Genomic DNA, 46,881 nt, shown 5'->3' with positions numbered 1-46,881 from the left:
TCACCAGCACCTGAAGCTGGCGTGTCTACCAATTTCACCACCTGGGCAGCATCAACAACGTTGCCGTCGTCGATGGCGCGCACTATACGGAGGGGATTTTAAGCTGTAAAGCCCTGCCACGAAAAAAGCCTGGAAAATTTCGCCAATGGTCGTGCAAGGTGCCTGCCGGGGGCTGCAAAGGGCTTTAAAAGGCTTGTTGGCGTCTGAAATTTCCCGTTTCAATACGCGTATGCCAAACTAACCCGCATATAGACAAGGTGAAAACTCTCTAATGGCCGATTGGCAGTCCCTCGATCCCGAGGCCGCTCGTGAAGCGGAAAAATATGAAAACCCTATTCCTAGCCGCGAACTGATCCTGGCGCATCTCGCCGATCGGGGTTCGCCTGCTAGCCGTGAGCAGTTGGTTGAAGAATTCGGTCTGACCACCGAAGACCAGCTCGAAGCCCTGCGCCGCCGTTTGCGTGCCATGGAGCGTGATGCTCAACTGATCTACACCCGCCGTGGCACTTACGCGCCTGTGGATAAGCTCGACCTGATCCTGGGCCGCATTGCCGGCCACCGTGATGGTTTCGGCTTCCTGATCCCCGACGACGGCAGCGATGACCTGTTCATGAGCCCGGCGCAAATGCGCCTGGTGTTCGATGGCGACCGTGCCCTGGCGCGCGTTTCCGGCCTGGACCGTCGCGGTCGCCGTGAAGGCGTGATCGTCGAAGTGGTGTCCCGTGCCCACGAGTCCATCGTCGGCCGTTACTTCGAAGAAGGCGGCATCGGCTTTGTGGTGCCGGATAACCCGAAGGTCCAGCAGGAAGTGCTGATCACTCCGGGCCGTAATGGCGCCGCCAAAGTCGGTCAGTTCGTCGAGGTGAAGATCACCCACTGGCCAACGGCACGCTTCCAGCCCCAGGGCGATATCGTTGAAGTGGTCGGCAACTACATGGCGCCGGGCATGGAAATCGACGTTGCGCTGCGCACCTACGATATTCCCCACGTCTGGCCTGAGGCTGTGCTCAAAGAAGCCGGCAAGCTCAAGCCTGAAGTGGAAGAGAAAGACAAAGAAAAACGCATCGACCTGCGCCATCTGCCGTTCGTCACCATCGACGGCGAAGATGCCCGCGACTTCGACGATGCGGTCTACTGCGAAGCCAAGCCAGGCAAGCTGCGCCTGTTCTCCGGTGGCTGGAAGTTGTACGTCGCGATTGCCGACGTGTCCAGCTACGTGAAGATCGGTTCGGCCCTGGATAACGAAGCCCAGGTGCGCGGCAACTCCGTGTACTTCCCTGAGCGCGTGATCCCGATGCTGCCCGAGCAGCTGTCCAACGGCCTGTGCTCCCTGAACCCGAAAGTCGACCGTTTGGCCATGGTGTGCGAGATGACCATCTCGAAAACCGGCGAAATGACTGACTACCAGTTCTACGAAGCGGTGATCCATTCCCAGGCGCGCCTGACCTACAACAAGGTCAGCACTATCCTGGAAACGCCGAAGACCAGCGAAGCCAAGGCCCTGCGTAGCGAATACGCTGGCGTGGTGCCGCACCTCAAGCAGCTCTATGCGCTGTACAAGGTGTTGCTGGGCGCTCGTCACGTACGTGGCGCGATCGACTTTGAAACCCAGGAAACCCGGATTGTCTTCGGTTCCGAGCGCAAGATCGCCGCAATCACCCCGACCACGCGTAACGATGCGCACAAGCTGATCGAGGAATGCATGCTGGCCGCCAACGTGGCCACCGCTGAATTCCTGAAGAAGCATGAAATTCCAGCGTTGTATCGCGTGCACGACGGCCCGCCGCCGGAGCGTCTGGAGAAGCTGCGTGCATTCCTCGGCGAGCTCGGCCTGTCCCTGCACAAAGGCAAGGACGGCCCGACGCCGAAGGACTACCAGGCTCTGCTCGCCAGCATCAAGGACCGTCCGGATTACCATGTGATCCAGACCGTCATGCTGCGCTCGCTGAGCCAAGCGGTGTACAGCGCTGACAACCAGGGCCACTTCGGCCTGAATTACGAGGCGTACACCCACTTCACCTCGCCGATTCGCCGTTACCCGGACCTGCTCACGCACCGCGCGATCCGCAGCGTGATCCACTCCAAGCAGAACACCCCGCACGTCAAGCGCGCCGGTGCCATGACCATTCCGAAAGCACGGATCTATCCGTACGACGAAGCGGCCCTGGAACAGCTGGGCGAACAGTGCTCCATGAGCGAGCGCCGTGCCGACGAAGCCACCCGCGACGTGGTGAACTGGCTCAAGTGCGAGTTCATGAAAGACCGCGTAGGCGAGACTTTCCCTGGTGTGATCACTGCCGTGACCGGCTTTGGTCTGTTTGTCGAGCTGACCGACATCTACGTCGAAGGCCTGGTGCACGTCACCGCGTTGCCGGGTGACTACTACCACTTCGACCCTGTGCACCACCGCCTGGCGGGCGAGCGCACCGGTCGCAGCTTCCGTTTGGGCGATACCGTGGAAGTGCAGGTCATGCGCGTCGACCTCGACGAGCGCAAGATCGACTTCGGCATGTCCGACAAGCCAGCCGAATCGCCGGGCAGCCGTAAAAAACGCGGCAGCGAACCGACCAGCAAAGGCAAGGCAGCACCTGCTAAAGCAGCGACCGCCGAGCCTGCACCTGCCAAGGCCGGTCGTCGTCCGTCCGCGAAGGAAAAGGCCCCCGAAGCCTACCGCCCAAGCGATGCGGCGGCGAAAAACGCCGAGCTGCGCAAGAGCCGCGAGTTGAAGCAGCAGTTGCTCAACGAAGCCAAAAGCGGTGGTAAAGCGGCGTCTGGGGGAAAGTCCCGCGGGGCGGAAAGTCCGTCGAGCAAGCCAAGTAAACACCGTAAAGGCCCGCCAAAAGCGGGTTCGGGCCCTGCCAAGAGTGGCGGGTCGCGCAAACCTAAGGCCAAGTCATGAGTCTGGAAAAAATCTACGGCGTGCACGCCGTAGAAGCACTGCTGCGTCACCACCCTAAACGCGTCAAGCAAGTGTGGTTGGCCGAAGGCCGCAGCGAGCCGCGCGTGCAAGCGCTGGTTGAGTTGGCGACCCAAAACAAGGTTGCCATCGGCCAGGCCGAGCGTCGCGAAATGGACGTGTGGGTCGAAGGCGTCCACCAGGGCGTCGTGGCGGACGTCAGCCCGAGCCAGGTCTGGGGCGAGGCGATGCTCGACGAGCTGCTTGATCGCACCGAAGGCGCGCCGTTGCTGCTGGTGCTGGACGGCGTGACCGATCCGCACAACCTCGGCGCCTGCCTACGTTCGGCAGATGCTGCCGGTGCGCTGGCGGTGATCGTGCCTAAAGACAAGTCCGCGACCCTGACGCCGGTCGTGCGTAAGGTCGCCTGCGGCGCGGCGGAAGTGATTCCTTTGGTGGCTGTGACCAACCTGGCGCGCACTCTGGAGAAACTCCAGCAGCGCGGCCTGTGGGTTGTGGGCACGGCAGGCGAGGCCGAGGTCAGCATTTATGACCAGGACCTCACCGGCCCAACCATCCTGATCATGGGCGCCGAGGGCAAAGGCATGCGTCGCCTGACCCGCGAACACTGCGATTACCTGGTCCATCTGCCGATGGCTGGTAGCGTCAGCAGTCTCAACGTGTCGGTTGCCACCGGCGTGTGCCTGTTTGAAGCCCAGCGCCAGCGTGGCGCCAAGGCCAAATCGAAGAAATGATCCACCCGCAGTGATTGGTGATTGTTCAAATAATCACCAATCACCTTGCACGCTTCCTCCCCCTTCTCTACAATTGCGCCCCTTGCCTTCCTGGCGGGCACCGATGTGCCTCCCTGCGGCAAGATCCATAAGTGTCATTCACTCCTTGTCTGACCGTTTTTGAGCGGCAGGCTACAACCCGTAAGGAGCATTCATGCGTCATTACGAAATCATCTTTTTGGTCCACCCGGATCAAAGCGAGCAAGTCGGCGGCATGGTTGAGCGTTACACCAAGCTGATCGAAGAAGACGGCGGCAAAATCCACCGTCTGGAAGATTGGGGCCGTCGTCAACTGGCCTACGCAATCAACAATGTTCACAAGGCTCACTACGTGATGCTGAACGTTGAGTGCACTGGCAAGGCCCTGGCCGAGCTGGAAGACAACTTCCGCTACAACGATGCTGTGATCCGTAACCTGGTCATCCGTCGCGAAGAAGCCGTTACCGGCCAATCCGAGATGCTCAAGGCTGAAGAAAACCGCAGTGAGCGCCGTGAGCGTCGCGACCGTCCTGAGCACGAAGGCGCTGATAGCGCTGATAGTGATGACAGCGACAACAGCGATAACGCTGACGAGTAATCCACGGACCTTTTAAGGAGCCTATCAAATGGCACGTTTCTTCCGTCGTCGTAAATTCTGCCGCTTCACCGCTGAAGACGTGAAAGAGATCGATTACAAAGATCTCAACACTCTGAAAGCCTACGTATCCGAGACCGGCAAAATCGTTCCAAGCCGTATCACCGGTACCAAAGCACGTTATCAGCGTCAGCTGGCCACCGCTATCAAGCGCGCCCGCTTCCTGGCCCTGCTGGCCTACACCGACAGCCACGGCCGCTGAGACCGGGCAGTCGACAAGTAGTAAGGGATTGAATGCATGCGCGCCTTAGCTGAGTTCATCATGCGCGGTCGTGTGCAGGCCACTCTCGTAGTGGCTGGATGTGCAGCATTGCCGTTGTTGTATTGGTTGGCTGCTGCCGCTGGGTGCCTTGTGCTCCTGCGGCGCGGTTTGCAGGATGCCCTGGGTATCCTGGCCCTGGGAGTCGTGGCCGCCTTGATCTGGTGGCTGCAACTGGGCGAACCTAAAGTGCTTCTGGTGCTGCTGGGGTCGTCGAGCCTTGCGTTGGTTTTGCGCGCAAGTGAGTCCTGGGTCCGCACGCTGCTGGTCAGCGTGGCATTGGGGTTGGTGTTTTCGGTGTTGATTGACGCGGCTTTCCGCCCGCAAATCGAGGTACTGTCGCAAGAGATCGCCAAGATCCTGCCGATGGCCCTCGGGGAACTCTACCAGCAGCTGTCGGTAGAAGAGCGAGCGCGACTGGCAACACTGATTGCACCGGCCCTGATCGGCCTGATGGCGGTAATGATGCAGATCGTCAGTTTGCTGAGCCTGATGCTTGGGCGATATTGGCAGGCGTTGTTGTACAACCCGGGTGGTTTTGGTCGCGAATTTCGCAGTATCAGAATCCCCGTGGGCCCGGCGATGTTGCTGCTGGCACTCATGATGGTCGGACCGTACTTCGGTTCACAAGCCACCCTGCTAGTGCTGTTTTGCAGCGTACCGCTGGTGTTTTCCGGACTGGCCCTGATTCACGGGCTGGTCGCGCAGAAGCGCCTGGCCAAGTTCTGGCTGGTGGGGATGTACGTAACGATGCTGGTGTTCATGCAACTGATCTATCCGTTACTCGTGGTTTTGGCCATTGTCGACGGCCTGATTGATTTTCGCGGTCGTCTGGCGCCGAAAGACGCCGATAACGCGAACGGTGAAGGTTAAAAGTTAGAGGATTTTCACATGCAACTGATCCTTCTGGAAAAAGTCGCCAACCTGGGCAACCTGGGCGACAAAGTGAACGTTAAGGCCGGTTACGGTCGTAACTACCTGCTGCCATACGGCAAAGCCACCGCTGCAACCGCTGCCAACCTGGCTGCGTTTGAAGAGCGTCGTGCTGAGCTGGAAAAAGCAGCAGCAGACAAAAAAGCTTCGGCCGAAACTCGCGCTGCCCAACTGGCTGAGCTGGAAGTGACTATCACTGCCACCGCCGGTGACGAAGGCAAGCTGTTCGGTTCGATCGGCACCCACGACATCGCTGATGCACTGACCGCCTCCGGCGTTGAAGTGCAGAAGAGCGAAGTTCGTCTGCCGAACGGCACCATCCGCAACGTAGGCGAATTCGACGTAGCCGTGCACCTGCACGCCGAAGTTGAAGCCACCGTACGCGTTGTCGTGGTAGCAGCTTAAGCAGCACCTAACTGACTGGCACCTCGCGTGCCAGGCAGTTAACATCGGGCACGATCCTGTTTACAGGTCGTGCCTTTTGTTTTTCTACACACCCCTAAATTCCAAGTGGCCATGAACGATATTTCAGCTCCTGAGCAATACGATCTGCAAACCGCTGCCCTGAAGGTGCCGCCGCATTCCATCGAGGCCGAACAGGCCGTGCTCGGTGGTTTGATGCTGGACAACAACGCCTGGGAACGCGTGCTGGATCAAGTCTCGGACGGTGACTTCTATCGCCATGACCACCGCCTGATCTTCCGCGCCATCGCCAAACTGGCCGACCAGAACTCACCGATCGACGTGGTGACCCTGGCCGAGCAGCTGGACAAGGAAGGCCAGACCTCCCAGGTCGGCGGCCTCGGCTACCTCGGCGAACTGGCGAAAAACACGCCGTCCGTCGCCAACATCAAGGCTTATGCCCAGATCGTCCGCCAGCGGGCCACGCTGCGGCAACTGATCGGCATCAGCACAGAGATCGCCGACAGCGCCTTCAACCCGGAAGGGCGTACCGCCGAAGAAATCCTCGACGAAGCCGAGCGCCAGATCTTCCAGATCGCCGAGGCCCGCCCGAAAACCGGCGGCCCGGTCGGCGTCAACGAGCTGTTGACCAAGGCCATCGACCGTATCGACACCCTGTTCAACACCGACGCGGCCATCACCGGTATTTCTACCGGTTATGCGGACCTGGACGAGAAGACCAGCGGCCTGCAGCCGTCCGACTTGATCATCGTCGCCGGTCGTCCCTCCATGGGTAAGACCACCTTTGCGATGAACCTGGTGGAAAACGCCGTGCTGCGCAGCGACAAGACCGTCCTGGTGTACTCCCTGGAGATGCCCGGTGAATCGCTGATCATGCGGATGCTCTCGTCCCTGGGCCGTATCGATCAGACCAAGGTGCGTTCCGGCCAGCTGGAAGACGACGACTGGCCGCGCCTGACCTCGGCGGTCAACCTGCTCAATGACCGCAAGCTGTTCATCGACGACACCGCGGGTATCAGCCCCTCGGAGATGCGCGCACGTACCCGCCGCCTGGTGCGTGAACACGGCGACATCGCGCTGATCATGATCGACTACCTGCAGTTGATGCAGATCCCGGGCTCCAGCGGTGACAGCCGGACCAACGAGATTTCCGAGATCTCCCGGTCCTTGAAGGCCCTGGCCAAGGAATTCAACTGCCCGGTGGTGGCGCTGTCCCAGCTCAACCGTTCCCTGGAACAACGCCCCAACAAGCGCCCGGTGAACTCCGACTTGCGGGAATCCGGAGCGATCGAGCAGGACGCCGACGTGATCATGTTCGTGTACCGCGACGAGGTGTACCACCCCGAGACCGAGCACAAGGGCATTGCCGAGATCATCATCGGCAAGCAGCGGAACGGCCCCATCGGTTTTATCCGCCTGGCCTTCATCGGTAAGTACACCCGCTTCGAGAACCTCGCGCCGGGCAGCTACAACTTCGACGACGACGAATAACCCGTCTGCTCAATTCCGACCATTACCGTCGGAATTGGTCAAAATTTGTGCTATATTCCGCGCCCGCGATTTTCCATCTCAACACCGGTCACCGTCATGCAAACAGCCAAGCCGTTATTTGACTATCCCAAGTACTGGGCCGAATGTTTCGGTCCAGCGCCATTCCTGCCGATGAGCAGGGAGGAGATGGATCAGCTTGGCTGGGATTCCTGCGACATCATCATCGTCACCGGTGATGCGTACGTTGACCATCCGTCGTTCGGCATGGCAATCATCGGCCGGCTGCTGGAGTCCCAGGGCTTTCGCGTCGGGATCATTGCCCAGCCGAACTGGCAGTCCAAAGACGACTTCATGAAGCTCGGCGAGCCGAACCTGTTCTTCGGCGTCGCGGCCGGCAACATGGACTCGATGATCAACCGCTACACCGCCGACAAGAAAATCCGTTCCGACGACGCCTACACCCCTGGCGGCATGGCCGGCAAACGCCCGGACCGCGCCAGCCTGGTGTACAGCCAGCGTTGCAAGGAAGCCTACAAGAACGTGCCGATCGTACTCGGCGGCATCGAAGCCTCCCTGCGTCGCATCGCCCACTACGACTACTGGCAGGACCGCGTGCGCAACTCGATCCTGATCGACGCCACCGCCGACATCCTGCTGTACGGCAACGCCGAGCGTGCGATTGTCGAGGTTGCCCAGCGCCTGTCGTGGGGCCATAAGATCGAAGACATTACCGACGTGCGCGGCACCGCGTTCATTCGGCGTGACACGCCAGCGGGCTGGTACGAAGTGGACTCCACGCGTATCGACCGTCCGGGCAAGATCGACAAGATCATCAATCCGTACGTGAATACCCAGGACACCCAGGCCTGCGCCATCGAGCAGGAAAAAGGTCCGGTGGATGACCCGGAAGAAGCCAAGGTCGTACAGATCCTGGCCAGCCCGCGCATGACCCGCGACAAGACCGTGATCCGCCTGCCGTCGGTGGAGAAAGTCCGTGGCGACGCGGTGCTCTACGCCCACGCCAACCGCGTGTTGCACCTGGAAACCAACCCAGGCAATGCCCGCGCCCTGGTGCAGAAGCACGGTGAAGTGGATGTGTGGTTCAACCCGCCGCCCATTCCCATGACCACCGAAGAAATGGACTACGTGTTCGGCATGCCTTACGCACGTATCCCGCATCCGGCGTATGGCAAGGAAAAGATCCCGGCCTACGACATGATCCGTTTCTCGGTAAATATCATGCGTGGCTGCTTTGGCGGCTGCACCTTCTGCTCGATCACCGAGCACGAAGGCCGCATCATCCAGAACCGCTCCGAAGAGTCGATCATCCGCGAGATCGAAGAGATCCGCGACAAGGTCCCGGGCTTTACCGGCGTGATCTCCGACCTCGGCGGCCCGACCGCGAACATGTACCGCATCGCCTGCAAGAGCCCGGAAATCGAATCCGCGTGCCGCAAGCCGTCGTGCGTGTTCCCCGGTATCTGCCCGAACCTGAACACCGATCACTCGTCGTTGATCCAGCTGTACCGCAGCGCCCGTGCGCTGCCGGGTGTGAAGAAGATCCTGATCGCCTCCGGCCTGCGCTATGACCTGGCCGTCGAGTCGCCGGAATACGTAAAAGAGCTGGTCACCCACCACGTGGGTGGCTACCTGAAGATTGCCCCGGAACACACCGAGGAAGGTCCGCTCAACCAGATGATGAAACCGGGCATTGGCAGCTATGACAAGTTCAAGCGCATGTTCGAGAAGTACACCAAGGAAGCGGGCAAGGAGCAGTACCTGATTCCTTACTTCATCGCCGCTCACCCCGGCACCACCGATGAAGACATGATGAACCTGGCCCTGTGGCTCAAGGGCAACGGCTTCCGTGCCGACCAGGTGCAGGCGTTCTACCCGTCGCCGATGGCCACCGCCACCGCGATGTACCACTCGGGCAAGAACCCGCTGCGCAAGGTTACCTACAAGAGCGACGCGGTGACCATCGTCAAGAGCGAAGACCAGCGCCGTCTGCACAAGGCCTTCCTGCGCTACCACGACCCGAAAGGCTGGCCGATGCTGCGTGAAGCGCTGACCCGCATGGGCCGTGCCGACTTGATCGGGCCAGGCAAGGACCAACTGATCCCGCTGCACCAGCCAAGCACCGACAGCTACCAGAGTGCCCGTCGCAAGAACTCGACGCCGGCTGGCAGCCATAAGGTCGCCAAGGAAACCACCACCAAGATCCTCACCCAGCACACCGGTTTGCCTCCTCGCGGCAGCGACGGCAGCAACCCGTGGGACAAGCGTGAGCAAGCCAAGGCCGCCGCCCAGGCGCGCAACAAGCAGGCCGCCAAGGAACGCAGCGATGCGGCCAAGGGCAAGGGCGGCAAGCCTGCGCGCAAGCCGGTGGTGCCGCGTTGATCGCAGCCTGAATATGCAAAACGCCAGCCTCGTGCTGGCGTTTTGCTTTCTAGGCGCTGGGTGGGCGGTTTGTTAAGGTGGCGCCCATTCAGTTCAAGGAAGAAAAACATGGCTAACCCCCTGGCCGGCATCGGCATGGATTCCAACCGCTCACAGTTCATGGCGCGCCAGCGCATCGAAAGCCAGATCAACCTGCCGCGCCTGTTTGCAGCCATCGACGCCGATCCCGCCATCGTCGGCGCGGGTGTCGTGTACATCGACGCCGATTTCAACGTGGTGACCCTGCGCGAATTCCAACCCATCTGCAGCATCGCGCCTAAGCGGTTGATCCTGCGTGAGGCGCAGAAGTACATCGCACCCACGCAATTCGCCCAGCAGGTGCAAGACAATCCACGCGAATCGCGATTAGTGGGCGAAGCGGTGAATACCACCTTGTCATGTGCTGGTGCGGTGATCGGATGGATTGTGGTGCTCAGTGGTTCGGTCGCGGTTCCGTTTTCGGCGGGGGCCAGTTCGGTGGTCGTCGCGCTCGGCTACACCGCCGCCGCCGCCAGTTCAGTGCAGTGTTTCGCCAGCGGCTATCGCACCGTGAATGAAATCCGCAACCCCGCCAAGAATGATCAGCTCGACAGCGAAGAGTGGTACCAATACACCATGATTGCGTTGGATGCCGCCTCGTTGGTCGGGGTGGGTGCATCGTCGCTGGCGACGCTCAAACTGGTCCGGCTGAACAAAGCGACCACCGGGAAAAGTGTGAGAGAGGTGCTCCGTGGCTTGAACCGTCAGGAGCGTGCCAAACTCACGAAGGAGCTATTGAGCATCAACGACCCGCGCCTCACGTCGAAGATGATCAAGTTGAAGCAACTGTCTGGCGAGCTGCCAAAGCGGTTTACGCCCACTGAGGTCAAGCACGCGACGGTGACGCAAATCAAGGATGCCTTGGGCGCTGCCATCGGTTTCACCGGCAGCGCGGTTTCGGGGAACGTGCGCACGATTGCCGTAGGGTTGTATGAGGAAGCCGAGCAATGAGCGAATTTCCCAGTATCCGCCGCTTTCTATCGACCTATTTTCCGGTGTTCATGGGGGCGATATTCGCCTCCATTTTTACCTTGGTGTTTGCGGTACCGCAGTTTTTCGACAGTTATTTACCCGGCCTTTCTATGGAGGACAACGCCAAGTATTCCTTCCTGGGAGGCATAGCACTCACCTTGGTCGTTGTGCATTGCAACTTCATGATTGCCCGTGGACATCCGCAGTGGGTATGGCCACTGGTAGGGCTACTGGGGCTCTGCTTTCTGGGTGTATTGCCCACCTTCAGTGATCAGCCGCACCGGTTCATGTTTGGCTTGGGCTTGCTGTTCCCGTTAATCGGGCTGCTACTGCTCAACAGCCAGCGCCACCGCGAAATGCGCCAGAAACTGCGCGAAGTGCGCCTCCTGCGTGAAGCCGTGATTGCCCGCCACAAATCCCTGTGATTGGGTAGATTCCCCACCCACCTTCACACCGACGCCACAAATATGTGCGTCACTTGCACCATGGCACCGCCGTTGGCGCTGTTTTGGTGCTGTACTGCACCGGGTCTTACGATAAAGCGCAATGACCGCCGCTCTGGCATAAGTCTTGCGCGCTTTGTTTCCATGCCCTGGCTCGCAGGAGGCCGCCGTGTCGATTCATGTCGCGTTGCACCACGTTACGCATTACCGCTATGACCGCGCTGTCGAACTCGGCCCACAGATCGTGCGCTTGCGCCCGGCGGCCCATAGCCGCACGCGGATTCTGTCCTACGCGCTGAAAGTGCTGCCCGAGCAGCATTTCATCAACTGGCAGCAGGACCCCCAGGGCAATTACCTGGCGCGGTTGGTGTTCCCGGAAAAGACTGACGAGCTGCGCATCGAAGTCGACCTGGTCGCTGAGATGGCCGTATTCAACCCCTTCGACTTTTTCCTCGAACCCTACGCCGAGAAAATCCCCTTCAGCTACGCCGCCGACGAGCAGCGTGAGCTGGCGCCGTACCTGGAAACCTTGCCGTTGACGCCGAAGTTCGCCGCGTACCTGGCGGGTATCGACCGCACGCCGCTGCCGGCCGTGGACTTTTTGGTGGGCCTCAACCAGCGCCTGGCGGCTGATATCGGCTACCTGATCCGCATGGAACCGGGTGTACAAACCCCGGAATACACCCTGGAAAACGCCTCCGGTTCATGCCGCGACTCGGCTTGGTTGCTGGTGCAGATCCTGCGTAACCTGGGGTTGGCGGCGCGGTTTGTGTCCGGCTACCTGATCCAACTCACTGCTGACGTCAAAGCCCTCGATGGCCCCTCCGGCACGGAAGTGGATTTCACCGACCTGCACGCCTGGTGCGAAGTGTATTTGCCCGGCGCCGGCTGGATCGGCCTGGACGCTACCTCCGGGTTGTTCGCCGGTGAAGGCCATATTCCGTTGGCGTGTAGTCCCGATCCATCCTCCGCCGCACCGATCAGTGGGCTGGTGGAGCCTTGCGAGTGTGAATTCACCCACGAAATGTCGGTTGAGCGGATCTGGGAGGCGCCGCGCGTCACCAAGCCCTACACCGAAGAGCAATGGCTGGCGATCCAGGCCTTGGGGCGTCAGATTGATGGCGACCTGCTCAAGGACGACGTACGTCTGACCATGGGCGGCGAACCCACCTTCGTCTCCATCGACGATCCCGACGGCGCCGAATGGAACACCGCCGCGCTCGGCCTGGACAAGCGCCGACTGTCCGCCGAGCTGTTCCAGCGAATGCGCAAGCACTACGCCCCGAAGGGTTTGGTGCACTTCGGCCAAGGCAAGTGGTACCCCGGCGAGCAATTGCCGCGTTGGTCGCTCAATTGCTACTGGCGCCGCGACGGTGTGCCGATCTGGCACAACAGCGCGTTGATTGCCGATGAGCAAGAGGACTACGGCGCGGATGGCGCACTGGCCGGGCGTTTCCTGGCCAGCGTCGCAGAGCGCCTCAAGTTGCCGGCGCGCTTTGTGTTCCCGGCATTCGAAGACAATTTCTACTACCTGTGGCGCGAAGGCGCGCTGCCGCAGAACGTCACCGCCCAGGACCCGCGCCTGAGCGACGACTTGGAGCGCGAACGCCTGCGCAAGGTGTTCAGCCAGGGCCTGGATAAAGTCATCGGCCAAGTGCTGCCGTTGGCGCGCACGGCGGCCAATGACCGTTGGCAAAGCGGGCGCTGGTACCTGCGTGACAACCACTGCCGCCTGGTGCCGGGGGATTCGCCGTTGGGCTATCGCCTGCCATTGGCCTCGCAGCCGTGGGTGACGGCGGCGGAGTATCCGTTTGTGCACCCGACTGACCCGAACCAGGATCAGCCGGAGCTGCCGTCCACCGCGCAGCTGCAAAGCCACGATGAGCCCGCGCCGAGCGATGAACGCGTGCCACAGGTGGACGAGTCCGCCGACTGGCTGACCCGCACCGCCCTGTGCGCCGAAGCCCGGGAAGGGCGCCTCTATCTGTTCATGCCGCCCCTGGAGCGTGTTGAAGACTATCTGGAGCTGGTGGCCGCCATTGAATCCACCGCTGAAGAGCTGCATTGCCCGGTATTGCTGGAAGGCTATGAACCACCCGCCGATACACGCCTGAGCAACTTCCGCGTGACGCCGGACCCGGGTGTGATCGAGGTCAACGTGCAGCCATCCGCCACCTGGGACGAGTTGGTGGAACGCACCGAATTCCTCTACGAAGAGGCGCGGCAAACGCGCTTGACCACCGAGAAATTCATGATCGACGGGCGCCACACCGGCACCGGCGGCGGTAACCACTTCGTGTTGGGCGGCGCGACGCCCAAGGACTCACCGTTCCTGCGCCGACCCGATCTGCTGCGCAGTCTGATCAGCTACTGGCACAACCACCCCTCGCTTTCCTACCTGTTTTCCGGCCTGTTCATCGGCCCGACTTCCCAGGCTCCAAGGGTGGACGAGGCGCGCAACGACACGTTGTACGAGCTGGAAGTCGCCTTCGCACAAATGCCAGAGCCCGGCGAAGAATGCCCGCCCTGGTTGGTGGACCGCCTGCTGCGCAACCTGCTGATCGACGTGACGGGCAACACCCACCGCGCCGAATTCTGCATCGACAAACTCTACTCGCCGGACGGCGCCACCGGCCGCCTCGGCCTGTTGGAGCTGCGCGCATTTGAAATGCCGCCCCACGCCCGCATGAGCCTGACCCAGCAGTTGCTGCTGCGCGCCTTGGTCGCGCGTTTCTGGCGCGAACCCTACGCGCCGCCGAAGCTGGCGCGGTGGGGCACGGAGTTGCACGATCGTTTCCTGTTGCCGCATTTCATCGAGCAAGATTTTGCCGATGTGATCGTCGAACTCAACGCCGCCGGTTATCCGTTGCGCGCCGAGTGGTTTGCCGCGCACCTGGAATTCCGTTTCCCCAAAGTGGGTGACTACGCCGTCAGCGGGATCGAACTGGAGCTGCGCCAGGCTCTGGAGCCCTGGCATGTACTGGGCGAGGAGGGCGCTGTGGGCGGCACCGTGCGTTATGTGGATTCGTCCCTTGAGCGCCTGCAAGTCAAGTTGACCGGGCTGCCCCCGCAGCGCTACCTGCTGACCTGCAACGGCATCCCGGTGCCGCTGCAAGCCACCGGGCGAGTCGGTGAGTTTGTCGCTGGCGTGCGTTACCGCGCCTGGCAACCGGCCAACTGCCTGCAACCGACCATCCCGGTGCATGCGCCGCTGGTGTTCGACCTGCTGGACACCTGGATGCAGCGTTCGCTGGGTGGATGCCAATACCATGTCGCCCATCCGGGCGGGCGCAATTACGACAGCTTGCCGGTGAATGCCAACGAGGCAGAGAGCCGGCGCATGGCGCGGTTTTTCCGGTTGGGGCATAGCCCAGGGAAGCTCTACGTGCCGAGCGTGGTCGTGAACGATGAACTACCGATGACCCTGGATCTGCGCCGCTTCCCCCATAAAAATGACTGAACGCGATCCTCTGTGAGCGCGAGCTTTTGTGGTGAGCGAGCTTGCCTCGCGCGGGGCAAGCCCGCTCACCACAAAAGCCGGGGCCTACAGGGGATTTGCAGTGTTTGTTGAGTTAATCTGAGCCCCCTTGCCTCTGCCGAGCGTTCCATGTCCGACTTGCTCGACCGTTACCCGCTGACCGCGGGCACCTATCACGAACTGCTGGATGACAGCGGCGCAGTGCGTGCCCATTGGCGACGCCTGCTGGACCACCTGCAACGCAGCACACCGGCGCAACTGGCCCAGCGCCAGGCATTGCTGACCCGGCAGATCCAGGAAAACGGCGTGACCTATAACGTCTACGCCGACCCCAAGGGCGCCGACCGCCCGTGGGAGCTGGATTTGCTGCCCCATGTGCTGGCGGCTGATGAGTGGCAGCACCTGTCGGCAGGTATCGCCCAGCGTGCGCGCCTGCTCAATGCGGTGCTGGCGGATCTGTACGGCCCGCAGCGTCTGATCAAGGAGGGCTTGCTGCCGGCGGAGCTGGTGTTCGGGCATAACAACTTCCTGTGGCCGTGCCAGGGCATCCAGCCGCCGGACGGTGCGTTCCTGCACCTGTACGCCGTGGACCTGGCGCGCACGCCGGACGGCCGCTGGTGGGTCACCGCCGACCGTACCCAGGCCCCATCCGGTGCCGGCTATGCGCTGGAAAACCGCACCATCGTGTCCCGCGCCTTCCCGGATCTTTACCGTGACTTGCAGGTGCAGCACCTCACCGGGTTTTTCCGCACCTTGCAGGAAACCCTGGCCCGCCAGGCGCCCGGTGATGACCAGCCGCCGCTGATCGTGCTGCTGACGCCCGGCCGGTTCAACGAAAGTTACTTCGAGCATCTTTACCTCGCCCGCCAGCTCGGCTACCCACTGGTGGAAGGCGGCGACCTCACCGTGCGCGACAGCACCGTATTCCTGAAAACCCTCAGCGGCCTACGCCGGGTACACGCGATCATGCGTCGACTCGACGATGACTTCTGCGACCCGCTGGAGCTGCGCACCGACTCGGCCCTCGGCGTGCCGGGTTTGCTGGATGCCGTGCGCCAAGGCAACGTGCTGGTGGCCAATGCCCTGGGCAGCGGCGTGCTGGAATCTCCGGGTTTGCTGGGCTTTCTGCCGAAGATCAACGAATTCCTGTTTGGTGAAAAACTGATTCTGCCGTCCATTGCCACCTGGTGGTGCGGTGAGGCGCCGGTGCTGGCCGAAGCGCTGGAGAAACTGCCGGAGTTGCTGATCAAACCGGCGTTTCCGTCGCAGAGTTTTGCGCCGGTATTCGGCCGCGACCTCAACGACGAACAACGCCAGGCCCTGGCGGAGCGCATGCGCGCGCGGCCCTACGCCTACGTCGCCCAGGAGCTGGCTCAATTGTCCCAGGCGCCGGTGTGGCACACCGTGGATGACCACCTGCAACACCGCGCCATCGGCATGCGCGTATACGCCGTGGCCAGCGACGACGGTTACCGCGTACTGCCCGGTGGCCTGACACGCGTGGCGGCCGAAGCCGACGCCGAAGTGGTGTCGATGCAACGCGGCGGTGCGAGCAAGGACACCTGGGTACTCGGCGAGCGCGCCGCCGGTGGCGAACACTGGCGTGCACAGCGTGCGATTGGCGCCCATGACCTGGTGCGCCGCGATCCCTATCTACCGTCCCGCGTGGTGGAAAATCTGTTCTGGTTCGGCCGTTACTGCGAACGCTGCGACGACAGCGCGCGCTGGCTGCGTATCGTGCTGGCGCGTTATGTGGATGGCGACGACCCGCTAGCCCTGCAGGCGGCCGTCGAGCTGGGCGAAAACCTGCGTCTGCTGCCGGAGGAGGGCGAATTGCCCGAACGCCTGCTGGCGGCGCTGCTCGGCGATGACTGGCCGTCGAGCCTGCGCGCCAACCTGCAACGCTTGCAGTGGGCGGCATCCCAAGTGCGCGGCAAGCTGTCCCGTGAGAACTGGCAGGCCCTGGTGGAGTTGCAGCGCGAAGCCATGGAGCTGGAAAGTGAGTCGCCGGATTTTGGCGAGTTGCTGGATTTCCTCAACCGCCTGGTGATGTCCCTGGCGGCGCTGTCCGGGTTTGCCCTGGATGATATGACCCGCGATGAAGGCTGGCGTTTCCTGATGATGGGCCGACGCATCGAGCGTCTGCAATTCCTGAGCAGCAGCTTGGCGGCCTTCCTGCGCGGTGTGGCAGTGTTCGATCAGGCCGGGTTGGAGTGGTTGCTGGAACTGGGCAACAGCAGCATCACCTACCGTTCGCGTTACCTGGCGGTGCCGCAGTTGATCCCGGTGCTCGATTTGCTGCTGCTCGATGAGCAGAACCCGCACGCAGTGTTGTTCCAGCTCAAGCTGGTGAGCCGCACGCTGCGACGTCTCAATGATGACTTTGGTGTGCCTCGGGAAACCGGCCTGGGGCCCTTGGTGGAACGCCTGGCGCGATTCGACCTGGGTTGCCTTGAGAACCCGTTGTTCGGCGAATCCAGCGTGCGTGCCGCGCTGGACGGCCTGGCCGACCTGCTGCAAGCGGTGGCCGATGAGAGTGGGCAAGTGTCGGATCGCCTGGCCTTGCGTCACTTTGCCCATGTGGATGATGTCAGCCAGCAAACGGTGTCGGTGTGATGAGTGCGCGCTACCAGATTTTCCACGATACCCATTACCACTACGACAGCCCGGTGTCCCTGGCCCAGCAGTTGGCGCACCTGTGGCCACGGCCGTGCGCCTGGCAGCGTTGCAGCTTGCAGCAGCTGGATATCAGCCCGGAACCGACCTCGCGCCGCGATGAGCTGGACGTGTTTGGCAACCCGATCACTCGGCTGGCATTCGAGCGGCCGCATGATGAATTGCTGGTGAACGCCGGGCTGACCGTGGAAGTGCTGGCGCGGCCGGTGTTGGACTTCCAGCAATCACCGGCCTGGGACCAGACCCGCGACAGCCTGACCTACAGCAGCCAACCGATGTCCGATGCGCTGATCGAAGCCTGCCGCTACCGCTTCGAATCGCCCTACGTACACCTGAAGAAAACCTTCGTCGAATTCTCCGAAAGCTGCTTTCCCCCTAGCCAACCGCTGCTATTGGGCGTGCAGGCGCTGATGGAAAAGATCTTCAGCGAATTCACCTTCGATGCCGAAGCCACCCAGGTCGCCACGCCGCTGGTGGAGGTGCTGGAGCGCCGTCGCGGCGTGTGCCAGGACTTCGCCCACCTGATGCTCGCCTGCCTACGCTCGCGGGGCCTGGCGGCGCGTTATATCAGCGGTTACCTGCTCACCCAGCCACCGCCCGGCCAGCCACGGCTGATCGGCGCCGATGCGTCCCACGCGTGGGTCTCGGTGTATTGCCCTGTCTCAGGTTGGGTGGATTTCGATCCGACGAACAATGTGCAACCGGCACTGGAGCACATCACCCTGGCCTGGGGCCGGGACTTTTCCGATGTATCGCCGTTGCGAGGGGTGATTCTGGGGGGAGGGAGCCATGACCCGGAGGTGCGGGTGACGGTGATGCCGCTGGAATAACAGTTGATTGTGCCGAGCCGGGCAGGCCGGCTCAGCACAAAGGAATTTATTCAGCCGGATCTTTTGGTGTTTCGGTCTCGTCGCTCGTTTCTTCACCATCAACATCGGCGTTCAGCCCATTGGCCTCTTCATCTGCAGCGGCTTTCTTGCGTTGCAGTTTTTCCTCTTTCTTCTGCTCCTTGGCCAAGTCTCTCTGACGTTTGGCGAAGGAGTAATTAGGTTTGGCCATGGGCGATCCTCTAGGGTCGAAGGTGAGGGTGGCGGCGCGCAGCTGCCTTGGGACGACATGGTAGCAGCTTCAGGGGGCGCTTGGCCTTCACTTACCGCAGGCGTAGGCGGCCAGCAGGCCGTTGAACAGTTGGTTGAGGTGCATGGCGCGGACTCCGATGGGTGATGAGCCGATCATAGCCAGGGGGTTGTACTTTGGCTGGTAGATTGTGTTGATAAGTCTGATAGCCTAAAGTTGTATACAATCTGTTGATTCAGATCATAAGAATTCCTGCCTGGTTCAGGCACCCTTGTCGCAATACGCGTTTTCTAAACCCTGCCTTGGAGATTCACATGTTTGCCAAACTCGTTGCTGTTTCCCTGCTGACTCTGGCGAGCGGCCAGTTGCTTGCTGCAGAGTGCAAGGTCACTGTCGACTCCACCGACCAAATGTCCTTCAACACCAAAGCCATTGAAATCGACAAAAGCTGCAAGACGTTCACCGTTGAGCTGACCCACTCCGGCAACCTGCCGAAAAACGTCATGGGTCATAACTGGGTGCTGACCAGCGCCGCCAACATGCAGCCGGTTGCTACCGACGGCATGGCCGCCGGCATCGACAAGGACTACCTGAAGCCGGGTGACGACCGCATCATCGCCCACACCAAGATCATCGGTGCCGGCGAGAAAGACTCGGTGACCTTCGACGTGTCGAAGCTGGCCGCCGGGACTGACTACGCATTCTTCTGCTCGTTCCCAGGCCATATCTCGATGATGAAAGGCACTGTGACCCTGAAGTAAGCCGACTCTTGTCGAAAAAAAAGCGCCTGTTCAGGCGCTTTTTTTGTGCTCGCTCATATCAAGGCGCAAACGGCATGACCCGCTTGTGCTCGGTCTTGCGATACGTGTCGCAGATGATCTTGAACGCTTCCTCACGCACCGGCTCGCCGTGCAGGAACGCATCGATCTCCGCGTAGGTCACGCCGTGTGACGCTTCGTCCGGCTTGCCCGGCGACAGGTCTTCCAGGTCCGCCGTCGGCACCTTCTCCACCAATGATTCCGGCGCACCAAAGTGCCGCGCAATCGCACGCACCTGGTTTTTCACCAGCCCGCTCAACGGCGCCAGGTCGCACGCGCCGTCACCGAACTTGGTGAAAAAGCCCATCACCGCTTCCGCCGCATGGTCGGTGCCGATCACCAGGCCACCGGCTGCGCCGGCGATGGTGTACTGCGCCACCATGCGCATGCGCGCCTTGGTGTTGCCCAGCACGAAATCGCGGGACACCGCGGCCTTGCCTTCAAACGCCGCCACTTCACTGGCCAGGGCTTTGACGGCCGGGCCGATGTTCACGGTGTGGCGCTCGTCTGGCTCGATAAAATCTACCGAGGCGGTGGCATCGATTTCGTCGAACTGGGTTTCGTAAGGCAGGCGCACGGCGATAAAGCGGTAAGCGTCATCACCGGTGCTGGCGCGTAGCTCCTGCATCGCGCGTTGGGCCAAGAGGCCTGCGGTCAGGGAGTCGACGCCACCGCTGATGCCCAGCACCAGCGTCTTGAGCCCGGAATTGCGCAGGCAGTCCTGGATAAAGGTCACGCGGCGGGCAACCTCGGCCTCAAGGGCGGCCTGGTCGTGGAACGGCGCTTGGACCTTGAGCTGTTCAGCAATCTCACGCTGTACGGCTTGCATGATTCACTCCTTGCTAGAGATGGCAGGTACTTTGAAAACATGACGCAAATAGGCGACGAAATTCGGGTCGGTGCAGTGGGTCTTGCCCGCTTCATCGGAGATCTTCGCGACGGGCTGGCCATTGCAGGCGGTCATTTTAAGCACGATGCTCATCGGTTCCACACCTGGAATGTCGCAGGTCAGGTTGGTGCCGATACCGAAGCTCACATTAATGCGACCGCGCAGCGCACGGAAAATCTCCAGGGCCTTGGGCAGTGACAGGCTGTCGGAGAACACCAACGTCTTGCTCATCGGCTCGATACCGAGCTTGTGGTAGTGGGCGATGGCTTTTTCTGCCCATTGCACGGGATCGCCGGAGTCATGGCGCAGGCCGTCGAACAGCTTGGCGAAGTACAGGTCGAAGTCGCCCAGGAATGCGTCAGTGGTGATGCAGTCGGTCAGGGCGATGCCCAGCAGGCCACGGTATTCGCGAACCCAGCAGTCGAGCGCGGCGATTTGGCTGTCGATCAGGCGCGGGCCGAGTTGCTGGTGGGCCATGATCCATTCGTGGGCCATGGTGCCCAGCGGTTTCATGTCCAACTCGCGGGCCAGGTGCACGTTGCTAGTGCCGACAAAACGGCCGGGGAAGTCGTGCTTGAGCACGCTGACCACTTCTTCCTGCACCCGGTACGAGAAGCGCCGACGCGTGCCAAAGTCGGCCACTTGCAGCTCCGACAGTTCATCGCTGCTGGCATTGGCGGTCAGCCAGTCGAACTTGCGGTACAGCTGCTCGCGGGCCTGTTCGAGGATCACGGTCTGGTAGCGGTAGCGGTTACGCACTTCGCTGACGATGGCCAGCATCGGCACTTCAAACAGGATCACATGCAGCCACGGCCCGCGCAGGCGGATGAATAATTCGCCGTTCTCGATACCGGTCTGCACATAGCGCAGGTTGAAGCGGAACAGCCCGAGAAAGCGCAAAAAGTCCGGCTTCATAAAGCTGATGCGTTCCAGGAAACCCAACTGGTCGGGGCTCAGGCTCAGCTCGGCGAGGCGTTCGATCTGGTAGCGGATCTCCGCCAGGTACGGGCGCAGGTCTTCGCTGTTACGGCAACGGAACTCCCATTCAACTTCCACGTTGGGGTAGTTGTGCAGCACCGCCTGCATCATGGTCAGCTTGTAGAAGTCGGTGTCGAGCAAGTTCTGCACGATGCGATCGGCAAACACACTCTCGCTCATAACGGGAATCTCCAGACGGGTCGGCGATGGGCGCCGACCTTTACGCACAATTAAGGAAGGGGGCTAGTGGCGCATAGACGTGGGTCGGTTTGCCAGTGTTTTTTCAGTCGGCATCCACCTGCTCCATCATCCACTTCACAAAATCGCGCACCTTGGGCACCTCCGCCGAATGCTCGGGGTAGGCCAGGTAATAGGCATCCTGGCTCGGCATTGCATGCTGCCAGGGGATCACCAGCTTGCCGTCGGCCAGTTCCTCTTCCACCAGGAATCGCGGTAGCAGCGCCACACCACAGCCGACTTGGGCTGCACGAATGCACATATAAAAGGTGTCGAACCGCGGCCCATGATAGCTGTGCTCGGTCTGGTAGCCCTGGCTGGCGAACCAGTCATGCCAGCCCTGGGAGCGTGAGGCGTTTTGCAGCAGCACCAGGTTGCTCAGTTGCGTGGGGTCGGTGAAGGGCTGCGCGGGCAAACTCTCGGGTGCGCACACCGGTACAAGCTCTTCGCTGAACAACTTCAGGCTCTCGGTGCCGGGGCGTGAGCCCTGACCGAAGTAGAACGCCATGTCGGCCTTGCCTTGCAGCAGCTCATCCGGTTCCTGTTCATTGCACAGGTCCAGGTGGATCTGCGGGTGACGCAGCCGCCAGCCCTTGAGGCGCGGCACCAGCCAGCGCGCGCCGAAGGTGTAGGGCGTGGAGACGCGCAGCACTTCGGTTTCGCCGCCGTAGGAGCGCAGGTAGTGCGTGGACATCTCCACCTGCGTGAGGATTTTGCGCACCTCCACCAGGTACAAATCACCCGCCGGGGTCATCTGCAAGCGCCGGCGCACGCGGCGGAACAGCAAGTGCTGCAGCAACTCTTCCAACTGCGCCACCTGCTTGCTCACCGCGCTCTGCGTGAGGTTCAGTTCCTCGGCGGCGCGGGTGAAGCTCAGATGACGGGTGGCGGCTTCGAAGCACTGCAGGGCGGTGATCGAGGGCAAATGTCTTTTGTTCAGCACGGCGTGCCTCTTTTTATGCTTTGCATGAATAAACGGAATGATATCTCGCCTAATCGTCGTTTGTTGGCAAGTCTTGGGCCAGCTACAAATAAGGCCTGGATCGCCGTGTCGGTGGCGGCGCAATTTTTCTGTTTGTAGATTGAAGGAGTGACCCATGGTTGCCGCATTGCTTGATCGTCTCGGGGTAAACCCGGCGCTGTACCAGTCGGGCAAGCAGCCCGTGCATTCGCCGATCGATGGCAGCCGTATCGGCAGTGTGCACTGGGAAGGTGCCGCCGAGGTGGAGCAACAGGTCAGTCGCGCCGAGCATGCATTCGAAGCCTGGCGCAAAGTGCCGGCACCGCGCCGTGGCGAACTGGTGCGCCAGTTCGGTGACGTGTTGCGCGAATACAAGGCCGACCTGGGCGAGCTGGTGTCCTGGGAAGCTGGCAAGATCACCCAGGAAGGCCTGGGCGAAGTGCAGGAAATGATCGACATCTGCGACTTCGCCGTTGGCCTGTCGCGCCAGTTGTACGGCTTGACCATCGCCTCCGAACGCCCAGGCCACCACATGCGTGAAACCTGGCATCCGCTGGGCGTGGTTGGTGTGATCAGCGCGTTCAACTTCCCGGTCGCCGTGTGGGCGTGGAACACCACCTTGGCGCTGGTGTGCGGTAACGCCGTGATCTGGAAGCCCTCGGAAAAAACCCCGCTCACTGCGCTGGCCTGCCAGGCATTGTTCGAGCGCGTGCTGAAAAAATTCGATGGCGCCCCGCAATACCTGAGCCAAGTGATCATCGGCGGCCGCGACGCCGGTGCTGCACTGGTGGACGACCCGCGCGTCGCGCTGATCAGCGCCACCGGCAGCACCCGCATGGGCCGTGAAGTGGCGCCGAAAGTCGCCGCCCGTTTTGCCCGCAGTATCCTGGAGCTGGGCGGCAACAACGCGATGATCCTCGGCCCAAGCGCCGACCTGGACATGGCCGTGCGCGCCATCCTGTTCAGCGCCGTCGGCACCGCTGGCCAGCGCTGCACCACTCTGCGCCGGCTGATCGCCCATGAGTCGGTGAAGGCAGAAATCGTCACCCGCCTCAAGGCCGCCTATTCCAAAGTACGCATCGGCCACCCGCTGGAAGGCAACCTGATCGGCCCGCTGATCGACAAGCACGGCTTCGACAACATGCAGGACGCCCTGGAACAAGCCTTGAGTGAAGGCGGCAAGGTGTTCGGCGGCAAGCGCCAACTGGAAGACACGTTTCCGAATGCCTACTACGTCTCGCCGGCCATTGTGGAAATGCCCGAGCAAAGTGACGTGGTGTGCACCGAGACTTTCGCCCCGATCCTCTATGTAATCGGCTACAACGACTTCAACGAAGCCCTGCGCCTGAACAACGCCGTGCCTCAAGGCCTGTCGTCGTGCATCTTCACCACCGACGTGCGTGAAGCCGAGCAGTTCATGTCGGCGGTGGGCAGCGACTGTGGCATTGCCAACGTCAACATCGGCCCGAGCGGCGCGGAAATCGGCGGAGCGTTTGGTGGCGAGAAAGAGACCGGCGGCGGGCGTGAGTCGGGTTCTGATGCGTGGCGCGGGTATATGCGTCGCCAGACCAATACCGTCAATTACTCGCTTGAGCTGCCATTGGCACAAGGCATTACATTCGATTGATTCCAGCCTCAAGTTGCAAGCTGCAAGCTCCAAGTTAGAAGCAGTCTGGCTTTTAGCTTGCCGCTTGTAGCTTGAAACTTGCCGCTGCTCCCAGGAGCAGATATGCAGACAAAATGTTTATGGGAACACCTCACCCCCAGCCGGCCCGACCGTGCGGCGCTCAAGGGCGAGGTCAAGGTGGATGTGTGCGTGATCGGCGCCGGGATCACCGGTTTGTCGGCGGCCGTTCATTTGCTGGAACAAGGTAAAAGCGTCGCCGTGCTGGAAGCTCATCGCACCGGCCATGGTGGTTCCGGGCGTAATGTGGGGCTGGTCAACGCCGGCATGTGGATCCCGCCGGACGAGATCGAAGCCGGTTTCGGCGAAGCAGTGGGCAGCCAGCTCAACCGTATGTTGGGTGCGGCGCCGTCCCTGGTGTTCAGCCTGATCGATAAATACAACATCGATTGCCAATTACGCCGTGAAGGCACCTTGCACATGGCGCACAACGCCCGTGGCGAGGCGGATTTGCGCAGTCGTGAAGCGCAATGGAAGCGCCGTGGCGCGCCAGTCGAGTTGCTTACCGGCCAGGCTTGTGAACAGGCCACGGGCACCAAAAAGATCGCCGCCGCCTTGTTGGACCGCCGTGCCGGCACCTTGAACCCGATGGCCTACACCAGTGGCTTGGCCAATGCTGCGGCGGGGCTGGGCGGGCAGTTGTTCGATCATTCGCCGGTCACTCAGCTTGAGCGCCAGGGTTCGCACTGGTCGGTGCAGACCGCACAAGGGTCAGTGCAGGCTGCACAGGTGGTGATCGCCTCCAACGCCTACACCGAGGGCGAGTGGACCGAGTTGCGGCGCAATTTCTTCCCCGGCTATTACTATCAGGTCGCGTCGGCCCCACTGACGGACGAGGCCGCCCAACAGATCCTGCCCGGTGGCCAGGGCTCATGGGATACGCGCCAGGTGCTGAGCAGCATCCGTCGCGACGCCGATGGCCGTTTGTTGCTCGGCAGCCTGGGCAACGGCAACCAGAAGCCCGCGTGGCTCCTCAAGGCGTGGGCCGATCGGGTGCAGCAGCACTACTTTCCGTACCTCAAATCGGTGCAGTGGGAGTTCACCTGGACCGGCTGTATCGCCTTCACCCCAGACCACTTGATGCGTCTGTTCGAACCGGCGCCCGGCCTTGTGGCAGTCACGGGCTATAACGGTCGTGGCGTGACCACCGGCAGTGTGGTCGGCAAGGCATTTGCCGACTACTTGTGTCACCAGAATCCCCAGGCGCTGCCGATTCCCTTCGCGCCGATGCAGCCATTGGCCGGGGTGGGCTTGCGCAGCTGCCTGTATGAAGCCGGATTCTCGCTGTATCACGCCGGCCAATGCCTGAGGATCGTGATCTGATCAGCGAAATACCGCTCAGAAGCCTGCATTTTCTTAGCAGGCTACTAATCTGTATTGGTGCAAGTCGTAGCAATCACGCACTGTAAATGTGCAGTTCCGTTACGCCGTTTGTTACAGCGCTAGGAACTGTCGTTTATAGGCGTGGTTGCAGGTGCGACCTGCCACGGTTGTACTTTTTGGATCCATTGGTTGCACCTCTGGACGCTAGAGGGTTGCACGTCCTGGCGAATGGAGCCGAAACACCTGAAATAACAATGACACCGTGTCTTTTTGAAGAATAAAAACGTAATGGCACGCGCCTTGCTCTGGGCTTTCAGTGAAAGGTTTGAATGCAAGTTGTCGTGCCAAAAATCAAAAATATCGGAGCACCACTCATGTCCCAGACGTTTTACAAGAAAGGTTTTCTGGCCCTCGCCGTTGCAGCGGCGCTGGGTGTTTCTACGTTTGTTCAAGCTGATGTGAAGATCGGCGTCGCGGGGCCCATGACGGGCGCCAACGCCGCTTTCGGTGAGCAGTACATGAAGGGTGCTCAGGCGGCAGCCGATGTGATCAACAAGGCCGGCGGCATCAACGGCGAGAAAATCGTGCTGGTAGCCGGCGATGATGCGTGTGAACCCAAACAAGCCGTGGCCGTGGCCAACCGCCTGGCCGACCAGGACAAAGTGATCGGCGTGGTCGGGCACTTCTGCTCCTCCAACACCATCCCGGCCTCCGAGGTGTATGACGAAGCCGGCATCATCGCCATCACCCCAGGCTCCACCAACCCACAAGTGACCGAACGCGGCCTGGGCGCCATGTTCCGCATGTGCGGGCGTGACGACCAGCAAGGCATCGTTGCCGGCGACTACATCGTCGACGTGCTCAAGGGCAAGAAAGTCGCGGTCATCAACGACAAGGACACCTACGGCAAAGGCCTGGCCGACGCCACCGCTGCCCAGTTGACCAAGCGCGGCGTCAAGCCGGTGCTGGAAGAAGGCCTGACCCGTGGCGAGAAAGACTTCAGCGCCCTGGTCACCAAGATCCGCTCCACCGGTGCTGACGTCGTGTACTTCGGCGGCCTGCACCCGGAAGCCGGTCCACTGGTTCGCCAGATCCGTGAAGCTGGCTTGAAAGACGTCAAGTTCATGTCCGATGACGGCGTGGTCACCGACGAACTGGTTGCCACGGCTGGCGGCGCGCAATACGTCGACGGCGTGTACATGACCTTCGGCGCCGACCCGCGCCTGCTGCCAGACAGCAAGGCCGTGGTGGAAGAGTTCCGTAAAAACGGCACCGAGCCGGAAGGCTACACCCTGTACGCCTACGCGTCGGTCCAGGCCTTGGCCGCTGGCTTCAACGGCGCCAAGTCCAACAAAGGCGAAGACGCCGCCAAATGGCTCAAGGCTCACCCGGTGAAAACCGTCATGGGCGAAAAAGCCTGGGATTCGAAGGGTGACCTGAAGATCTCCGACTACGTGGTTTACCAGTGGGATAAAGACGGCAAATACCACCAGCTGGAAAAACAGAAGTAAGCACCACGCCTGATCTTCTGTAGGCGCGGGCTTGCTGTGGCGAGGGAGCTTGCTCCCGCTGGAGTGCGTAGCACTCCCAAACCGTTCACCGAGCTACATCTGATGTACCTCGATCGCCCAGTTTGGGGCTGCTTCGCAGCCCAGCGGGAGCAAGCTCCCTCGCCACATTAGCGCGCTCCGACAGGAGTAAACCTCTGTTTTCCTCCAGAAGCGCCGCACACCCACCGGTGTGCAGGTGCTCACCGCGTGAGATTGCGTTATGGATGGTATTTTCCTGCAGCAACTGGTCAACGGCCTGACCCTCGGGTCGGTCTATGGCCTGATCGCCATCGGCTACACAATGGTCTATGGCATCATTGGCATGATCAACTTCGCCCACGGCGAGGTTTATATGATTTCCGCTTACCTCGCGGCGATCAGTCTGGCACTGCTGGCTTACTTCGGCATCGAATCCTTCCCGCTGCTCATTCTCGGCACCTTGATCTTCACCGTCGTCGTCACTGGCGTATACGGTTGGGTCATCGAACGTGTCGCCTACAAACCGCTGCGCAACTCCACCCGACTGGCACCGCTGATCAGCGCCATCGGTATCTCGCTGATCCTGCAGAACTACGCGCAGATCGCCCAGGGTGCCAAGCAACAAGGCATTCCCACCCTGCTGGCCGGGGCCTGGCGTGTCGATATCGGCACAGGCTTCGTTCAGTTGACGTACACCAAGGTGTTCATCCTCGTGGCGGCGTTTGCCGGCATGGCGTTGCTCACTTACATCATCAAATACACCAAGCTCGGCCGCATGTGCCGCGCCACCCAGCAAGACCGCAAGATGGCGTCGATCCTTGGCATCAACACCGACCGGGTGATCTCCTATGTGTTCGTCATCGGCGCCGCCATGGCGGCATTGGCCGGCGTGTTGATCACCCTCAACTACGGCACCTTCGACTTCTATGCCGGCTTCATCATCGGCATCAAGGCGTTTACCGCAGCGGTACTCGGCGGCATCGGCTCCCTGCCTGGGGCGATGTTGGGCGGGATCATCCTCGGTATCTCCGAGTCGTTGTTCTCGGGGTTGATCAACTCTGACTACAAAGACGTGTTCAGTTTCTCCCTGCTGGTGGTGATTCTGATTTTCCGTCCCCAGGGCCTGCTTGGTCGCCCACTTGTGGCGAAGGTGTAAACATGTCTGCTGCCAAACCCATCGATATCAAGAAAAGTGTGGTCGATACAGTCCTCGCCGGGCTGATTTCACTGGTCGTGTTCGGTCCGATCGTCGGCGTGGTCCTCGACGGCTATAGCTTCAACCTGGAACCGGCCCGCGTGGCCCTGTTGGTGGCCATCGTGATGGTCGGCCGCTTTGCCATGAGCCTGTTCCTGCAAACCCCTAAGGGCCTGAAGATCCTGCAGGGCTTCGAGAGCACCGGCTCCGGCGTGCACGTGCTGGCGCCGGACTACAAGTCGCGGTTGCGCTGGATCATCCCTGCACTGATCGTGATCGCCATCGTGTTCCCGATCTTCGCCAACAAGTACCTGCTCACGGTGGTGATCCTCGGCCTGATCTATGTGTTGCTCGGCCTGGGCCTCAACATCGTGGTCGGCCTGGCGGGCCTGCTCGACCTGGGTTACGTGGCGTTCTACGCCATCGGGGCCTACGGCCTGGCATTGGGTTATCAATACCTCGGCCTGGGCTTCTGGACGGTGCTGCCACTGGCGGCCATCGCGGCGGCGCTGGCGGGGTGCATACTCGGGTTCCCGGTGCTGCGAATGCACGGTGACTACCTGGCCATCGTGACCCTGGGTTTTGGTGAAATCATCCGCCTGGTGCTCAACAACTGGCTGTCGTTTACCGGTGGGCCCAACGGCATGCCGGTGCCATCGCCGACCTTCCTCGGCCTGGAGTTCGGCAAGCGTGCGAAGGATGGCGGGGTGCCCTTCCATGAGTTCTTCGGCATCGACTACAACCCCAACATCAAATTCCTGTTCATCTACATCGTGCTGTTCCTGGTGGTGCTGGCCGTGCTGTACATCAAGCATCGCCTGACCCGCATGCCGGTCGGCCGCGCCTGGGAGGCCTTGCGCGAAGATGAGATCGCCTGCCGTTCCATGGGCCTGAACCACGTGTTGGTCAAGCTTTCGGCGTTCACCATCGGAGCATCGACGGCGGGTTTGGCTGGGGTGTTCTTTGCCAGCTACCAAGGCTTCGTCAACCCGTCGTCGTTCACCTTCTTCGAGTCGGCGCTGATCCTGGCCATCGTGGTCCTGGGTGGTATGGGCTCGACGGTGGGCGTGGTGATTGCGGCGTTTGTTCTGACCGTCGCGCCTGAACTGCTGCGCAGCTTCTCTGAATACCGCGTACTGCTGTTCGGCGTGTTGATGGTGGTGATGATGATCTGGCGACCACGCGGGTTGATCCGCATCAGCCGGACCGGTGTGACCCCACGTAAAGGAGTGGCGCCATGAGCAAGGAAGTCGTCCTCTCCGTTGAGCACTTGATGATGCACTTCGGCGGCATCAAGGCCCTGAGCGATGTGAGCCTCAAGGTCGAACGCAACTCGATCTTCGCCTTGATCGGCCCCAACGGCGCCGGCAAGACCACGGTGTTCAACTGCCTCACCGGCTTCTACAAAGCCAGCGGCGGCAAGATCCAACTCAACCTTCGCGGCAAACAGACCGACGTGATCCAGTTGCTCGGCGAGCGCTTCCAGCCCACCGACTTTGTGTCGCCCAAAAGCTTCCTCAGCCGGGTGTACTACAAGATGTTCGGCGGTACCCACCTGGTGAACCGCGCCGGCCTGGCGCGGACGTTCCAGAACATTCGCCTGTTCAAGGAAATGTCGGTGGTGGAAAACCTGCTGGTGGCCCAGCACATGTGGGTCAACCGCAACATGCTCGCGGGCATCCTCAACACCAAGGGCTACCGCAAGGCCGAAAGCGACGCGTTGGACCACGCGTTCTACTGGCTCGAAGTGGTGGACCTGGTCGACTGCGCCAACCGCCTGGCCGGCGAACTCTCCTACGGCCAGCAGCGCCGCCTGGAGATCGCCCGTGCCATGTGCACGCGGCCGCAGATTATCTGCCTGGATGAACCGGCTGCGGGCCTCAACCCCCAGGAAACCGAAGCCCTCAGCGCGATGATTCGCCTGCTGCGCGACGAACACGACCTGACGGTGGTGCTGATCGAACACGACATGGGCATGGTGATGAGTATTTCCGACCACATCGTGGTGCTGGACCACGGCAACGTGATCGCCGAGGGCGGGCCGGACGCGATCCGTAACGACCCGAAAGTGATTGCCGCCTACCTGGGCGCTGACGAAGAGGAGCTTGTATGAACGGGCCTATCCTCGAAATGAAGGACCTGGACGTGTATTACGGCCCGATCCAGGCCCTGAAAAAAGTCTCGCTGCACATCAATGAAGGCGAAACTGTCAGCCTGATTGGCTCCAACGGCGCGGGCAAATCCACGCTGCTGATGTCGATTTTCGGCCAGCCACGGGCCGAATCGGGGCAGATTCTCTACAACGGCGTCGACATCACCCATAAGTCGTCGCACTACATCGCGTCCAACGGTATTGCGCAGTCGCCGGAAGGGCGGCGGGTGTTCCCCGACATGACCGTCGAGGAAAACCTGCTGATGGGCACCATCCCCATTGGCGACAAGTTTGCTCAGGAAGACATGCAGCGCATGTTTGAGCTGTTCCCACGGCTCAAGGAGCGACGTACCCAGCGTGCCATGACCATGTCCGGCGGCGAGCAGCAAATGCTCGCCATCGCCCGCGCGCTGATGAGTCGGCCCAAGCTGTTGCTGCTGGATGAACCGAGCCTGGGCCTGGCGCCGATTGTGGTGAAGCAGATCTTCTCGACGTTGCGCGAGCTGGCCTCCACCGGGATGACAATCTTTCTGGTGGAACAGAACGCCAACCATGCGCTGCGCTTGTCGGATCGGGCGTATGTGATGGTCAACGGCGAGATTCGCCTGACGGGCACCGGTAAGGAATTGCTGGTGAATGAGGAAGTGCGCAACGCCTACCTCGGCGGTCATTAACGAATAGATATTCTTGGTATGACCTGTGGGAGCTTCGGCTCCCACATTCATGTTGAGACTGTCCACAGAGCTTTCTGGAAATTGTGGAAAACAAATCCAGCCCCCCTCCAAAGCGCGACATATAGCCGCCGCAAATCCCTGTTTTGTCACAGTTTTGACTTGTCCCCATCCGCTGTGGAACCGGCTGTGGGTAACGTGGGAGTAGCTGGCTGTAAGCCAATGAATCCGAGGCTTGTAGCGCGGCGGTTGTTTTTTGATCAGGCGGTTTTTGGTCGCCGCTCCAAGCCTTTGTCAACCTGTTTAAAGACACAGGTATATGACCGAAATATGTCCCGCCAGCCTGTGGATAAGTCTGTGACTAAACTCTGGAAAGACCGCCGCAGAGGCCGGAATGACTGGCCTGGAGCCATCGTTCTGATTTTGCGATCGGCGACAGGCCTACATACGCCCCGGCCAAGGTCAAGCAAAAAACTTTCTAAAACCGCCTGTAGCCCTTGTGTATAGCGGCTTGGAGCATTTTGTAGTTGCCCCCAAAGACTGTGGGCGCAGTTGTGGATAACCTGCGCGCACATAGCTGCAAGCCACGGCCTGTATGGCTTTTATAGAGTTGATTGAAAAGTGATCAGGCGTGTATCAAGTTGTGTGCTTAGCGGTTGCCGCCATCGCGGTGTACGGGCATTCTGCTGGCAACTTTTTTCCCGATGCCCGCAAGGAGAACACCATGTCCGACACGTTGTTTATTACTGGCGCAACCTCAGGTTTCGGCGAAGCCTGCGCCCGTCGTTTTGCCGAAGCCGGCTGGAAACTGGTGCTCACCGGCCGTCGTGCCGACCGCCTGAATGCGCTGGTCGAAGAACTATCCAAGCAGACTGAAGTGCATGGCCTGGTCGTGGACGTGCGGGACCGCAAAGGCATGGAAGACGCCATCGCCAACCTGCCGCCGTCGTTCGCCAAGCTGCGCGGGCTGATCAACAACGCCGGCCTGGCCGTGGGCACCGACCCAGCGCCCAAGTGCAGCCTCGACGATTGGGAAACCATGGTCGACACCAACATCAAGGGCCTGCTGACCACCACTAATCTGCTGCTGCCACGCCTGATCGCTCACGGTCGTGGTGCGGGTATCATCAACCTGGGTTCCATCGCGGGTAATTACCCGTATCCGGGCAGCCACGTGTATGGCGGTTCCAAGGCGTTCGTTAAGCAGTTCTCGCTGAACCTGCGTTGCGACTTGCAAGGTACTGGCGTGCGCGTGACCAACATCGAGCCGGGCCTGTGTGAAAGCGAGTTCTCGCTGGTGCGCTTCGGCGGTGATCAGGCGCGGTATGACGCGACTTATGCGGGTGCCGAACCGATCCAGCCGCAAGACATTGCCGACACGATCTTCTGGGTCATGAACACGCCGGCGCATGTGAATATCAACCGGTTGGAGCTGATGCCGGTGAGCCAGACGTGGGCTGGGTTTGCGATTGAGCGCGGCGCTAAAGCTTAAGACCGATCGCTGCTGTGGCGAGGGAGCTTGCTCCCGCTGGGGCGCGAAGCGGCCCTAAGATTTTGGGGCCGCTGCGCAGCCCAGCGGGAGCAAGCTCCCTCGCCACGATCGGCCAAAACAGGTCATAAGGTACACTCACCGCCTGAAAACCCCTCCGTACTGTGCGGATTTAAGGTTTTAACGGGAGGAAATGTGAGTAACCGAGGTGAGCAGGCACTGCTCAAACAATCGACCATCCTGATGTTCGCCGTCGCGATCGCCGGGATTGTCACGGGTGTGATTTCTGGCGCCCAATCCATTCTGTTCGACGGCTTTTTCTCGTTGATCGCCACCGCCATCAAGGTGTTGATGCTGATCACGGCCAAGCTGATCGCCAAGAAAAGCAACGAGCGTTTCCAGTTCGGCTATTGGCACCTGGAACCCATGGTGCTGCTGATCGAAGGCAGTTTCCTGTTGCTGATCGCCATCTATGCGTTCCTCAATGGCGTGTTCGGCATTATCAATGGCGGCCGCGAGATCGAGTTGGGGTTGGTGATCATCTACGCGGCGGTGTTTACCGTCGTCGAGTTCGCCTACTTCTTCTACGTGCGTTATCGCAATCGCCAGCTGAAATCATCGCTGATCCAGTTCGACAACATCAGCTGGCTGGTGGACGCGATGCTGTCGGTAGGCTTGCTGATCAGCTTTCTGGCGGCGCTGTTGCTCAAGTCCCAGGGCTATGGCGAGTGGGCGGTGTATGTCGACCCATTGATCCTGATCCTGCTGGCCCTGAGCATGCTGGCGCCGGCGTTCAAGATCCTGCGCCCGGCCTTGCGCGAGGTGCTGGGAATCGCGCCGGACCAGTTGGACGACACCGTGCGCGAAGTGATGGAAGCGGCCCAGGCCAAGCATGGTTTCGACGACTACGTGTCCTACGTGCAAAAGCACGGGCGGGCGCGGTTTATCGAGATTCATGTGGTGTTGCCGGCGGATTACCCGGTGGATAACGTCGCGACCCTCGACGGGCTGCGCGAAGAGATATCCACAGGGCTCGGCACGCCGGATGCGGCGCGCTGGCTGACGATCAGCTTTACCGGAGATCGCAGGTGGATTGCATAAGGCCCTGGTAACAGGTTGCCAAGTGATACGGCGTGGTCGACGGCATGTCCCGTCGGCTCACGGCGCCCTGAGCATCCAGGCATTCATTCCAGCCTTTTGCATGCAGAAAATGTTGTTGCAGCGCCAGCAATTGGCGTTGCAGCACCGCTTCGCTGTTGGGTCGCAAGGTCAGTGCCCGCAGGTATTCGGCCTGGGCCCAGATACGCTGGGTGCCGTCACGCACCGTACCGTCCAGCGCCAGCATGCCGCTGACCGCACCGCTGAGGTTATCTACACCCTTGAGTTCTGCGTAGGCGAACGCCCGGGTCAGTGACGCATGCAGCGGCGTACCGCGCAGCACGTCCGAAGACTCCAGCAAGAAGAACCATTCGAACTGGTGCCCCGGTTCGAACCAGTTATCCACAGCGCCCAGCGGTTTTTCCATCATCACGCCGTGCTGGCGGTCGATGAAGCGCTGCTGCATGGCCGTCGCCAACGCCAGCAGGGCGGCTTGCACGTTGGCGTCTTCACGCACCGCGAGGGTGGCGAGGAAACCTTCGGCCAGGTGCATCAGCGGGTTTTGCAGTGGGCCGGACTTGAGCGATGACCAGTTGCGCTCCAATACGGCCTCGTACAGACCGTCGCCTGTGGAGAACCGCTCGGCGACCACTTCCAGGGCGGCGTTGAGCACCGACTCCACCAACGGCTCACGCACCTTGGCCCAGTAATGGGCGCAGGCAAAGATGATGAAGGCGTGGGTGTAGAGGTCTTTGCGCTTGTCCAGCGGCTGGCCGGACGGATCGATGCTGTAGAACCAGCCGCCGTGCTCGGCGTCGTGGAAGTGCCGTTGCAGGGAGCGAAACAGTGCCGCTGCGCGTTCTTCAGCAAAGGCCGCGCCGGGCTCGCCGATCAGGCTGGCAAAGAGGTACAACTGCCGGGCGCAGGCCATCGCGCGGTAGCGTTGCGGGGGCAGTGGCTGATGATCGGCGTCCAGCGCCTCATAGGGCAATGCCAGGTCGGCATTCCAGCCCGGGCCTTGCCAGAGCGGCACGATCAGGCTGTGGAAGTGCGTAAGCACGGTGTTCAAGGAGGGTTGGGAAGCGCTGGGCATTGGCTGGCGTCGTCACGGCAGGGGTGTAGGCGCGCATGGTAGCAGAGGGGCAGCCTTGAGTTGTGAGCTGCAAGCTGCAAGTCAGCGCAAATCAGCCTTACTTGCAGCTTGGAGCTTGCGGCTGTTAGCTGGCGAGCAGCCACACCCCCGTCGCCGCCGAAGCCGCCCCCGCAATCCGCACCAACGGCGCCGCCGCAGCCGGCAGGAAGCGTACCACCGCATATCCGGCCGCGTGCAGCACGGCAGTCGCACCGACAAAACCCGCGGCATACGCCCACGGGCTGGACATGTCTGGCAGCTCCAGACCATGCGCCACACCATGGAACAGTGCGAACAAGGCCGTGGCCCCCACCGCCATGAACAACGGCGGACGCACCGCCAGCGCCACCGCCAGGCCCAGGGCCAGCACCGACGCGGCAATCCCGCTTTCCAGCGCCGGCAACGCCAGGCCTTCAAAACCCAGCACGCCGCCAATCAGCATGGTGCCGACAAAGGTGCACGGCAACGCCCAACGCGCGGCGCCTTTTTGTTGGGCGGCCCACAAACCGACCGCGACCATGGCCAGCAAGTGGTCGATGCCCCCCAGAGGATGGCTGATACCGGCCACCAGGCCGTTGTCGCCATGGCCCGGGTGAGCGAAGGCCAGGGCAGGGGCCAGCAGCAGGGCGGCGGCGGTGAAGAGTTTCTTGAGGCTCATGGACAGGTTCCTTATGGGTTGATCAGGCGGCGGTCAGCAGGCCTTGGCGTTCGATGAAGGCGACGATGTCCTCCAGGCCGACACCGGTTTTCTGGTTGCTGAACACAAAGGGTTTGCCGTTGCGCATGCGGGTGGTGTCGCTGTTCATCAGCTCCAGCGACGCGCCGACCAAGGGCGCCAGGTCGATCTTGTTGATCACCAGCAGATCGGACTTGCAGATGCCAGGCCCGCCCTTGCGCGGCAGCTTGTCGCCGGCGGACACGTCGATCACGTAGATGGTCAGGTCCGACAACTCCGGGCTGAAGGTGGCCGAGAGGTTGTCCCCGCCGGACTCCACCAGGATCAGGTCCAGGCCCGGGAAACGACGGTTGAGCTGGTCGACGGCTTCCAGGTTGATCGAGGCGTCTTCGCGGATCGCCGTGTGCGGGCAGCCACCGGTTTCAACGCCGATGATGCGTTCCGGCGCGAGGGCCTGGTTGCGCACCAGGAAGTCAGCGTCCTCGCGGGTGTAGATGTCGTTGGTGACCACTGCCAGGTTGTAGCGATCACGCAGCGCGAGGCACAGGGCCAGGGTCAGGGCCGTCTTGCCGGAGCCCACCGGGCCGCCGATGCCGACACGCAAAGGTTGTGAGTTCATATGCTTCTCCTAGGAACGAAACAGTCGGCTGTATTGGCGCTCGTGGGCCATGCAGGCCAGGGACAGGCCGAACGCGGCGCTGCCGAAATGGTTGGGTTGGATGCGGTTGGCGTCCTGCTGGGCTTGTTGCAGCAACGGCAGCAGTTCACTGGTGAGGCGTTGGGCGGCTTGCTGGCCCAGGGGCAGGGTTTTCATCAGCACAGCCAATTGGTTTTCCAGCCAGCTCCATAGCCAGGCGGCAAGCGCGTCGGCGGGGCTGATGTTCCAGGCGCGGGCGGCCAGGGCCCAGCCCAATGCCAAATGCGGTTCGGCGCACTGTTGAAGAAATAGGCGGGCGGCGTCGTCCAGTTCCGGCAGGCCGTTGAGCAGTTGTTGCAGGGAGTAGCCCATCTGCCGGCTCTCCTGGTACAGCTCGCGGGTCTCACGGCTGGCGCGATGTTCTTCGCACAGCTGGGCCAGGCGCGGCCAATCGGCCTCAAAGGCGGCTTGGCAATGGGCGAGCAGAACGGGTGCCTCGAAACGTGCGAGGTTGAGCAGCAACTGATCGCTGATCCAGCGCCGTGCACTGGCAGCGTCGTTGACGCGACCGTTCTCCACTGCCATTTCCAAACCCTGGGAATAGCTGTAGCCACCAATCGGCAATTGCGGACTGGCCAGACGCAACAGCGCCCAGGCTGGGTTCACAGACGCACGCCGAACTGGTGCAGCTTGGGCGGGTAGTTGAAATCTTCATCGCCATGGCGCGAATGATGATGCCCGCCGCCATAGGCGCCATGTTCCGGCTGGAATGGCGCTTCGAGGGTCTGCGTCTGCGCGCCCAGCTGTTCGAGCATGGCCTTGAGCACATAGTCTTCCAGCAGGCGTAGCCAGCCATCGCCCACTTGCAACGCCACGTGGCGGTTACCCAGGTGATAGGCCGCGCGCGTCAGTTCAAATGCGCTGCTGCAGGTGACGTGCAGCAGTTGTTCAGGCCGGGCGCACACGCGTACGACACGTCCGTCTTCAGCCTGTAGGAATTCGCCATCGTGCAGCGGTGGCTGGCCGCGCTCCAGGAAAAGGCCGACGTCTTCACCGTCAGCACTGAAACAGCGCAGGCGGCTTTTGCTGCGAGCTTCGAAGTTCAGCAGCAACTCGGCGGCCCAGAGGGTTTGGGGGGCGATTCGGCGGTGGATCACCAGCATCAGGAAGCTTCCAGCTATGAGCGATGAAACAGCTAGAGCAAGGGGCTTGCCAACCTCGATGGGGAGTAGGAATTGCCTGTAGGCAAGGAGGGGTGTGCCACTAAACAGGGCGAGGAAGAATGGATGGCGTGCGCCAAAGTGGTGCGCGATGTTGCTTGTTGCACGGGTGATGGGCGTTTTCAGATTTTCCCTACAGGGTATGGGGAATCGGCGTTCATCACCTTTCCTGCGAGATCATTAGGCTGTGCGCCGTGTTTAATTCACTGCGACGTTCATCATGTTCAAGTCTTTTTGTTATCTGGTTATTGTCAGTCTGTCTTTCGCGCTTTCATCGGCTTCCGCCAATCTAAAGACCCACCCGTCCTTCAGCGCTTCGCTGAAACAAGCGTCTATCGAGGATGTGGTCGACCGCGCCCACGAACTGCTGGGTACGCCTTACAAGTGGGGTGGCACCTCGGCGGATCAGGGGTTTGATTGCAGCAGCCTGCTGGTCTATCTGTTCAAGACCGAAGCCAACATTCAGATCCCACGCACCACCGCGGCCATGCAGCGGTCAACGGCCGCGACCATCAAACGCAATGCGCTCAAGCCCGGCGATGCGGTGTTTTTCAAAGCCAACGGGCGCGGCCAGGTCAGCCATGTGGGTCTCTATATAGGCGATGGCAAATTCATTCATTCGCCGCGAACCGGCAAGCGCATCCGTATCGATTCATTGAGCAACGACTACTGGAACAAGAACTACACCACCGCCAAGCGCTTTCACACAGCAGGTTGATGGCTTTATTCGGTACTGCCCAGGCCTTGCCAGTGCTTCAAGCCGATAAAGATAAAGCGCAACTGCTGGGTGATTTTCGCCTGGGGCGTGAGGTGGTCAGGCAGGGCCTGGGCCGGCGGATCGATAATGTCGGGAAGGGTGGCGAACACACTTTTGACGATCAGGTCGGCCATCACATGCAGGCCTTCGGCATCCAGGTGCTGCAGTTTGGGCATGAACGTCAGGTCGGCCGCCAGGTCGCGGGTGATGTCTTCACGTAGCGCCCCGATGGCCTGGCGCACGGCCAGGCAGCCGCCGTATTGCTCGCGGGCCAGGAACAGGAATTGCGAACGGTTGGCCGAGACCACATCGAGAAAGATCCGTACGGAGGCATCGATTATGCCGCCCATCACGAATTCGTTATGGCGCACCAGGCGGATAGTGGCGCGGAAGGTCTGGCCGACTTCACTCACCAACACAAGCCCCAGCTGGTCCATGTCGGCAAAATGCCGGTAGAACCCGGTGGGCACGATACCGGCCGTCTTCGCCACTTCGCGCAGGCTCAGGCTGCCAAACCCACGGCCACACTCCATCAGATGGCGGGCTGCGTCCATCAGGGCTAGGCGGGTCTGTTGCTTCTGTTCGGCGCGGGGCAGCATGGGCGGACGGGCTTTGTCGGCAAGTACAGCGACGCACTCTAGCAAAACAGGTCTGTTGGCGTCGAACTTGGCAGGGGAAGGGCGTGATGCGATCTACAGGAAAGCAAAAGCCCGATCGGCAGATCGGGCTTTTTTCTCGGCCACCACGGGGTTAGCTCTGTGCTTGATGCAGTTCTTGCAGACGGTCAGCACCGCCTTCAGCAACGCCTTCGGTGTAGGCACGTTTGTTGGCTTGTTCAGCGCCGCCTTCGACCAGACCTTTCTGTTCCAGGCGATCACGACCACCTTCGGCAACAGCGTTGCGTTCCAGCAGGCGATCAGCACCACCTTCAACCAGGCCTTTTTGTTCCAGGCGGTTGCGGCCGTTTTCGGTCAGGCCTTCGGTGTAAGCGCGTTTGTTGGCTTGTTCCGAACCATTTTCAGCCACAGCGCCTTTGGCGTAGTCACGGTTCTCTTCTTCTTGCGAACCGCTGCGAGCGATGGTCTGGCTGAAAGGAACGGCGTCAGCTTTGACTTGTGGGGTGGCCTGTTCGGCGGCTGGCAGGGCAAAGGCACTGGAAGCCAGGATGGATAACAGGGCGGTAGCGAGTAATTGGCGTTTCATGATGGGTTGCTCCTTGGGAGGGCGATAAAGTGGGTACAGGGCTAATGCTACTCTCGATAAGTCGATATAAAAGTTCATAAACACAATGGTAATAATCAACAGAATTGATTGTTCTAGGCGGAGGCTCTAGAACGGGCCTCTCAAGCACGCGGTTTTGCACCGGTGTGGGTATTTTCGACACGCGCGCGGGTAACAATGGTGCGCAGTTGTAGGGGAAATCTGTCGAAGTGGTCAGAAATTGAGGTTTTTCCAGGCAAATCGGGGATCGGGTTAAACCCCCAGGCGGTTTGCCAGTCGTAGTTCTATAAGCTGTCCTTAAAGGCTGTCACCCAGCCAGTCGTATTCAGGAGTCCTGTGCAATGACGCGCACTCGTAAAATCGTCGCTTGGAGCTGCGCCAGCTTCGTTGTGTTAATCGCCGTAGTGGTGTTGGTCCTGGTGTTCTTTGACTGGAACCGCATCAAGCCACCCCTCAATGCCAAGGTCTCCGAAGAATTGCATCGACCCTTTGCCATCAACGGCAACCTGGCGGTGGTGTGGGCGCGTGAGCGCGATGAAGGCGGCTGGCGCGCCTGGGTGCCGTGGCCCCATGTGATTGCCGAAGACCTGACCCTGGGCAACCCGGACTGGTCGAAAACCCCGCAAATGGTCACCCTCAAGAAGGTCGAACTGCGCATTTCGCCCCTGGCATTGCTGGTGCAGCGGGTGGTGATCCCGCGTATCGACCTCACCGAGCCGAGCGCGCAGTTGCGGCGCCTGGCCGATGGCCGCGCCAACTGGACTTTCAAGTTCGACCCCAAGGACCCGAACGCCGAGCCTTCCAACTGGGTGGTGGACATTGGTGCCATCGGCTTCGACAAAGGCCATGTGACCCTCGACGACCAGACCCTCAAGACCCAACTGGATGTGATCATCGACCCGCTGGGCAAACCGATCCCGTTCGGCGAAGTTGTCGGCGACGCCGATGCCAAGAAGGCCCTGGAAAAAGGCTCCGCGCCCCAGGACTATGCGTTCGGCCTCAAGGTCAAAGGCCAGTACCACGGCCAGAAACTCGACGGCAGCGGCAAGATCGGCGGACTGCTGGCCTTGCAGGACGCGGCCAAGCCGTTCCCGCTGCAAGCCCAGGTCAAGATTGCCGACACCAGCATCGCCCTGGCCGGCACGCTGACCGATCCGCTGAACCTCGGCGCGCTCGATTTGCGCCTGAAGCTCGCCGGTTCCAGCCTGGGCAATCTCTACCCGTTGACCGGCGTGACCCTGCCGGATTCGCCGGCCTATTCCACCGACGGTCACCTTATCGCCAAGCTGCACGAAGCCAGCGGCGCTTCGTTTCGCTATGAAAACTTCAACGGCAAGATCGGCAACAGCGATATCCACGGCAGCCTCGCCTACGTCGCCAGCCAGCCACGGCCCAAGCTCAGCGGCGCGCTGGTGTCCAACCAATTGCTGATGACCGACCTCGCTCCGCTGATCGGCGCCGACTCCAACGCCAAGCAAAAAGCCCGTGGCGGCGACAGCAAGCAGCCAGCGACCAAAGTGCTGCCGGTGGAAGAGTTCCGCACCGAGCGCTGGCGTGTCATGGACGCCGATGTGGAGTTCACCGGCAAGCGCATCGTGCACAGTGCCGATCTGCCATTTACCGACCTCTACACCCACCTGGTCCTGAATGACGGCGAGCTGAGCCTTGAGCCCCTGCGTTTTGGTGTGGCCGGCGGCAAACTGGATGCGCAGATCCGCCTCAACGGCCGCATCACGCCAATGGAAGGTCGCGCCAAACTCACCGCGCGCAACTTCAAGCTCAAGCAGCTGTTCCCAACCTTCGAACCGATGAAAACCAGCTTTGGTGAACTCAACGGTGATGCCGACATTGCCGGACGCGGCAACTCCGTGGCAGCCCTGTTGGGCAGTTCCAACGGTGACCTGAAGATGCTGATCAACGACGGCGCCATCAGCCGCAGCCTGATGGAAATCGCCGGGCTCAACGTGGGTAACTACGTGGTAGGCCGCTTGTTTGGTGACAAGGAAGTGAAGATCAACTGCGCGGCGGCGGACTTCGGCATCAAGACGGGCCTGGCGACCACGCGCTTGTTTGTGTTCGATACTGAGAACGCCATCATCTACATCGATGGCACCGCGAATATGGCCACCGAGCAACTGGACCTTACCATTACCCCGGAATCGAAAGGCTTTCGCCTGTTCTCCCTGCGTTCACCGCTGTACGTCAACGGGCCGTTCATCAAGCCCAACGCGGGTGTGAAAGCCATTCCACTGGCGTTGCGGGGGGCGGGCATGGTGGCGCTGGGTGTGATCGCCGGGCCGGCGGCCGGGTTGCTGGCGTTGGTCGCGCCGAGTGGTGGTGAACCGAATGAGTGTGCACCGTTGCTGCAACAGATGAAGGAAGGCAAGGCGCCGAAAACAGTAAAGGGCTAGCCTCCTGCGGGGATGAAGATCGCGTCCGATGTGCAGGGGATGCCAATTTGAAGGAAAGGATCCTGCTTGTAAGGCGTGCCGTCTGCATTGATTGAATAGAACGCTTCATGTAGATACTGCTTGCCGTCCAAGACGAAGCAACGGAAAGAGACATGGGTGGGGAATGCGTTTTTGAGTTGGGCGAGCGTCACACCGCGGCCTATCCAAGTGTTGAACATCGGCTCAATGTACATCACGGATTTTCTCAGTCTGACGATATCATTGAAATAGTTGACATCCGTTTGGCCGGAGCAAGTCCCGTGTTTCTTCCACTCGTATCTAAACATTCCCTGCGGGGCCGCGGTGACCAACTGGGCGATCGCGGGAGTGTTGGAAATCTGTTCCAGTGTGTTGTCGCTGATATCACACGCTGTGGTTGATTGACAGCTGGGAGCCGTGTTGCAAGAGGCAGGGTGGCGATTGGTTTTCTGCCCGACACTGTTGTTATAGGGCCAGATGCCGTGGGTCAGAAACGTTTGCGGTGGTTTAGTGCACCCTGTCGTTTCAGGCTTTAGCTTGCAGAAACTTGGCTGCCAGGTCACTGCGTAGACCAGGTATTTGAAGCCCTCGCTGCTTGGGGTGATTTCCTCATTTGCATCCAAGGCCTGAGCACCCTGACTGATGAAGAAAGCTGCGAGGGCTGCAGGAATGAACATGGTTTTGTTCATTTGCCGATACTCCATATTCAGTTGCTTGACGGTATTGTCAGTGACTGCTGGACGTATCAAATAGCCCTGTTTTCGACAAGATGTCTACTGTCAACACTAACAGGTAGACGCAGGTTTTCTCTTGCAGTGATTGCGGACAAAGTAAGCCCCAAGTGTGAGCGGCCGCTCCCTTTGGGGCTTTACTGGAGGCAGTTGTCGATGCCGGTCTAAAGGCTTTCTAAAATATCCGCCATATCGTCCGCATGCTCTTCTTCCTGAGCCAGGATCTCTTCAAACAGACGACGCGTAGTCGGGTCTTTATCGCCAATGTACTGGATGATCTCGCGGTAGCTGTCTACCGCAATCCGCTCGGCGACCAGGTCTTCGTAGACCATTTCCTTGAGGTCCTTGCCGGCCACGTATTGGGCGTGGGAGTTCTTGGTCAGCAGGTCCGGGTTGAACTCCGGCTCACCGCCCAGCTGCACGATGCGCTCGGCGAGTTTGTCCGCGTGTTCGGCTTCCTGGGTGGCGTGTTCGAGGAACTCGTCGGCGGCGACGGACGCCTTGATACCGCTGGCCATGAAGTAGTGGCGCTTGTAGCGCAGCACGCAGACCAACTCGGTGGCCAGCGATGCGTTGAGCAGGCGGATGATTTCTTCGCGGTCGGCGTCATAACCTTCGGTCACTGCACCGTTTTCGACGTTCTGGCGGGCGCGGCTGCGCAGGGTCGCAACGTCAGTCAAGTTTGCTTCGGTCATCTCAATCTCCTGGTACTAATCCGGTTTTGCGCCACGCTCTGCCGGCGTGATCGCTCCAAGTTGTGAGTCCCGCGTCACGCAAAAAGTTTTATCGGATTTATGTCATCACCTCGTCGCGGGACTGGGCTAGCCTCTGGTGGTCTTTCCTGATCAAGGACGTTCGGCCCATGCCGCAGTCGTTAGCCACGCGTTACCCCTTGGTGCTGGTCCCCGGCATGCTCGGGTTTGTGCGCCTGGGGTGGTTTCCCTATTGGTACGGCATCGTCCCGGCGCTACAGGCAGGCGGCGCGCAGGTATTTCCCGTGCAGGTGGCGCCGCTGGACTCCAGCGAGGTGCGTGGCGAGCAATTGCTGCTGCAGATCGAGCGCATTCGCCGTGAAATGGGGGCCGACAAGGTCAACCTGATCGGCCACAGCCAGGGCTCGCTCACTGCGCGGTATGCAGCGGCCAAGCGCCCGGAGTGGGTGGCGTCGGTGACATCGGTGGCCGGGCCCAACCATGGCTCGGAACTGGCGGACCACATTCATCTCAATTACCCCGTGGATGGCGTGAAGGGCCGAATCATGAGCGCGCTGTTTCACCTGGTTGCCTGGGTGATGGGCGTGCTGGAAACCGGCTATCGCGGGCCACGCTTCAAGGCGGACTTGCAGGCCTCCCATCATTCCCTGACCAGTGCGGGTGTGGCGCTGTTCAATCAGTGCTATCCACAGGGGCTGCCGCCGACATGGGGCGGGCAGGGGCCCGAAGAGGTCAACGGCGTGCGGTATTACTCATGGTCCGGCACCTTGCAGCCGGGCATCACCGACCGGGGTCGCAACCTGTTCGACGGTACGCATCGCAGTTGCCGCCTGTTCGCCCGCAGCTTTGTACGCGAAAAGGGCCAGTGCGACGGCATGGTCGGACGCTACAGCTCACACCTGGGGAGGGTGATCGGCGATGACTACGCCTTGGATCACTTCGATATCGTCAACCAATCCCTGGGCCTGGTGGGCAAGGGCGCCGAGCCGATTCGACTGTTCGTCGAGCATGCCCGACGCTTGAAGGAGGCCGGGGTTTAACGCACCGGCGTGGTCCAACGCTCCGACATAATCACCCCGCCCAAGGTCAGCAAGCCGCCCACCAGGTGGTACAGCGCCAATTCTTCCTTCAGCACCACGGCCGCAATCAACGCGGTGATCAACGGCAGCAGGTTGAAAAACAACGTCGTGCGGCTCGGGCCCAAGGTCTTTACCGAATGCATCCACGCCAGCGGCGTGACCATCGAGGCCAACAGGCACGCATACAGCACCAGCGGAATGTTCGCCCAACCCAAGCCGGCCTTCGCCGAGAACAGGAACAGCGGAAACAGCACCACCACCGCCACCAGCACCTGCAGATACAGCAACACCAACGGCGGCAGGCGCAGCTGCCATTTCTTCAACAGGGTGCTGTAGACCGCGTAGGCCAGGGTCGCGACCAGCATCATGCCGTCGCCCAGGTTGACCCCGTGTTGCAGCAGTGCGTCGAGGCTACCGGCGGAGACCACCACCACCACGCCGGCGAATGACAGCACGGCACCAGTCATCGCGCCGTAGGTGAGGCGTTGGCCGAGGCTGATGATCGCTGCTGTGAGTGCCATCAATGGCATCAACGATAGGATGATGCCCATGTTGGTCGCCGTGGTCAGCGACGCGGCGTAGTACGCCAGGCTCTGGTACACCGCCATGCCTAGCACGCCGAGGATGAACACCTTGCCCAGGTTCGGACGGATCAACGCCCAGTTGGCGATCACCGGCTTGATCATGAACGGCGTGAACAGCAGCGCCGCCAGCAACCAGCGGTAAAAGCCGATTTCCGCCGGGAACAGTGCGCCCACGGCCAGCTTGTTGACGACGGTGTTGCCGGCCCAGATGAAAATGGCCAGCAAGGGATACGCGTATTGCATCGAAAGAAACCCAGTGTGTTGATGAGGCAGGATTATCCATTGTCTGGATCGAAGCCTATACTGCGATCCAGACAAACCACCTCTGTATCCAGACAATATGGCCAAGCACAACGTACGCCTTGCGGATTTCCCCCAGCTGCCGAGCCCGGTGTACTTCCGTTATTCGGATTTCGCCCCCGACACCGAGTGCACCCCGCACCAGCACTTCTGGGGTTCGCTGGATTACTCGGCCAGCGGCGTGATGCGCATGGAGGTGGCCGGCAACCGCTTCATGTCGCCGCCGCAATACGCGGTGTGGGTGCCGCCGCATACGCAGCACAGTTCCTACAACGCCGAGGCGATCGTCTATCACTCGGTCGGGTTGGCGCCGGAACTCTGTGAGCAGTTGCCCCAGCAGCCGTGCACCCTGGCGATCAGCGATATCCTCAAGGCCATCCTCAGCGATTTCGCCGGGCGTGATGTGAACATGCCGCAGACCGAGTCCGATATCCGCCTGGCCCAGGTGCTGGTGGACCAGCTCAAGCAGGCGCCGATCCACGAATGCTTTTTGCCTTACGCCCGTCACCCCGGCTTGCTTGGCGTACTCGAAGGCATGCAGGCCGACCCTGCCGATAACCGGCCCCTGGCGCACTGGGCCGAGCAAGTCCACGTGAGCGAACGCACCCTGGCGCGCCTGTTTGTGCGGGAGCTGGGCATGAGCTTCGGCGAATGGCGTCAACGCCTGCGCTACCTGGCGGCCATCGAAGCCCTCGACAGCCCGCGCAGCGTGCAACATGTGGCATTTGACCTGGGCTACAGCACCGCGTCAGCCTTTATCGCCATGTTCCAGCGCCAGGCGGGCTGCACGCCGGAGCAGTACCGACGGACGCATATCCGTAGCCGGTGAAGTTGTAACAGGCTTTGACTACACTGCTGGGTAGGCCGTGCCGCCCGGCACGGTAACAGGGAGAAAACTCCATGAAGATGCTGCGAATTCCGCTGTTGATGATGGGCCTGCTGCTGTGTTCCCAGGGTTTTGCCGCCACTGCCCAGCAAAACAAAATGACCACCTGCAATGCCGAAGCGACCACCAAGACGCTCAAGGGTGATGACCGCAAGGCCTTCATGAAGACCTGTCTGTCGGCCCCGGCGGCCAATGACGCCAAGACCCTGACGCCGCAGCAGCAGAAGATGAAGGATTGCAATGCCTCAGCGAAAACCAAGGCGCTGACCGGCGATGCGCGCAAAACCTTCATGAGCACTTGCCTCAAAGGCTGATCACACAGGTGGGAGCAGGCAGCCTGTTCCCACACTTGATCGCATTCACCACTGACCCACTCGCTTGATTCTCTCAAGGCTGGCAGACTGCCCATCCTTTAACGCCGTTCGTTTTGAGGCTGTATGCCAACGTTTTCTCAGCGTCACGTGATATTGCTGGCCAGCTACATCATCATTTTCGGCGGACTGCTGCTGGTACTGCCGCTCAAATTACTGCCCAGCCTGCTGGCCGGTCTGTTGGTGTTCGAGCTGGTCAACATGCTCACTCCCCAACTGCAACAGCTGATCGAAGGCCGGCGCGCGCGCTGGCTGGCGGTGGCCTTGCTCGGCACCTTGATCGTCAGTGTGCTGACTTTGATCTTCGCCGGTGCCATCAGCTTCCTGCTCCATGAAGCGGAAAACCCTGGCGCTTCCCTGGACAAATTCATGGGGGTGGTCGACCGCGCGCGCGGCCAGTTGCCGCCGTTCCTCGACGCTTACTTGCCTGCCAGTGCCGCCGAGTTCCGCGTGGCTATCGGCGACTGGCTAAGCAAGCACCTGAGCGAACTGCAGCTTGTGGGTAAGGACGCCGCCCACATGTTCGTCACCCTGCTGATCGGCATGGTGCTCGGTGCGATCATCGCC

General features: G+C 60.9%; 43 protein-coding genes (1 of these 43 running past the window's edge). 29 read left to right on the top strand and 14 right to left on the bottom strand.

Annotated features, from left to right (window positions below):
• Positions 1 to 271: 271 nt before the first annotated feature.
• The 13 genes from rnr to H096_RS06810 all read left to right on the top strand — a co-directional run bounded on the left by rnr (position 272) and on the right by H096_RS06810 (position 18,307).
• Positions 272 to 2,899, top strand: coding sequence for a ribonuclease R (rnr, locus tag H096_RS06870; RefSeq protein WP_033897406.1), 2,628 nt, complete (start codon positions 272 to 274; stop codon positions 2,897 to 2,899).
• Positions 2,896 to 3,651 (top strand): 23S rRNA (guanosine(2251)-2'-O)-methyltransferase RlmB, encoded by a 756-nt coding sequence (gene rlmB / locus H096_RS06865; protein WP_017734971.1) that lies wholly within the window; start codon positions 2,896 to 2,898, stop codon positions 3,649 to 3,651. The genes rnr and rlmB overlap by 4 nt, the downstream gene beginning before the upstream one ends.
• Before the next feature lie 193 nt (positions 3,652 to 3,844).
• Positions 3,845 to 4,267, top strand: coding sequence for a 30S ribosomal protein S6 (gene rpsF / locus H096_RS06860; RefSeq protein ID WP_003236224.1), 423 nt, complete (start codon positions 3,845 to 3,847; stop codon positions 4,265 to 4,267).
• A 28-nt stretch (positions 4,268 to 4,295) separates the two neighbouring features.
• Positions 4,296 to 4,526, top strand: coding sequence for a 30S ribosomal protein S18 (gene rpsR, locus H096_RS06855; RefSeq protein WP_002551829.1), 231 nt, complete (start codon positions 4,296 to 4,298; stop codon positions 4,524 to 4,526).
• A 36-nt stretch (positions 4,527 to 4,562) separates the two neighbouring features.
• A complete protein-coding gene (locus H096_RS06850) occupies positions 4,563 to 5,456 on the top strand; it encodes a hypothetical protein (protein ID WP_033897405.1) in 894 nt (297 codons plus the stop codon).
• Between the two features lie 18 nt (positions 5,457 to 5,474).
• Positions 5,475 to 5,921: a 50S ribosomal protein L9 gene (gene rplI / locus H096_RS06845; RefSeq protein ID WP_003171376.1), complete on the top strand. Its 447-nt coding sequence runs from the start codon at positions 5,475 to 5,477 to the stop codon at positions 5,919 to 5,921.
• A gap of 111 nt (positions 5,922 to 6,032) precedes the next feature.
• Positions 6,033 to 7,430, top strand: coding sequence for a replicative DNA helicase (dnaB, locus tag H096_RS06840; protein WP_016976916.1), 1,398 nt, complete (start codon positions 6,033 to 6,035; stop codon positions 7,428 to 7,430).
• Between the two features lie 96 nt (positions 7,431 to 7,526).
• Complete coding sequence (locus H096_RS06835) at positions 7,527 to 9,830, top strand: YgiQ family radical SAM protein (RefSeq protein ID WP_033897404.1); 2,304 nt, start codon at positions 7,527 to 7,529, stop codon at positions 9,828 to 9,830.
• A 108-nt stretch (positions 9,831 to 9,938) separates the two neighbouring features.
• Positions 9,939 to 10,859: a hypothetical protein gene (locus tag H096_RS06830; protein WP_033897403.1), complete on the top strand. Its 921-nt coding sequence runs from the start codon at positions 9,939 to 9,941 to the stop codon at positions 10,857 to 10,859.
• Entirely contained in the window at positions 10,856 to 11,305 is a 450-nt protein-coding gene (locus H096_RS06825) for a hypothetical protein (RefSeq protein ID WP_033897402.1), read from the top strand. The genes H096_RS06830 and H096_RS06825 overlap by 4 nt, the downstream gene beginning before the upstream one ends.
• Positions 11,306 to 11,492: 187 nt before the next feature.
• Positions 11,493 to 14,783, top strand: coding sequence for a transglutaminase family protein (locus H096_RS06820; RefSeq protein ID WP_033897401.1), 3,291 nt, complete (start codon positions 11,493 to 11,495; stop codon positions 14,781 to 14,783).
• A 147-nt stretch (positions 14,784 to 14,930) separates the two neighbouring features.
• Entirely contained in the window at positions 14,931 to 17,417 is a 2,487-nt protein-coding gene (locus H096_RS06815) for a circularly permuted type 2 ATP-grasp protein (protein ID WP_033897400.1), read from the top strand.
• Entirely contained in the window at positions 17,417 to 18,307 is an 891-nt protein-coding gene (locus H096_RS06810) for a transglutaminase family protein (protein ID WP_033897399.1), read from the top strand. The genes H096_RS06815 and H096_RS06810 overlap by 1 nt, the downstream gene beginning before the upstream one ends.
• A 46-nt stretch (positions 18,308 to 18,353) precedes the next feature.
• Here H096_RS06810 and H096_RS06805 read toward each other — a convergent pair whose 3' ends face one another.
• The gene (locus H096_RS06805) at positions 18,354 to 18,536 is read right to left on the bottom strand and encodes a hypothetical protein (protein WP_033897398.1); all 183 of its coding nucleotides are present in this window, start codon (positions 18,534 to 18,536) and stop codon (positions 18,354 to 18,356) included.
• A gap of 332 nt (positions 18,537 to 18,868) precedes the next feature.
• Between H096_RS06805 and azu the strand changes: the two genes are divergently transcribed.
• A complete protein-coding gene (gene azu, locus H096_RS06800; RefSeq protein ID WP_033897397.1) occupies positions 18,869 to 19,315 on the top strand; it encodes an azurin in 447 nt (148 codons plus the stop codon).
• 58 nt (positions 19,316 to 19,373) lie between these two features.
• Here azu and nadE read toward each other — a convergent pair whose 3' ends face one another.
• The 3 genes from nadE to H096_RS06785 all read right to left on the bottom strand — a co-directional run bounded on the left by nadE (position 19,374) and on the right by H096_RS06785 (position 22,419).
• Positions 19,374 to 20,201, bottom strand: coding sequence for an ammonia-dependent NAD(+) synthetase (gene nadE, locus H096_RS06795; RefSeq protein WP_033897396.1), 828 nt, complete (start codon positions 20,199 to 20,201; stop codon positions 19,374 to 19,376).
• Between the two features lie 3 nt (positions 20,202 to 20,204).
• Positions 20,205 to 21,419 carry a nicotinate phosphoribosyltransferase gene (gene pncB, locus H096_RS06790; RefSeq protein ID WP_016976927.1) on the bottom strand — a complete coding sequence of 405 codons (1,215 nt, stop codon included), beginning with the start codon at positions 21,417 to 21,419 and terminating at the stop codon, positions 20,205 to 20,207.
• Positions 21,420 to 21,522: 103 nt separating this feature from the next.
• Positions 21,523 to 22,419 (bottom strand): LysR family transcriptional regulator, encoded by an 897-nt coding sequence (locus tag H096_RS06785; protein ID WP_033897395.1) that lies wholly within the window; start codon positions 22,417 to 22,419, stop codon positions 21,523 to 21,525.
• 154 nt (positions 22,420 to 22,573) lie between these two features.
• Here H096_RS06785 and H096_RS06780 point away from each other — a divergent pair, with 154 nt between their 5' ends.
• The 9 genes from H096_RS06780 (at position 22,574) to H096_RS06740 (ending at position 33,581) form a co-directional block, all read left to right on the top strand.
• Positions 22,574 to 24,064, top strand: coding sequence for an aldehyde dehydrogenase family protein (locus tag H096_RS06780; RefSeq protein WP_033897394.1), 1,491 nt, complete (start codon positions 22,574 to 22,576; stop codon positions 24,062 to 24,064).
• Between the two features lie 102 nt (positions 24,065 to 24,166).
• Positions 24,167 to 25,444 carry an FAD-binding oxidoreductase gene (locus tag H096_RS06775; protein WP_033897393.1) on the top strand — a complete coding sequence of 426 codons (1,278 nt, stop codon included), beginning with the start codon at positions 24,167 to 24,169 and terminating at the stop codon, positions 25,442 to 25,444.
• Between the two features lie 374 nt (positions 25,445 to 25,818).
• Positions 25,819 to 26,955 (top strand): branched-chain amino acid ABC transporter substrate-binding protein, encoded by a 1,137-nt coding sequence (locus H096_RS06770; protein WP_010213577.1) that lies wholly within the window; start codon positions 25,819 to 25,821, stop codon positions 26,953 to 26,955.
• A 259-nt stretch (positions 26,956 to 27,214) separates the two neighbouring features.
• Entirely contained in the window at positions 27,215 to 28,129 is a 915-nt protein-coding gene (locus H096_RS06765) for a branched-chain amino acid ABC transporter permease (RefSeq protein ID WP_003188099.1), read from the top strand.
• A gap of 2 nt (positions 28,130 to 28,131) precedes the next feature.
• A complete protein-coding gene (livM, locus tag H096_RS06760) occupies positions 28,132 to 29,409 on the top strand; it encodes a high-affinity branched-chain amino acid ABC transporter permease LivM (RefSeq protein ID WP_016976932.1) in 1,278 nt (425 codons plus the stop codon).
• Positions 29,406 to 30,281: an ATP-binding cassette domain-containing protein gene (locus tag H096_RS06755; RefSeq protein WP_028615532.1), complete on the top strand. Its 876-nt coding sequence runs from the start codon at positions 29,406 to 29,408 to the stop codon at positions 30,279 to 30,281. The genes livM and H096_RS06755 overlap by 4 nt, the downstream gene beginning before the upstream one ends.
• Positions 30,278 to 30,994, top strand: coding sequence for an ABC transporter ATP-binding protein (locus H096_RS06750; RefSeq protein ID WP_033897392.1), 717 nt, complete (start codon positions 30,278 to 30,280; stop codon positions 30,992 to 30,994). Before H096_RS06755 ends, H096_RS06750 begins: the two co-directional genes overlap by 4 nt.
• A 721-nt stretch (positions 30,995 to 31,715) precedes the next feature.
• Positions 31,716 to 32,483 carry an SDR family oxidoreductase gene (locus H096_RS06745; protein ID WP_033897391.1) on the top strand — a complete coding sequence of 256 codons (768 nt, stop codon included), beginning with the start codon at positions 31,716 to 31,718 and terminating at the stop codon, positions 32,481 to 32,483.
• Positions 32,484 to 32,675: 192 nt separating this feature from the next.
• Complete coding sequence (locus tag H096_RS06740) at positions 32,676 to 33,581, top strand: cation diffusion facilitator family transporter (protein ID WP_033897390.1); 906 nt, start codon at positions 32,676 to 32,678, stop codon at positions 33,579 to 33,581.
• Here the strand turns inward: H096_RS06740 and H096_RS06735 are convergent.
• The 5 genes from H096_RS06735 to ureE all read right to left on the bottom strand — a co-directional run bounded on the left by H096_RS06735 (position 33,553) and on the right by ureE (position 37,186).
• A complete protein-coding gene (locus tag H096_RS06735) occupies positions 33,553 to 34,671 on the bottom strand; it encodes an AGE family epimerase/isomerase (protein ID WP_033897389.1) in 1,119 nt (372 codons plus the stop codon). The genes H096_RS06740 and H096_RS06735 overlap by 29 nt on opposite strands.
• A 124-nt stretch (positions 34,672 to 34,795) precedes the next feature.
• Positions 34,796 to 35,368, bottom strand: a complete 573-nt coding sequence (locus H096_RS06730) for a HupE/UreJ family protein (RefSeq protein ID WP_033897388.1) — start codon at positions 35,366 to 35,368, stop codon at positions 34,796 to 34,798.
• Positions 35,369 to 35,390: 22 nt separating this feature from the next.
• Positions 35,391 to 36,005 (bottom strand): urease accessory protein UreG, encoded by a 615-nt coding sequence (gene ureG, locus H096_RS06725; RefSeq protein WP_033897387.1) that lies wholly within the window; start codon positions 36,003 to 36,005, stop codon positions 35,391 to 35,393.
• 9 nt (positions 36,006 to 36,014) lie between these two features.
• Entirely contained in the window at positions 36,015 to 36,689 is a 675-nt protein-coding gene (locus H096_RS06720; protein ID WP_033897386.1) for an urease accessory protein UreF, read from the bottom strand.
• On the bottom strand, positions 36,686 to 37,186 hold the full coding sequence (gene ureE, locus H096_RS06715) for an urease accessory protein UreE (RefSeq protein WP_033897385.1): 501 nt from the start codon (positions 37,184 to 37,186) through the stop codon (positions 36,686 to 36,688). The genes H096_RS06720 and ureE overlap by 4 nt, the downstream gene beginning before the upstream one ends.
• Positions 37,187 to 37,463: 277 nt before the next feature.
• Here ureE and H096_RS06710 point away from each other — a divergent pair, with 277 nt between their 5' ends.
• Entirely contained in the window at positions 37,464 to 37,961 is a 498-nt protein-coding gene (locus H096_RS06710; protein WP_033897384.1) for a C40 family peptidase, read from the top strand.
• A 5-nt stretch (positions 37,962 to 37,966) separates the two neighbouring features.
• Here H096_RS06710 and H096_RS06705 read toward each other — a convergent pair whose 3' ends face one another.
• Together H096_RS06705 and H096_RS06700 are read right to left on the bottom strand one after the other, a co-directional pair.
• A complete protein-coding gene (locus H096_RS06705) occupies positions 37,967 to 38,599 on the bottom strand; it encodes a TetR family transcriptional regulator (RefSeq protein ID WP_025857330.1) in 633 nt (210 codons plus the stop codon).
• A 151-nt stretch (positions 38,600 to 38,750) separates the two neighbouring features.
• Positions 38,751 to 39,203, bottom strand: a complete 453-nt coding sequence (locus H096_RS06700) for a hypothetical protein (RefSeq protein ID WP_033897383.1) — start codon at positions 39,201 to 39,203, stop codon at positions 38,751 to 38,753.
• Between the two features lie 359 nt (positions 39,204 to 39,562).
• Here H096_RS06700 and H096_RS06695 point away from each other — a divergent pair, with 359 nt between their 5' ends.
• Positions 39,563 to 41,632, top strand: a complete 2,070-nt coding sequence (locus tag H096_RS06695) for an AsmA family protein (RefSeq protein ID WP_033897382.1) — start codon at positions 39,563 to 39,565, stop codon at positions 41,630 to 41,632.
• On the opposite strand, the gene H096_RS06690 is transcribed toward H096_RS06695, so the two are convergent.
• Together H096_RS06690 and H096_RS06685 are read right to left on the bottom strand one after the other, a co-directional pair.
• Entirely contained in the window at positions 41,629 to 42,339 is a 711-nt protein-coding gene (locus H096_RS06690) for a hypothetical protein (protein ID WP_061435104.1), read from the bottom strand. The genes H096_RS06695 and H096_RS06690 overlap by 4 nt on opposite strands.
• Before the next feature lie 206 nt (positions 42,340 to 42,545).
• Positions 42,546 to 43,076, bottom strand: coding sequence for a ferritin-like domain-containing protein (locus H096_RS06685; RefSeq protein WP_016976947.1), 531 nt, complete (start codon positions 43,074 to 43,076; stop codon positions 42,546 to 42,548).
• Between the two features lie 167 nt (positions 43,077 to 43,243).
• On the opposite strand from H096_RS06685, the gene H096_RS06680 reads away from it, so the two are divergent.
• The gene (locus tag H096_RS06680) at positions 43,244 to 44,134 is read left to right on the top strand and encodes a triacylglycerol lipase (protein ID WP_033897381.1); all 891 of its coding nucleotides are present in this window, start codon (positions 43,244 to 43,246) and stop codon (positions 44,132 to 44,134) included.
• Here H096_RS06680 and H096_RS06675 read toward each other — a convergent pair.
• A complete protein-coding gene (locus H096_RS06675) occupies positions 44,131 to 45,000 on the bottom strand; it encodes a DMT family transporter (protein WP_033897380.1) in 870 nt (289 codons plus the stop codon). The two genes, H096_RS06680 and H096_RS06675, sit on opposite strands and share 4 nt — an antisense overlap.
• 97 nt (positions 45,001 to 45,097) lie before the next feature.
• Here H096_RS06675 and H096_RS06670 point away from each other — a divergent pair, with 97 nt between their 5' ends.
• From H096_RS06670 to H096_RS06660, 3 genes are all read left to right on the top strand, one after another.
• Positions 45,098 to 45,886 carry a helix-turn-helix transcriptional regulator gene (locus H096_RS06670; protein ID WP_033897379.1) on the top strand — a complete coding sequence of 263 codons (789 nt, stop codon included), beginning with the start codon at positions 45,098 to 45,100 and terminating at the stop codon, positions 45,884 to 45,886.
• Between the two features lie 71 nt (positions 45,887 to 45,957).
• Positions 45,958 to 46,257 carry a PsiF family protein gene (locus H096_RS06665; protein ID WP_005784310.1) on the top strand — a complete coding sequence of 100 codons (300 nt, stop codon included), beginning with the start codon at positions 45,958 to 45,960 and terminating at the stop codon, positions 46,255 to 46,257.
• A gap of 123 nt (positions 46,258 to 46,380) precedes the next feature.
• Positions 46,381 to 46,881 carry the 5' end (the start) of an AI-2E family transporter gene (locus H096_RS06660; protein ID WP_033897378.1) on the top strand. 513 nt of this gene lie beyond the right edge of the window, so the window shows 501 of its 1,014 coding nt (coding positions 1–501); it begins with the start codon at positions 46,381 to 46,383; its stop codon lies off the right edge, out of view.

The organism is Pseudomonas sp. FH1 (assembly GCF_000510895.2).
Taxonomy (GTDB): domain Bacteria; phylum Pseudomonadota; class Gammaproteobacteria; order Pseudomonadales; family Pseudomonadaceae; genus Aquipseudomonas; species Aquipseudomonas azotoformans_A.
This window is presented reverse-complemented; position numbering and strand designations above follow the sequence as displayed.

Bases quoted from the DNA above. Each gene is read 5' to 3' on its own strand.
- rnr (WP_033897406.1), top strand. From the start codon at position 272: ATGGCCGATTGGCAGTCCCTCGATCCCGAGGCCGCTCGTGAAGCGGAA.
- rlmB (WP_017734971.1), top strand. From the start codon at position 2,896: ATGAGTCTGGAAAAAATCTACGGCGTGCACGCCGTAGAAGCACTGCTG.
- rpsF (WP_003236224.1), top strand. From the start codon at position 3,845: ATGCGTCATTACGAAATCATCTTTTTGGTCCACCCGGATCAAAGCGAG.
- rpsR (WP_002551829.1), top strand. From the start codon at position 4,296: ATGGCACGTTTCTTCCGTCGTCGTAAATTCTGCCGCTTCACCGCTGAA.
- H096_RS06850 (WP_033897405.1), top strand. From the start codon at position 4,563: ATGCGCGCCTTAGCTGAGTTCATCATGCGCGGTCGTGTGCAGGCCACT.
- rplI (WP_003171376.1), top strand. From the start codon at position 5,475: ATGCAACTGATCCTTCTGGAAAAAGTCGCCAACCTGGGCAACCTGGGC.
- dnaB (WP_016976916.1), top strand. From the start codon at position 6,033: ATGAACGATATTTCAGCTCCTGAGCAATACGATCTGCAAACCGCTGCC.
- H096_RS06835 (WP_033897404.1), top strand. From the start codon at position 7,527: ATGCAAACAGCCAAGCCGTTATTTGACTATCCCAAGTACTGGGCCGAA.
- H096_RS06830 (WP_033897403.1), top strand. From the start codon at position 9,939: ATGGCTAACCCCCTGGCCGGCATCGGCATGGATTCCAACCGCTCACAG.
- H096_RS06825 (WP_033897402.1), top strand. From the start codon at position 10,856: ATGAGCGAATTTCCCAGTATCCGCCGCTTTCTATCGACCTATTTTCCG.
- H096_RS06815 (WP_033897400.1), top strand. From the start codon at position 14,931: ATGTCCGACTTGCTCGACCGTTACCCGCTGACCGCGGGCACCTATCAC.
- H096_RS06810 (WP_033897399.1), top strand. From the start codon at position 17,417: ATGAGTGCGCGCTACCAGATTTTCCACGATACCCATTACCACTACGAC.
- H096_RS06805 (WP_033897398.1), bottom strand. From the start codon at position 18,536: ATGGCCAAACCTAATTACTCCTTCGCCAAACGTCAGAGAGACTTGGCC.
- azu (WP_033897397.1), top strand. From the start codon at position 18,869: ATGTTTGCCAAACTCGTTGCTGTTTCCCTGCTGACTCTGGCGAGCGGC.
- nadE (WP_033897396.1), bottom strand. From the start codon at position 20,201: ATGCAAGCCGTACAGCGTGAGATTGCTGAACAGCTCAAGGTCCAAGCG.
- pncB (WP_016976927.1), bottom strand. From the start codon at position 21,419: ATGAGCGAGAGTGTGTTTGCCGATCGCATCGTGCAGAACTTGCTCGAC.
- H096_RS06780 (WP_033897394.1), top strand. From the start codon at position 22,574: ATGGTTGCCGCATTGCTTGATCGTCTCGGGGTAAACCCGGCGCTGTAC.
- H096_RS06775 (WP_033897393.1), top strand. From the start codon at position 24,167: ATGCAGACAAAATGTTTATGGGAACACCTCACCCCCAGCCGGCCCGAC.
- H096_RS06770 (WP_010213577.1), top strand. From the start codon at position 25,819: ATGTCCCAGACGTTTTACAAGAAAGGTTTTCTGGCCCTCGCCGTTGCA.
- H096_RS06765 (WP_003188099.1), top strand. From the start codon at position 27,215: ATGGATGGTATTTTCCTGCAGCAACTGGTCAACGGCCTGACCCTCGGG.
- livM (WP_016976932.1), top strand. From the start codon at position 28,132: ATGTCTGCTGCCAAACCCATCGATATCAAGAAAAGTGTGGTCGATACA.
- H096_RS06755 (WP_028615532.1), top strand. From the start codon at position 29,406: ATGAGCAAGGAAGTCGTCCTCTCCGTTGAGCACTTGATGATGCACTTC.
- H096_RS06750 (WP_033897392.1), top strand. From the start codon at position 30,278: ATGAACGGGCCTATCCTCGAAATGAAGGACCTGGACGTGTATTACGGC.
- H096_RS06745 (WP_033897391.1), top strand. From the start codon at position 31,716: ATGTCCGACACGTTGTTTATTACTGGCGCAACCTCAGGTTTCGGCGAA.
- H096_RS06735 (WP_033897389.1), bottom strand. From the start codon at position 34,671: ATGCCCAGCGCTTCCCAACCCTCCTTGAACACCGTGCTTACGCACTTC.
- H096_RS06730 (WP_033897388.1), bottom strand. From the start codon at position 35,368: ATGAGCCTCAAGAAACTCTTCACCGCCGCCGCCCTGCTGCTGGCCCCT.
- ureG (WP_033897387.1), bottom strand. From the start codon at position 36,005: ATGAACTCACAACCTTTGCGTGTCGGCATCGGCGGCCCGGTGGGCTCC.
- ureE (WP_033897385.1), bottom strand. From the start codon at position 37,186: ATGCTGGTGATCCACCGCCGAATCGCCCCCCAAACCCTCTGGGCCGCC.
- H096_RS06710 (WP_033897384.1), top strand. From the start codon at position 37,464: ATGTTCAAGTCTTTTTGTTATCTGGTTATTGTCAGTCTGTCTTTCGCG.
- H096_RS06705 (WP_025857330.1), bottom strand. From the start codon at position 38,599: ATGCTGCCCCGCGCCGAACAGAAGCAACAGACCCGCCTAGCCCTGATG.
- H096_RS06700 (WP_033897383.1), bottom strand. From the start codon at position 39,203: ATGAAACGCCAATTACTCGCTACCGCCCTGTTATCCATCCTGGCTTCC.
- H096_RS06695 (WP_033897382.1), top strand. From the start codon at position 39,563: ATGACGCGCACTCGTAAAATCGTCGCTTGGAGCTGCGCCAGCTTCGTT.
- H096_RS06690 (WP_061435104.1), bottom strand. From the start codon at position 42,339: ATGAACAAAACCATGTTCATTCCTGCAGCCCTCGCAGCTTTCTTCATC.
- H096_RS06685 (WP_016976947.1), bottom strand. From the start codon at position 43,076: ATGACCGAAGCAAACTTGACTGACGTTGCGACCCTGCGCAGCCGCGCC.
- H096_RS06680 (WP_033897381.1), top strand. From the start codon at position 43,244: ATGCCGCAGTCGTTAGCCACGCGTTACCCCTTGGTGCTGGTCCCCGGC.
- H096_RS06675 (WP_033897380.1), bottom strand. From the start codon at position 45,000: ATGCAATACGCGTATCCCTTGCTGGCCATTTTCATCTGGGCCGGCAAC.
- H096_RS06670 (WP_033897379.1), top strand. From the start codon at position 45,098: ATGGCCAAGCACAACGTACGCCTTGCGGATTTCCCCCAGCTGCCGAGC.
- H096_RS06665 (WP_005784310.1), top strand. From the start codon at position 45,958: ATGAAGATGCTGCGAATTCCGCTGTTGATGATGGGCCTGCTGCTGTGT.